At 70.6% G+C, this 57,671-nt stretch carries 44 protein-coding genes and 1 tRNA gene (1 of these 45 running past the window's edge); 25 read left to right on the top strand and 20 right to left on the bottom strand.

What is annotated here, in order from left to right; all coding sequences use genetic code 11:
* Positions 1-754, bottom strand: partial view of a diguanylate cyclase gene (locus BKH20_RS03405; RefSeq protein ID WP_075389940.1) — the 5' portion only. Its footprint begins 581 nt before the window's first position; 754 of the gene's 1,335 nt are visible here — the first part of the coding sequence; it begins with the start codon at positions 752-754; its stop codon lies off the left edge, out of view.
* A 168-nt stretch (positions 755-922) separates the two neighbouring features.
* On the bottom strand, positions 923-2,275 hold the full coding sequence (locus BKH20_RS03400) for a PAS domain S-box protein (protein WP_075371100.1): 1,353 nt from the start codon (positions 2,273-2,275) through the stop codon (positions 923-925).
* Between the two features lie 292 nt (positions 2,276-2,567).
* Here BKH20_RS03400 and BKH20_RS03395 point away from each other — a divergent pair, with 292 nt between their 5' ends.
* Positions 2,568-3,314: a response regulator transcription factor gene (locus BKH20_RS03395; protein ID WP_075371099.1), complete on the top strand. Its 747-nt coding sequence runs from the start codon at positions 2,568-2,570 to the stop codon at positions 3,312-3,314.
* 10 nt (positions 3,315-3,324) lie between these two features.
* Positions 3,325-5,025: a sensor histidine kinase gene (locus BKH20_RS03390; protein ID WP_178388540.1), complete on the top strand. Its 1,701-nt coding sequence runs from the start codon at positions 3,325-3,327 to the stop codon at positions 5,023-5,025.
* Positions 5,026-5,149: 124 nt separating this feature from the next.
* Here the strand turns inward: BKH20_RS03390 and BKH20_RS03385 are convergent, their stop codons facing one another.
* The 6 genes from BKH20_RS03385 to BKH20_RS03360 form a co-directional block, all read right to left on the bottom strand.
* Positions 5,150-6,133: a phosphatase PAP2 family protein gene (locus tag BKH20_RS03385; RefSeq protein ID WP_075389939.1), complete on the bottom strand. Its 984-nt coding sequence runs from the start codon at positions 6,131-6,133 to the stop codon at positions 5,150-5,152.
* A gap of 68 nt (positions 6,134-6,201) precedes the next feature.
* Positions 6,202-7,557 carry a class C sortase gene (locus tag BKH20_RS03380; protein WP_075389938.1) on the bottom strand — a complete coding sequence of 452 codons (1,356 nt, stop codon included), beginning with the start codon at positions 7,555-7,557 and terminating at the stop codon, positions 6,202-6,204.
* 206 nt (positions 7,558-7,763) lie between these two features.
* Complete coding sequence (locus BKH20_RS03375) at positions 7,764-9,368, bottom strand: SpaH/EbpB family LPXTG-anchored major pilin (RefSeq protein WP_070659372.1); 1,605 nt, start codon at positions 9,366-9,368, stop codon at positions 7,764-7,766.
* 89 nt (positions 9,369-9,457) lie between these two features.
* Positions 9,458-13,642: a SpaA isopeptide-forming pilin-related protein gene (locus BKH20_RS03370; RefSeq protein WP_256693012.1), complete on the bottom strand. Its 4,185-nt coding sequence runs from the start codon at positions 13,640-13,642 to the stop codon at positions 9,458-9,460.
* A 383-nt stretch (positions 13,643-14,025) separates the two neighbouring features.
* Positions 14,026-15,672, bottom strand: a complete 1,647-nt coding sequence (locus BKH20_RS03365) for a DUF7059 domain-containing protein (protein WP_075389936.1) — start codon at positions 15,670-15,672, stop codon at positions 14,026-14,028.
* A gap of 77 nt (positions 15,673-15,749) precedes the next feature.
* Positions 15,750-16,760, bottom strand: a complete 1,011-nt coding sequence (locus BKH20_RS03360; RefSeq protein ID WP_070659362.1) for an MsnO8 family LLM class oxidoreductase — start codon at positions 16,758-16,760, stop codon at positions 15,750-15,752.
* A gap of 421 nt (positions 16,761-17,181) precedes the next feature.
* Between BKH20_RS03360 and BKH20_RS03355 the strand changes: the two genes are divergently transcribed.
* Both BKH20_RS03355 and BKH20_RS03350 read left to right on the top strand, forming a co-directional pair.
* The gene (locus BKH20_RS03355) at positions 17,182-17,760 is read left to right on the top strand and encodes a peroxiredoxin (protein ID WP_070659360.1); all 579 of its coding nucleotides are present in this window, start codon (positions 17,182-17,184) and stop codon (positions 17,758-17,760) included.
* 59 nt (positions 17,761-17,819) lie between these two features.
* Positions 17,820-18,350 carry a carboxymuconolactone decarboxylase family protein gene (locus BKH20_RS03350; protein WP_070659358.1) on the top strand — a complete coding sequence of 177 codons (531 nt, stop codon included), beginning with the start codon at positions 17,820-17,822 and terminating at the stop codon, positions 18,348-18,350.
* Between the two features lie 94 nt (positions 18,351-18,444).
* Here the strand turns inward: BKH20_RS03350 and BKH20_RS03345 are convergent, their stop codons facing one another.
* The 4 genes from BKH20_RS03345 to BKH20_RS03330 all read right to left on the bottom strand — a co-directional run bounded on the left by BKH20_RS03345 (position 18,445) and on the right by BKH20_RS03330 (position 22,705).
* Entirely contained in the window at positions 18,445-18,957 is a 513-nt protein-coding gene (locus BKH20_RS03345; RefSeq protein WP_070659357.1) for a PH domain-containing protein, read from the bottom strand.
* Between the two features lie 84 nt (positions 18,958-19,041).
* Positions 19,042-20,364: a hypothetical protein gene (locus tag BKH20_RS14520; RefSeq protein ID WP_256277341.1), complete on the bottom strand. Its 1,323-nt coding sequence runs from the start codon at positions 20,362-20,364 to the stop codon at positions 19,042-19,044.
* Positions 20,361-21,626: a TadA family conjugal transfer-associated ATPase gene (locus BKH20_RS03335; protein WP_075389935.1), complete on the bottom strand. Its 1,266-nt coding sequence runs from the start codon at positions 21,624-21,626 to the stop codon at positions 20,361-20,363. Before BKH20_RS03335 ends, BKH20_RS14520 begins: the two co-directional genes overlap by 4 nt.
* Positions 21,614-22,705 (bottom strand): cellulose synthase operon protein YhjQ/BcsQ, encoded by a 1,092-nt coding sequence (locus BKH20_RS03330; protein WP_256693019.1) that lies wholly within the window; start codon positions 22,703-22,705, stop codon positions 21,614-21,616. Before BKH20_RS03330 ends, BKH20_RS03335 begins: the two co-directional genes overlap by 13 nt.
* A gap of 353 nt (positions 22,706-23,058) precedes the next feature.
* On the opposite strand from BKH20_RS03330, the gene BKH20_RS03325 reads away from it, so the two are divergent.
* Positions 23,059-23,988, top strand: coding sequence for an HAD family hydrolase (locus BKH20_RS03325; RefSeq protein WP_075389933.1), 930 nt, complete (start codon positions 23,059-23,061; stop codon positions 23,986-23,988).
* 68 nt (positions 23,989-24,056) lie between these two features.
* On the opposite strand, the gene BKH20_RS03320 is transcribed toward BKH20_RS03325, so the two are convergent.
* Positions 24,057-25,094 (bottom strand): Fic family protein, encoded by a 1,038-nt coding sequence (locus BKH20_RS03320; RefSeq protein WP_081381575.1) that lies wholly within the window; start codon positions 25,092-25,094, stop codon positions 24,057-24,059.
* Between the two features lie 124 nt (positions 25,095-25,218).
* Here BKH20_RS03320 and BKH20_RS03315 point away from each other — a divergent pair, with 124 nt between their 5' ends.
* From BKH20_RS03315 to BKH20_RS03300, 4 genes are all read left to right on the top strand, one after another.
* Positions 25,219-26,157: a hypothetical protein gene (locus BKH20_RS03315; RefSeq protein WP_256693010.1), complete on the top strand. Its 939-nt coding sequence runs from the start codon at positions 25,219-25,221 to the stop codon at positions 26,155-26,157.
* 93 nt (positions 26,158-26,250) lie between these two features.
* Positions 26,251-29,142 carry a hypothetical protein gene (locus BKH20_RS14515; RefSeq protein WP_256693009.1) on the top strand — a complete coding sequence of 964 codons (2,892 nt, stop codon included), beginning with the start codon at positions 26,251-26,253 and terminating at the stop codon, positions 29,140-29,142.
* Positions 29,143-29,203: 61 nt separating this feature from the next.
* Complete coding sequence (locus tag BKH20_RS03305; protein ID WP_075389931.1) at positions 29,204-29,926, top strand: AzlC family ABC transporter permease; 723 nt, start codon at positions 29,204-29,206, stop codon at positions 29,924-29,926.
* The gene (locus BKH20_RS03300) at positions 29,926-30,249 is read left to right on the top strand and encodes a branched-chain amino acid transporter permease (RefSeq protein WP_075389930.1); all 324 of its coding nucleotides are present in this window, start codon (positions 29,926-29,928) and stop codon (positions 30,247-30,249) included. Before BKH20_RS03305 ends, BKH20_RS03300 begins: the two co-directional genes overlap by 1 nt.
* Here BKH20_RS03300 and BKH20_RS03295 read toward each other — a convergent pair.
* Positions 30,230-31,024, bottom strand: coding sequence for a TMEM175 family protein (locus tag BKH20_RS03295; RefSeq protein WP_075389929.1), 795 nt, complete (start codon positions 31,022-31,024; stop codon positions 30,230-30,232). The genes BKH20_RS03300 and BKH20_RS03295 overlap by 20 nt on opposite strands.
* Positions 31,025-31,622: 598 nt before the next feature.
* Here BKH20_RS03295 and BKH20_RS03290 point away from each other — a divergent pair.
* Positions 31,623-32,531, top strand: a complete 909-nt coding sequence (locus tag BKH20_RS03290; protein WP_075389928.1) for an alpha/beta fold hydrolase — start codon at positions 31,623-31,625, stop codon at positions 32,529-32,531.
* Between the two features lie 108 nt (positions 32,532-32,639).
* Here the strand turns inward: BKH20_RS03290 and nth are convergent, their stop codons facing one another.
* Complete coding sequence (nth, locus tag BKH20_RS03285) at positions 32,640-33,401, bottom strand: endonuclease III (protein WP_075389927.1); 762 nt, start codon at positions 33,399-33,401, stop codon at positions 32,640-32,642.
* A gap of 250 nt (positions 33,402-33,651) precedes the next feature.
* On the opposite strand from nth, the gene BKH20_RS03280 reads away from it, so the two are divergent.
* Positions 33,652-34,329, top strand: a complete 678-nt coding sequence (locus BKH20_RS03280) for a Crp/Fnr family transcriptional regulator (protein ID WP_003787943.1) — start codon at positions 33,652-33,654, stop codon at positions 34,327-34,329.
* A gap of 158 nt (positions 34,330-34,487) precedes the next feature.
* On the opposite strand, the gene BKH20_RS03275 is transcribed toward BKH20_RS03280, so the two are convergent.
* Together BKH20_RS03275 and BKH20_RS03270 are read right to left on the bottom strand one after the other, a co-directional pair.
* Positions 34,488-34,679, bottom strand: coding sequence for a DUF4177 domain-containing protein (locus BKH20_RS03275; protein WP_075389926.1), 192 nt, complete (start codon positions 34,677-34,679; stop codon positions 34,488-34,490).
* Positions 34,680-34,737: 58 nt separating this feature from the next.
* Positions 34,738-35,073 carry a WhiB family transcriptional regulator gene (locus tag BKH20_RS03270; protein WP_075372417.1) on the bottom strand — a complete coding sequence of 112 codons (336 nt, stop codon included), beginning with the start codon at positions 35,071-35,073 and terminating at the stop codon, positions 34,738-34,740.
* A gap of 516 nt (positions 35,074-35,589) precedes the next feature.
* Here BKH20_RS03270 and BKH20_RS03265 point away from each other — a divergent pair.
* On the top strand, positions 35,590-37,677 hold the full coding sequence (locus BKH20_RS03265) for a transglycosylase domain-containing protein (RefSeq protein ID WP_075389925.1): 2,088 nt from the start codon (positions 35,590-35,592) through the stop codon (positions 37,675-37,677).
* 51 nt (positions 37,678-37,728) lie between these two features.
* On the top strand, positions 37,729-38,715 hold the full coding sequence (locus tag BKH20_RS03260; RefSeq protein WP_075389924.1) for a metallophosphoesterase: 987 nt from the start codon (positions 37,729-37,731) through the stop codon (positions 38,713-38,715).
* A 185-nt stretch (positions 38,716-38,900) separates the two neighbouring features.
* On the opposite strand, the gene BKH20_RS03255 is transcribed toward BKH20_RS03260, so the two are convergent.
* Complete coding sequence (locus BKH20_RS03255; RefSeq protein ID WP_075389923.1) at positions 38,901-39,806, bottom strand: SDR family oxidoreductase; 906 nt, start codon at positions 39,804-39,806, stop codon at positions 38,901-38,903.
* Positions 39,807-39,918: 112 nt separating this feature from the next.
* Here BKH20_RS03255 and BKH20_RS03250 point away from each other — a divergent pair, with 112 nt between their 5' ends.
* From BKH20_RS03250 to BKH20_RS03230, 5 genes are all read left to right on the top strand, one after another.
* Positions 39,919-41,262, top strand: a complete 1,344-nt coding sequence (locus tag BKH20_RS03250; protein WP_075389957.1) for an SWIM zinc finger family protein — start codon at positions 39,919-39,921, stop codon at positions 41,260-41,262.
* Positions 41,259-42,782 carry a DUF5691 domain-containing protein gene (locus BKH20_RS03245; protein ID WP_075389922.1) on the top strand — a complete coding sequence of 508 codons (1,524 nt, stop codon included), beginning with the start codon at positions 41,259-41,261 and terminating at the stop codon, positions 42,780-42,782. Before BKH20_RS03250 ends, BKH20_RS03245 begins: the two co-directional genes overlap by 4 nt.
* Positions 42,783-42,859: 77 nt before the next feature.
* Positions 42,860-43,981, top strand: a complete 1,122-nt coding sequence (locus BKH20_RS03240; protein WP_256693008.1) for an ATP-binding protein — start codon at positions 42,860-42,862, stop codon at positions 43,979-43,981.
* Complete coding sequence (locus tag BKH20_RS03235) at positions 43,978-46,404, top strand: DUF5682 family protein (protein ID WP_075389921.1); 2,427 nt, start codon at positions 43,978-43,980, stop codon at positions 46,402-46,404. Before BKH20_RS03240 ends, BKH20_RS03235 begins: the two co-directional genes overlap by 4 nt.
* Positions 46,401-47,663, top strand: coding sequence for a VWA domain-containing protein (locus tag BKH20_RS03230; RefSeq protein ID WP_081381573.1), 1,263 nt, complete (start codon positions 46,401-46,403; stop codon positions 47,661-47,663). Before BKH20_RS03235 ends, BKH20_RS03230 begins: the two co-directional genes overlap by 4 nt.
* Positions 47,664-47,853: 190 nt before the next feature.
* On the opposite strand, the gene BKH20_RS03225 is transcribed toward BKH20_RS03230, so the two are convergent.
* Complete coding sequence (locus BKH20_RS03225) at positions 47,854-48,402, bottom strand: O-acetyl-ADP-ribose deacetylase (RefSeq protein ID WP_075389920.1); 549 nt, start codon at positions 48,400-48,402, stop codon at positions 47,854-47,856.
* Between the two features lie 270 nt (positions 48,403-48,672).
* Between BKH20_RS03225 and BKH20_RS03220 the strand changes: the two genes are divergently transcribed.
* Positions 48,673-48,746, top strand: a tRNA-Pro gene (locus BKH20_RS03220).
* A 591-nt stretch (positions 48,747-49,337) separates the two neighbouring features.
* Entirely contained in the window at positions 49,338-49,799 is a 462-nt protein-coding gene (locus BKH20_RS03215) for a hypothetical protein (RefSeq protein ID WP_075389919.1), read from the top strand.
* Positions 49,800-49,986: 187 nt separating this feature from the next.
* Here the strand turns inward: BKH20_RS03215 and BKH20_RS03210 are convergent, their stop codons facing one another.
* Positions 49,987-50,520 (bottom strand): hypothetical protein, encoded by a 534-nt coding sequence (locus BKH20_RS03210; RefSeq protein WP_075389918.1) that lies wholly within the window; start codon positions 50,518-50,520, stop codon positions 49,987-49,989.
* A gap of 478 nt (positions 50,521-50,998) precedes the next feature.
* On the opposite strand from BKH20_RS03210, the gene BKH20_RS03205 reads away from it, so the two are divergent.
* The 5 genes from BKH20_RS03205 to feoB form a co-directional block, all read left to right on the top strand.
* Positions 50,999-52,621 (top strand): diacylglycerol kinase family protein, encoded by a 1,623-nt coding sequence (locus tag BKH20_RS03205; RefSeq protein WP_075389917.1) that lies wholly within the window; start codon positions 50,999-51,001, stop codon positions 52,619-52,621.
* 195 nt (positions 52,622-52,816) lie between these two features.
* Positions 52,817-54,127, top strand: coding sequence for a Mur ligase family protein (locus BKH20_RS03200; RefSeq protein ID WP_075373631.1), 1,311 nt, complete (start codon positions 52,817-52,819; stop codon positions 54,125-54,127).
* Positions 54,124-54,879 carry a type 1 glutamine amidotransferase gene (locus tag BKH20_RS03195; RefSeq protein ID WP_075373632.1) on the top strand — a complete coding sequence of 252 codons (756 nt, stop codon included), beginning with the start codon at positions 54,124-54,126 and terminating at the stop codon, positions 54,877-54,879. Before BKH20_RS03200 ends, BKH20_RS03195 begins: the two co-directional genes overlap by 4 nt.
* Positions 54,880-55,647: 768 nt before the next feature.
* Entirely contained in the window at positions 55,648-56,043 is a 396-nt protein-coding gene (locus BKH20_RS03190) for a FeoA family protein (protein ID WP_070659312.1), read from the top strand.
* The coding region (gene feoB / locus BKH20_RS03185; RefSeq protein ID WP_075389916.1) for a ferrous iron transporter B at positions 56,040-57,671 on the top strand (1,632 nt) is incomplete at its 3' end. The genes BKH20_RS03190 and feoB, both read left to right, overlap by 4 nt.

Genomic DNA, 57,671 nt, shown 5'->3' with positions numbered 1-57,671 from the left:
CGTCGTGGGAGACCAGCTGGCCGATGCGCCCCACCCGCGCCTCCACCGCCCGGGCCGAGTCGTGGGTGGCCTCCATGGTGGTGATGAGGCGCAGGTACTCGTCGAGCTCGAAGACCAGGGCATCGGTGTCCTTCTCCATGGCGGCCGTCGCGTTGAGGATCCGGGCCACGGCGCCCAGCCCCTCGGGGGCGGCCGCAGGGACACGCACCCCGGCGGCCACCAGGGCGGCCACCTCGCGCGGCAGGGTCACCAGCGTCATGTCGTGCAGGGAGGGGAAGCCCAGGGCCGCCAGCTCCGCGGCCAGCTCGCGACCACCGAACTCGCCGAGCTGGTGGCGCGAGGCGCCCCGGGCCTGAAGGTCGCGCTCCTTGGCGCGCACCCGGCGGTAGACCTCCTCGACCCGCTCCCTGGTCGCAGTGTCCATCGGCTTGATCCGCACCGACAGGTACCCCTGGCGCAGCGGCACGATGGTGGCAAAGACCCGGTAGTCCAGGCCGTCCACGGCACGGTTGGTGATGTACCCGCAGGCTGGGCGCCGAGTCTGCAGATCGTCCCAGATGAGACGGAACAGACCCGCCGGCATGTCCAGGTGACGAATGATGTTGTGCGGAGCCCCGATGAGACGCTCGCGCGAGTAACGCGACAGCGTATCGAACGTCCGGTTTGTGTTCTGAATGACGCCTTTGAGATCCGTGGTGGAAAAGAAGATGTCCTGCGGATCGAACAAACGCTCGTAACCGACCTGCGACTCCATGGTGCTTTCCTTCAAAGTGAATAATTCGCGGGAGCACCTCGCCGAGGACTCTTTCCTTAGCTCCTCACACAGTGCCGAGAAGAACCTAGTGACACGCGCGGACCCGCGGAAGACAATTTATGACATTGTCACCAATAAGGTGGGACCTATCTTGTGGATTATCGCCAACTACTCCCCCAGGTGACTCAGGGTCTCGCGGACCGTCGCCACCCGCTGACGGATGACGGGTTCGTCCAAGGTCACAACGACGCCGCGGACCTTGGCGGCCAGCTCGGCCAGTGAGGCCGTCTCCGGGAAGCCCTGTTCACCCACGGCGACGGCCTCACTCAGGGCGGCCTCGGCGTCGACGCCCTCGACGAGCGCCTGAGCCCCCTCGTCCTGAAGAGCGCGGATCCAGCGCTGGAAGGGCCGCTTGACGCGGTCGAGGTTGCTGACCACGGAGCGAAGGTCACCCTCCAGGCGCTCAGCCAGGTTCGCCGCCTCCTGGCAGGAGGGCACGAGCTCTTCCAGGTCGGAGAGCATCGCCTCGGCGAGGTCGCCGATGGCGTCGGCGGACTCCCCCTCCTGGCCGTCCAGGACGGCGGCGGCGAAGATGCCGGCCATGAGGGTGTGCAGACGCATCATCGAGCTGCGGAAGCGCACCTCGGAGGCCGCCTCGTAGAGCGCCACGAGGGAGGAGTTGAGCTGGCGCAGCACCTCGACGGCCTGAGCCCCGCGCTCCTTGACACGCTCGGAGACGGTGGGCACGGAGGACTCGGCGTCGAGGCTGGTCACCTCCCCCATAAGGGAGCCCACGCGGTCGGCCCGGTCAATGACCGAGCGCACCCCTCCGGCCCAGGAGCCCAGGCCGTTGATGAGCTCCTGGTACTCGCCGAGCTGGAAGATGAGCTTGTCGGTGTCCCGCTCGATGGCGGCGACGGCCTGCAGGACGGCGGACATGGGATCGTCCGACTCGGCGCGCGGCGGCACCCGCACGCCCTCGACGACCAGCAGGGCCAGCTCGCGCGGCAGGGCGGCCCGGGCGAAGTTGTGCAGGTCGTGGTACTGAAGCTTCGCGAGCTCCTCGGTCAGCAGCGCGGCCCCGTGCTCGGCGACCTCCCGGCGCCCGTGGCCCTCCTCGGCGTAGGCGCGCTCGGCGGCGCGCACGCGGGCGTAGATCTCCTTGACGGGCGTGAACATGGCGTGGTTGGTCGGGCGCACGCGCACAGACAGGTAGCCGTCGGCCAGCGGGGCGATCGTGGCGAAGACCCAGTAGTCCCGCCCGTCCTTGGCCCGGTTGAGCACGTAGACGCAGGAGGAGCGTCCCTGCTCGAGCTCATCCCACATGAGCTTGAAGGCACCGGCGGGCATGTCATCGTGCCGGATGATGTTGTGCGGAGAGCCGACGAGCTCCTCGGAGCTGTAACGGGACAGCGAGTTGAAGACCCGGTTGGTCCTGCGAATGACACCCTTGGTATCCGTCGTCGAGAAGAACAGGTCCTCGGCACCGAAGCGGCGCTCGTTGCCATCGACGTATTCCATGACTCTCCTGCTGTTGCTGTATGAGGGAAATGATGTCGACGCCGGCTCACCGACGGCGACACACCGGATGAGGGACGGCGGAGATACCACTTGGCCGCCCTCCGGGAGGCTACGCTACGTAGTAACGTTCTGGTGCACGCGAATGTGGAGATCAACAACCAAGACGCATGACCGCTTAAGCATGTCACAGCACTCGCGTCGCCATGTCTCCGTTCGGTCTCAGATCGGTAACACAGTCGAGACACAGGTCGTCCTGTGGTCGAGCACAGCACCTTCCTGTTGAATAGACGACGTGACTAACGCCCCCACCGAGAACCTCACCCGCGCCGACGGCACCCCCCTACGCGTCCTGGTCGTCGACGACGAGCAGATGCTCGCCGACCTGCTCGCCTCCGCCCTGCGTTACGAGGGCTGGGAGGTCACCACCGCCGGGACCGGGATCGCAGCCGTCCGGTCCGCCCAGGAGATCGACCCCGACGTCATCGTCCTGGACATCATGCTGCCCGACTTCGACGGCCTGGAGGTGATGCGCCGGGTGCGCGGCCACCGCCCGAACGTGCCGGTCCTGTTCCTGACGGCCAAGGACGCCGTCGAGGACCGGGTGGCCGGACTGACCGCCGGAGGCGACGACTACGTCACCAAGCCCTTCTCCCTGGAGGAGGTCGTGGCCCGGCTGCGCGCCCTGCTACGCCGCTCCGGGGCCAGTGAGGAGAAGCAGGCCTCCCTGCTGGAGGTCGGGGACCTGCGCATGGACGAGGACTCCCACGAGGTCTGGCGCGGCGAGGACGAGATCCAGCTGACCGCCACCGAGTTCGAGCTGCTGCGCTACCTCATGCGCAACCCCCGCCGGGTCCTGTCTAAGCCGCAGATCCTGGACCGGGTGTGGAACTACGACTTCGGCGGGCAGGCCAATATCGTCGAGCTCTACATCTCCTACCTGCGCCGCAAGATCGACAAGGGCCGCGAGCCCATGATCCACACGATGCGCGGCGTCGGATACGTCCTCAAGCCGGCCGCCGGCACGGATGAGCGCAACTGAGCGCCCGCAGATGTCCCAGCAGCCGGCACCAACCGGGCGGCGGATGGGCCTGCGCTCATGGCGGCCCGGCCCGCTCCCGAGGCCTCCTCGCAGTCTGCGCACTCGGCTGGTGGTCGGGGTGCTCGGGCTGGTCCTGGTCATGGCGGCGGTCATGAGCGCCTTCTCCACCGTCAGCCTGCGCCACACGCTCATGGCACGCACGGACAGCCAGCTGATGGCGGCCGCCCAGCGCGCCGCCGACAAGCGCCACGACCTGACGCAGGAGGCCAGGAAGGCCTCCGAGGAGGCGGCCCAGGAGGGCGCGGACAAACCGGACGACCAGCCCGACGGGGCCGGCGGGGCCGACGGGGCCGACGGCGGACCCGGCAAGGAGGGGGTCCCTCCGGGCCTCGACGCCGCCGGGCAGTCGACCGGGACCCTGACGCTCATTACTCCGCAGACGTCGTCCTCCGGCGGTGAGACCAGTGAGACCGCCGCCTACATCGACAAGAACGGCCACTACGCGGCCATCTCCAAGGAGGACTGCCGGCTGCTGCTGTCCCAGGCCACGGAGGACCACCCAGTTACCGTGCACCTGCACCACCTGGGCAGCTACCGGGTGGTGGCCACCCGTGACGAGGCCTCGGGCAGCACGGTCATCACCGGACTCTCCCTGGAGGGGGACAAGGCCCTCATCCGCACCCAGCTGCTCATCGAGCTGGCGGTGGCCCTGGTGGGTGCCCTCGTGGTGGCCCTGGCCGGGCGGACCATGGTGCGCTCCTCCCTGGCGCCCCTGGAGCGGGTGGCCCGCACCGCGCAGCGCGTGGCCTCTCAGCCGCTGGAGCGCGGCGAGGTGAGCATCGAGGACCGCGTGGAGAAGGCGGACCTGGACTCCTCGGCCGAGGTCGGGCAGGTCGGCGGCGCCCTCAACACGCTGCTGGGGCACGTGGAGTCCGCCCTGGCTGCGCGCCAGCGCTCGGAGACGCAGGTGCGCCAGTTCGTGGCCGACGCCTCCCATGAGCTGCGCACGCCGCTGGCCTCGATCCGAGGCTACACCGAGCTCATCCGCCGGGAGGGGGCCGACGCCGACCTGCCGGAGGAGGCCACCTACGCCCTGGAGCGCGTGCACTCCGAGTCGGTGCGGATGACGGCGCTCGTCGAGGACCTGCTGCTGCTGGCCCGCCTGGACGCCGGGCGCGAACTGCGCCGTGAGGAGGTGGACCTGGTCGGGCTCCTGGTGGACACGGTGGTCGACGCCCGTGCGGCCGGCCCCGACCACGACTGGCAGCTGGATCTGGCCGTCCTGGAGCCGCCGGCCGACGCCACGCCGGAGGAGGCCGAGGACTTCCTGCCCGAGCCTCCGCTGGTCATCGGCGATGAGGCCCGCCTGCGTCAGGTCGTCGTCAACCTCCTGGCCAACGCCCGGGTCCACACGCCGGCCGGCAGCCATGTGACCACGACGCTGGCCCGCGAGGGCGACACGCTCATCGTGCGCATCCACGACGACGGCCCGGGTATCGCTCCCGATGTGCGCGACCGGCTCTTCGAACGCTTCGCCCGGGGCGACTCCTCGCGCGAGCGGCGCACCGGCTCCACGGGCCTGGGCATGTCGATCGCGCTGGCCATCGTCCAGTCCCACGGCGGGAGCATCGACGTCGACTCCTCCACCGCGCCCGAGGACCACGGGACCACCTTCAGCGTCAGGCTCCCGGCCGCGGCCGTCAAGGAGTAGGACCGCCACGTAGGCCGCCGTCGCGTTCGTACCTTATGCCGCGCGTTCGGGGGTTCAGGGTACGAACGCGAGGGCTACCCTACGAACGCGAGGCGCACACGTACCCGACGGCGCCGGGTAGGCGTCAGTCGCGGTGGCGGGCCTCGTGCTTGCGGCGGGTGCGGCCCCAGTCGGTCAGCGAGACGAGTGCGGACAGGGCCAGGCAGGTGACGCCGACGACGGCCACTGACCCGGTGGCGTAGGCGCCGAAGAGCTGCCAGCGCGTCTCCGGGACGTCCAGGTGCCACCACACCCAGGCCCCCAGGCCGAGCGCCCCCAGGGTGCACACGATGCCGGCAGCGGCCATGAGAATATTGCCGACGAGCTGGTACCACAGGCGCGGCCCGGCGGCCGTCACCGGGATCGTCCCCACGGTGGTCAGTCCGGGCACCTCACCGGAGCCCTCCTCCCCGGTTCCCTCGCGCAGGGACCAGGGGGCGCGCCAGGCCCCGCCGGCCACGGCGAGGGCGCCCCAGGCGACGGGCACGAGGATCCCGGCCAGGACGTCTGAGGGGCGGTGCCACTGGCACACGAGGGTGGAGTAGCCCATGGCGATGGTGAACAGTGCCCCGGCCCAGGCCGACAGCGGCCGCCAGCGCCGCCCGGACAGCAGGATGAGGGCGACCGCGGCGGAGGCCGCCATGGTGGTGTGCCCCGATGGCAGGGTGTTGGCGTTGTCCCAGCGCTCGGTGATGTTGAAGTCGGGCCGCCACAGGATTCGGTACTTGAGGATCTGGGTGGTCAGGTTGGCGCCGGCCACGGCGACGACGGCCCACACGGCGCGCCGGTGGCTGCGGCGCAGCAGGCCGATGACGAGGATCGTCACCACCAGGACGACCGCCGCCGGCATGGACACGACCGACAGGAGCCTGCGGGCGTGGGCGCTCACGTAGTGCGCCCCGATCTCCGAGCCCTCCAGGGCCATGGCGTCAAGGACCTGACCGGTGTGGGTGAACACGAACAGTCCCCACAGGCCGAGCGTCGCCGCCAGGCAGGACAGGGCCAGCAGGCCCCCGCGCAGGCGCAGCTGCCCCAGGGAGCGGGAGGACTGCGACTGGTAGGAGGCCACCGGCCGATCGTAGGTTCTTGCACGCACCAACCAACAGGACGTCAGCAGCGATTCCTGTGCGGGACTGCTCACGACTCGCGCGCCTCCAGGTCACTGAACGGGTCCTCCCCCTGGTCGCCCGCGGCCGCGGTGATCGGCCCGTAGGGGGAGGCAGTCCCCGGGTCCGGCTGCTCGGCGGGCGCAGACGCCGGGGCCTGAGAGGCCTCGTTTCCAGCAGTCTCCCCGGCAGCGGCCGATGGGCCGAGGGCCTCGAGCTCACTGGTCTGGTCGGTGAACTGCGCATCGGCACCGGCGGAGCCGACGACGTCCTGCAGGTGACGTCCGGGCCAGTGCTTCGCCGCACCGACGTCGGCCGCGTCGTCACTGCGGCTGCCCTCGCGGGCGGCTGAGTCCTTGACGGCCCGCCCGTTGGCGCCCCGGGCGCGCCGACGACGCATCCACCACAGACGCACGAGGATTCCGACGACGACCGCCAGGATGACGGCGACGGCCACGATGATGGCCTTCATCCAGGTCTGCATGGGGGCGGGCAGGGCCTTGGCCTCCTCGGCCGCAGCGGCCGTGGGGTCCATGGGGACACGCTCACCGGTGACCAGGAGGCGGTGGGAGTTGACGCCGTAGGGCGTGCAGGTGATGAGGGTGACGAGGTCGCGCCCGGGGACCTTGCGCAGGGAGTCGGTCTCCTCGGGCTTGACGACGGTGATGTCGTTGACCTCGTACTTGAGGGTCTGGCCCAGGGAGGAGACGTAGAAGACGTCGCCCTTCTTGAGCTGGTTGAGGTTGTCGAACATGGTCGCGGTGGACAGCCCGGTGTGACCGGTGAGGACCGCGTGGGTGGAGGGGCCGCCGATCGGCAGGCTCGTGCCGAACAGGTGCCCGATTCCCTCCGTCAGGGTGCGGCTGTCGGTGCCGTGGTAGACGGGCAGGCTCACGTGGATGGAGGGGATGACGATCCGGGCCATGACCGGGTCGATGTCCATCTCGTGGAGGTAGGCCTGGTACTGGGGGGTGTCGGGGCGCTGCGACTCGAGCCAGGGGTCGAGGATCGGCGCGCTCTCCAGGTTGTTGTTGTAGGTCTCGGCGGAGGCGCGCTCCTTGGCGACGGTGTCCGGGCCTGCCGCCTCGACGGAGGCGGTGTACATCTTGGCCAGGCGCTGCTGCTCGTCGTTGTTGTGCTGGGTCGCCATGACCGGGTAGAGGAGGACGGCGACGCCGACCAGCACCAGGACCAGCGGGAGCCAGGTCAGGAGGCGCTCACGCAGGACCTTGCGGCGGGCCGCCTTCTTCGGGTCGATGTCCGCAGAGTCTGGGCTGTCCGGGCCGTCCGGGCCGGGCTGCGGGGCCGCGGAGTCGGGATCCCCCTGGGCCTGGTTCATGCGGGACTGGGCGATGCGGTCACGAAGTGATGGGAGTGGCGCTGTCACGAAGAACCTTGCCTTCCTGCGTCGGGTTGTCTGCGCAGTTCGCTGCGAGAGACGGTTGGGGATCGGTTGTGGCTTTAACGATTGGCAGGGAGGATCCCTGTGACGCCCTTGTGGGGGAGACGGGTTATCCCGCCTCCCCCACAAGGAAGCAGTCAGCGTGATGACGGCCGGCTGGGGCCGGTCACCTCAGTGGCTGCCAAGGGCTGTCAGTGCTTGGCAGCGTGACGGCGCTTGTTGGCGTAGGCGACCACCGCGCCACCGGCCACCAGCAGGGCGCCGGCGACGGTCAGGAAGATGACGCCGTTGGCACCGGTCAGCGGCAGGCGGAAGCCGGCGTTCTTCGGGACGTCGGTGACGGTCACCTCGGTCGGGACCTTCCCCTCGGCGTCATCGGCCAGGACCCGGAAGGGGATCGGGTCGGCCTGGAGGCTGTAGCCCTCAGGGGCCTTGGTCTCCACGAGGCAGTAGTGGTCCTCATCGGTCAGCTGGTCCTTCTTGACGCCGTCGACGTAGTCATTGGCGCGCAGCGAGTTGATGGTGACCGTTCCCTGGCCGGCGGTGGTGAAGGTCTTCTCCCCACCGATGGTCAGCGGGTCGACGGTCGGCGTGCTGGGGTCGGCGTCGCGCAGCGTGGCACCGCTGGCGGTCTTGGTGCACTCGTAGACCTGGAACTCGGCGCCGTTGTACTTGGTCTTGTCAGCCAGCTTGTCGGTACCGGTCTTGGTGACGTTGACCTTCCCGTACTTGGTGAGCACGGGGGTGGTGGGGATACCGGGGACCTCCGTGGTGGTGCCGGGGTTGTTGGGGTCCCAGGTGAAGTTGGGGCTGTCGTTGGGGATGAGTCCCGCGGTGTTGGACAGCACGCCCTCGAGGTCAACGGACTTGGGGTCGAAGGTGGCGGTGAGGGTCACCTGGAGCTTGGTCTCGCCGTTGCCGTTGTGACGCGCCTCGGCGGCCTTGCGACGTCCCTCCTCGGTGAGCTGGATGGTGGCCCAGTTGTGGTCTTGACCGTCAGCGGTGATGAGGGTGTAGTCGGTGGTGTCCGCCAGGGTCACCTCGTTCTGACCGACGATCTTGACGACCGGGGCGAGGGTGTTCTTGTTGATGCGCTTGTCGAGCCGGTCAACGACCTCGTAGCGCTTGATGCGCGCGCCACCGGGGTAGTCCACCTTCGGGATGGAGGTGGTGATGGTGTAGGTGAGGTCCTGGCCGGAACCGGGGGCCTTCTTGTCCGCCACCTGCTTGTCCACACCGGAGAGGGTGTTCTTGGGGTAGACGTGGACGTTGTAGTTCCACTTGGTGGTGTCCTGCGGGTTGGTCATCGGCAGGGTGACGACGAAGTCCTCGGCCGGGATGACCTTGTCCGGGGTCTTGGTCTCGCTGACGAGGTAGGCGCCGACATCGGTCTGAGCGTCGGTGAAGGAGGCCAGGCCGTCAGCACCGGTGGTGATCTTCTGGACGGTGTTGCTCTTGAGGTCACCGGCCTTGGCCACATCGCCCTTGATCTCGGCGAGCTGCTTCCAGCCCTCGGAGGTGGTCAGATCCACGTTCAGCTTGGTGATGGTGAACTCGACGCCGGAGACGGGCTTGCACTCGGCCTGGGGGTCCTCGTTACCGGTCCCCTCCGTGACGCCGTTGGTGTCGGTCTGCTCGCACTTGTGGACGGTCAGCGTCGTGGCCGCGTCGGGGTCGATGGTGGATCCGTTCGGGTCAGCTGGTGCCGCCACGCCGGTCGGGGCGATGAGCGCGCCGACGGCGAGCGTCATCGCAGCGGCGAGGCCAAGGCCCCGGCGCGTGTTGAGGGAGTGCATTTCTGGTCTCTCCTGTGTTGTTGGGATGAATGAGGGATAAATGGGGTGACCCGCGCGCGACGGAGCGGAGTCCTGGGTTCTTCTCGCGATCAGGCCGAGAGCCCGAACGAGGAAGTCTTTCGTTGCCGCAGCGCCAGCAGGCCGGCGCCGGCGATGGCCGCGATACCGACGGCGATGTTCATTCCGATGCCGCGGCCGCCGGACAGGGGCAGGGTGCCGACCTGAACGTCTCGGACGGTGATCGTGTCGTCGGACTTGCTGGCCCCGCTGCGCGAGACCGTCAGGGCCGAGCCACCGGGGTCGGGGGTGATGAGCTCGATGCCCGTGTCGGTCACCTTGAAGCGGGCCGGCTTGGCCATGAGCTGGTGCCCGGCGGGAGCCTTGGTCTCCACCAGCCAGTACTCGCGGTTGATGGCCAGTCCTGTGGTGGTGAAGGTTCCGGTTCCCTTGCCGCCGGTGAAGGTCACGCCGTCGGACAGGGGCTTGGCACCCGGAGAGGAGGGGTCCATCGGGTAGATGTCGAAGGCCGCGTCATCCAGGGGGCCCTGGCTGCCGGTCTTGATGATCGACAGGATGCGCTTGCCGGCATTGGGCGAGACATTGGCACAGGCCACGTCGTGGTCGGGCCGGGTGTCGGAGTCCTTGCCCTCCTGAGGAATGACCTTGTTGTACAGGCCGTGGCCGGGGACGAGGCGCTCCTTGTCCGTGGTGCAGGACAGCAGCTCATCGCTGTATCCAGCGGCTGACGGGTCGATCGTCACCGTGAAGGTGATCGTGTAGCGGATCGTCAGGCCCGAGTAGAGCTTCTCATTGTCGGACAGGCGGTAGGAGCCGTCGGGCTGGGCCGCGACCGTCCGGGCCGGTCCCATCTCGCGCTGCACCTTGACCAGGGTCGGGTTGAGCCCGGGGGCGAAGGAGGGCTTGTCGTTGATCGGTCCGGTCGACACGGTCAGCGATCCCTCGTTGACCACGCTCACGGTGTAGACGACGTCGAAGGTCGAGCCGTTGCCCGGCTGGGTGGTGACCTCCTTGGAGAACTTCAGCTTGCCGTCGGTGGACAGGCAGCCGTGGTTGTTCTCCTCGCCGTCGGTGTCCCCCTCCATGGCGATGGTGTTGACCAAACCGGAGGGCTTGCCGTCGGCGCGCTGGTGGCCGCACTGGAAGTCGGACTCGTTGTAGCCCGGGGTGTTCTCGCGAACGGTAAAGGTCATCTGCATCGTGAAGGTGCGGCTGCCACCATCGGCCCCGGCCCGGGGAGCGGCGGCGAGGGACTCGCCGGTGCCCCCCTTGATGAGGGTGATCGGTCCGTTGAAGGTGCCGGTGGTGTCGTTCCTCCCGGGGAGGGTCACACCCTGGGCGTCCACGCCCTTCTCCAGGATCCGCACCTTGTGCAGGTAGGTGCCGGCGGGCATCTGCGGGGTGTCGGTGAGGTCGGCGACCACCGGGCTGGCGACCACGGAGGTGTTGGTGACCGTCACCGTGTAGCTGGAGGTGAAGGTGCCATCGCTGTTGCGGACCACGTCGAGCGGGGTCTTGGAGGCCTTGAACTGGGGGTTGATGGGCAGGGTGCCGCAGGCTGCGGCCTCCTTGGGCTGCCCGTCGCCCTTCGTGGTCACCGAGGCCTTGTTGTAGACGGCCTTGCCCTGACCGACGGCGTCGGGGGTGCAGGTGCCCTGGATGCCGGGCAGTCCGGCGTCGGGTCCGGAGACGTTGAGCACCACCGTGTAGGTGTGCTTCTGGCCCGCGGGCAGGGTGATGCCGGTCTTGGTGTAGGGGACCCCGGCTTGAGGCGTCTCGGTGCCAGCGATGGCGCCACCGGAGATGCTGACCTTGTGGACGGTGACCCCGTTGGGGACCTGCCAGGCGTCATTGAGGTCGTAGGTGAGGCCCGCCTTGGCGGAGGGGTTGGTCACCGTGATCGTGTAGGTCTGGTCGAAGGTGTTCTTGCCGTCGACCTTCTCGGTGCTCTTGGTGACCTTGGCGAAGGTCTTGTCGATACCGGCGTGCGGGACGACGGAGTTGACGACCTTGATCCGCACGGCACCCTGCGTGGAGTCGGGCACGGTGAAGGTGACACCGCCGGCGTTGCCGTTCGCCGGGGCCACGGCGGTGGAGGCGAGCTCCTTCTCCTGGTTGCCGGGGTTGGTGACCACCTTGAAGGCGGCCGGGTCCTTCCAGCTGATGCTTCCGCCGGCGGGGGTTGCCGGCTGCTTGAGTCCCCTGGCGTCACGAGCATCCTCGGTGACGGTGCAGGTGGCGCCCACGTGCTGGGCGGGCAGGTCCGCGACGTTGCCCTTGGCGTCCACCGTGATCTTGCCGGTGGAGGTGCCCTTGCCGTCGGGGCCCGGGGTGCAGGTGTAGCTCAGGGAGTAGGAGCCCGCCGTGGCGGCGTCGGAGGCACCGTCGACGCTCTTGACCGCGCTGACGGGGGTCTGCTGGGGCTTCTGGTGCACGACGCAGGTGACGTTCTTTCCCTCGCCCAGCACGAACTTGTTGTCCGCGCTGACGGGCACGTTGCTGCCGTCGTCGTTGGTGCACACCCAGGGGCCGTTCTGCGAGTAGCCCTCGGGGCCGTTGCTCGTGGACAAACCGTAGGTGCCGCCGGCGGTGTAGACCTTGCTGACGGCGGGCGTGCCACTGGCACCGGTGATGGTCTTCTGTCCGAAGAGCCCCTCGGTGGCGGGCTTGGCGGTCATGGTCCACTGCTCGGGCCTGGCGCTGCCGCCGTCGACGACGGTCACGAGGGTGACGCGTCCACGGCCGACGACGTACTCGTTGTGCCAGACGCACTTGACTCCGACCTCGTCCTGGTGCTCGGCGAGCTGGGTCTCATCGAGGCGGATCGTGCGTTTGTCGAGGTCCACCGAGTCGGACTCGTCCAGGCGGGTGATTCCGTCACGGCGCAGCAACGGAACGTCGCCACTACCCACCGTGCAGCTGACATTGCGCAGGAACCACCCGGATGTCCAGACCTCACCGGTCTTCCGGTCGACGGAGGCCTGCGGACTGGTGCCCGTCTCCTGCACCGTGGCGGCATCGTTGGGGGCCAGCAGGGGGTAGGAGGTGGGGTCGACGTCCTCAGCGTTCCAGGTGGGGGTCAGGGGGCTGGGGGTCCCCCACTTCTGCGCGCCGTAGGTTCCCTCCGGTGAGGCGTTGGCGTACTTGAAGGTGGGGATCGTCAACGATCCTTGAACCGATGAGTCCGCCTTGACGTCCTTGGCGAAGGTGACCGGACGCTCCTGCTCGATGGAGCCGTAGAGGCAGCCGAAGGAGGTGGCGTTCTCGCGAGTGATGAAGCGCTCCTCCAGCTGGGAGGTCTGCGCCTTCTCCAGGTCAGCGAGGCACTGCTGGTCCGATCCGTTGTTGACGAATCCCCACAGCTTGAGCTTGTACTTGATGCCGGTGTTCGGGTCCGTCCAGGCGGTGTCGGAACGGTCGGACTCGATGTCGAGGATGTCGTCGGCGCAGGAACGCCCGTTCTTGTCGGTGAAGGCCTGCGTCATGTAACCGTTGAACCAGACCAGGGATCCGTTCTGGTACATGTAGGTGTAGGTCCGCCCGTCGTAGCGACCGACTTTCCCGTTGCGGTCATAGGCGTAGGGGGTTGCCACCGTGTCCTGTTCAGTGGCGTAGTCGCCGATGACGAGCTTGCCGTCCGACCCGAGCTTTCCGGTGCACGTATTGATGGTGTCGAACTCCTTCCAGGGGAAGTTCGCCTCGATCGTGCCGGCGGTACGGATGTTGAAGCTGCCGTAGTAGGAGGTGCCGCCCTCGGCGGGGTTCGTGACCCGGCTGCTGTCGGTGTACACCGGGCTGTTGACGTGCCTCATCCGACCGACGAGGAAGACCTGACCAACCTTGACGCTCGTCGTGTCGGAGGGCTGGAAGCCCAGCGAGGTCTGGCTCCGGTCGGCGGCCTCCCCCTTGTAGACGTCGGGGCAGCTGTTCTGTTCCCAGCGGGGGCGCCCGTAACCGACCGCCGCATACTGGCCGCTGCTGCCGCGCACCATGTCAGTCCAGTAGAGGTTGCTTCCCGGCGTGTAGCGGATGCAGGCGCGGGTCCTCCCCCACTCCCACGGGTACGAGGTGTAGGAGCGTCCGTCACTCGCGGTGTCAGTAATACGATCACTACTCTGAATAGTGCGCACATAGCCGATCTGTGCCGAGGTGTCCCCCAGAGGAACATCCAACTCTCCGGTGGCGGCGTCCGCGGACGGCGCCGTCCACGGGAGCGACACCATGGTCACCAGGACGATGGCAAGAGAACCGACCACCGCAAAGAATCTGCGCAGTAGTCCTTTGCGCCCGCACCGCGAGCGAAGTGATGACTGGGACATGCCGATGGATTCCGATCATGAGGGACGGGTGCGCGGGGAGCGCACAAAAATGTGACTGCTAAGGAATGTAGGTCATTCGACCTCTTCCCCAACACCTCAGAAGCGGTTCGCGAGGCAACGATCATGCATCATCGCACGTCACAGACGACTTTCCCCTGAAATAGCAGCGGTCAGTCAGAGTTTCATTTCCATATCATTGATGACGAAGATGTCGCGGTGATCAAGAAATGACAACGCTGAACCCGCGTATATCTCGAGATGGAATCATACCCACCGGGCGCTCGACACTATCCGCCTCTCCGAGGCCCAGCAGCTCATCGTCACTTTCCCAGGCGCAGGAATCCCGTGGTCAGAAGATGACGGGCCGCCTCAACCATCTCCGCACGCAGCGCGGCAGCATCTGCTGCGTTCAGCTCACTGAGCGCGGCGACCGCGGAGGCGACCTGTCCGACGCTCAGCTCGCCGTCGGCCACCCCGGCCAGTGCGGCCACCGCCGTCGAGGCCTGCAGAGCGCGCCCCAGTCCTCCGCCCTGACGCAGCAGGATGACCGTGGGCTCGGCTGCACCCGGGATGAGGTGACGCTCCTCGGTGACGTCGGGGGCCAGGAGCGGGTGCAGGTCGGCGACGGCCTCGTCGTCGAGACCGGCGAGCTGCTCGCGCACCTCCAGCACCTCGGCGACATGGGGCCCCAGAACCCCCTGACCGGAGGTGGTCACCTCCTCCAGGAGGCGCCAGGGCTCACGGTGGCGCCGAGGACGGTGGACGATGAGGTAACCGAAGCCGACACCCCGGACGTCACGAGCCTCGAAGTCGTCGATCCACGCCTCCAGGGCGGCGTCGAAGCCCCCGGCGTCACGCTCGGGGGTCAGGCCGCCGTCGCGCAGCCACATGGTGGCGTACTCCACCGGGTCCTGGAGCTCGCGCTCAATGACCCAGGCATCGAGCTCCTCGGGGACCCAGGCGGCCACGGCGTCGCGCCACGAGCCGGTACCACGGTGCTCCCAGTTGCCGAGCATGACGGCGACCGCGCCGGGCTCGAGGTGCTCGCCGAGACCGGCGACGAGCCCCGGCAGGATGGGGCCGCCGGCGTCGCGGTACTCCATGAGGGGCAGGCCGGCCTCGCGCACCGCCGGTGGGGTGAGGACGAAGGGCGGGTTGGAGGCGATGAGGTCGAAACGACGCCCGACCACCGGCTCCAGGAGGGAACCGCGCAGGAGCTCCAAGCGGCCGGAGCCGAGGACCGGCTCGGAGCCGGCGTCGGGAGCACCGGAAACGTTCACGCCGGCCAGGGCGGCGTTGAAGGCGGTGAAGGCCAGGGCGCGCGCGGAGATGTCGGTGGCCACCACGTGCTCGGCGTGACGCAGCAGGTAGAGGGTCTGGATGCCGCAGCCGCAGCCCAGGTCCAGAGCAGTACGGACCCGCGTGCGCGGGGTCAGGCCCGCCAGGGTGAGGCCGGCGCCGCCGACCCCCAGGACGTGGTCGGGGGCCAGGGCCCGGCCGGTGACGAGCTCACCCAGGTCGGAGGCCACCCACCAGCGGACCTCTCCGGCGTCATCAACGGCCTCGTGGGGGCGCAGGTCAACACGGGCACGGACGCATCCGGCCCGGTCGGGCTCGCCGACCAGGCCAATGGCGGCAGCGCCCACCGCAGCAGTGCGGGGCAGGGCGGCGTCAAGGGCGGTGGCGGGGACCGGCTCACCAAGCATGAACAAGGCGGTCAGGACCGCCACGGGCGAAGGCGTGGGCCCGGCGGTCAGGGCGGCGCGCACGGCTCGCAGGGCGGGCAGGCGGATCTCCCGGCGCAGGGCAGCGTCGACGGCCTCGCCCAGGAGGGCGGCCACCGCCTCCACACCCCAACCGGAGTCGGTCAGGTCCGCCCGCAGGCTCGCCGCCTGCTCGGGCGTGGCCGCCGGAGGTGGGAAGGAGGACGACGGATCAGAGGCGGACCGGGCGCTCGCGGGGCTCATGGGACCGACCGTAACGCGGGGCGCCGCTCATATCTGGCGCCCCGCCGCATACAGGACGGCGGCGCTCACCCGCCGGCTCACAGGAGGCGGGCGGCGAGCTCGGCGTACTGGCGGGTCTTGACCTCGACGTCGTCGATGTAGCTGATGAGCATGACCTCCTCGGTGCCGTGGTTCTCGGCGAAGGAGGACAGGGCCTGGGCGACCTCGTCGTAGGTGCCCACGATGATGGCGGTGTCGCGCTCGAGGTAGCGCTCGACCTCGGCGCGGTAGGCGGCATCGAGGGTGGCCGGGTCGCGGAAGCGCATGGGGCGGCCAGTGCGCAGGCTGAAGCGGGCATCGGCGGCCACGAGGGCCTGCTCGCGGGCCTCCTCGCGGGTGGCGGCGGCGCTGATGCACAGGGCGGAGAGGGTCTGGCCCCCGTGGATGGGGCCGCGGCCGGGGCCCTCGGGGAGGTGGGCGCGGTAGTGGTTCATGATCTCGACCTGCTGGCGGCCGGTGAAGAACTGGGCGTAGGCGTAGTTGAGGTCGTGGGCGCCGGCCCAGGCGGCCGACTGGCCAGAGGAGCCCAGGAGCCAGACCTCCGGCATCTGGGCAGGGAGGGGACGGACCTCGATGGAGGCGTAAGGGTGGGTGGCCGGAAGATCGTCGCGCAGGAGGGCGACGGTCTCCTCGATGAGGGCGTTAATGGCGTCGGGGTCGATGACGCAGCCCTGGTTGAGGGCTGCGGCCGCGCGCATGTCCCCGCCGGGGGCGCGGCCCAGACCCATGTCGACGCGGCCGGGATGGAGGGTGGCCAGGGTGGCGAAGCGCTCGGCCATCTGGAGCGAGCCGTAGTGCATGGCCATGACGCCGCCCGAGCCCACCCGGATACGGTCGGTGGCGTCCAGGATGTGCATCATGAGCAGGTCGGGCGCCGAGGACAGGAAGGAGCCGGTGCTGTGGTGCTCGGCCAGCCAGAGGCGGTGGTAGCCGGCCTCCTCCAGTCCGCGCCCCAGGCGGACGAGGTCCTCCAGGGTTCGGCGGGCCTGCCCTCCCTCGAAGAGCGGAACCTGCTCGAGGACGCTGATCCGGCTAAGACGAGGACTCATGGCTTCTCCTGACCTGGGGTGCGCGGGCGTGAGGCGACAGTGGGACAACACCGCGGGGCGGCGACTCATTCCGGCTGCGCGGCCGGAGCAGGCCTGGCAGTGGAGGCAGTCAGCCGACGAGCATCGTTGGGCACCGAGCCGCCCGCCCTCTACCCGGCGCGCCGGCGGGCCTCGCACGCCCCGCCCCGTCAGGAGACCGGCCCGCGGGCCCGAGCAGCCGGCGACCGAGCCGTGTCACCGCACCGACATCAGATAAGGTGAACCTTTATAAAAATAGGATAAGTTTTAGTTGCGCTTATGAGGCTGGCCCCTTACGGTTGGACCGACGGAGCCGCCCTGCGCCGGCCCTACCCGGGTCGGTGCAGGTCAGCGCAGACCCACACCCACTCGCACCGTGATTCGCACGATTCAGGAGGCACCCATGGCCGTTCTCACCATCGGAGACCAGTTCCCCGCCTACGAGCTCACCGCCGTCGTCCCCGGCAACCTCAAGGAGGTTGAGGCCAGCAAGCCCGAGGACTACTTCACCACCGTCTCCTCGCAGGTCCCCGCCGGCACCTGGCGCGTCGTCTTCTTCTGGCCCAAGGACTTCACCTTCGTGTGCCCCACCGAGATCGCTGCCTTCGGCGACCTCTACCAGGACTTCAAGGACCGCGACTGCGAGGTCGTGGGCGTCTCGGTGGACAACGAGTACACCCACTACGCCTGGCGCCGCAGCCACGACAAGCTCCAGGACCTGCCCTTCCCCATGGCCAGCGACCTCAACCGCGAGCTCACCGAGGCCCTGGGTATCAAGCGCCCCACCGGTGAGGCCGACCGCGCCACCTTCATCATCGACCCCCACAACGTCATCCAGTCGGTCTCCGTGACCGCCGACTCCGTGGGCCGCAACACCGAGGAGGTCCTGCGCCAGCTCGACGCCCTCCAGTCCGACGAGCTGTGCGCCTGCAACTGGCAGGCCGGCGCCGCCACCATCGACGCCCTGAGCCAGATGAGCTGACGGGCCGCCGCCCCAGCCCCCTGACCTTCACCACCTGAACGACGACGAAACGAGAACACATGAGCATCGACAACCTGCGTTCCGCCCTGCCCGAGTGGGCCAAGGACCTCTCCCTGAACCTGTCCACCCTGTCCCGCTCCTCCTCGCTGACCGAGCAGCAGCAGTGGGGCACCTTCGTGGCCGCGGCCGCCGCGACCCGCAACGAGTCCGTCCTGGTCCAGGTCATGGAGGACGCCCGCACCCACCTGTCCGAGGAGGCCATCAGCGCCGCCCTGGGCGCCGCCTCCATCATGGCGATGAACAACGTCGCCTACCGCACGCGTCACTTCCTGGGCTCGGCCTACGACAACGAGCGCATGGGCCTGCGCATGAACATCATCGGCTCCTCCGGTGGCGTGGAGAAGGTCGACTTCGAGCTGTGGAGCCTGGCCGTGTCCACCATCAACGGCTGCGAGAAGTGCGTGACCGCCCACGAGGCCACGGTGCGCGGCGAGGGCCTGAGCACCGAGCAGGTCTGGGAGGCCGTGCGCATCGCCGCCACCCTGACCGGCGTGGCCCAGGCGGTCGGCGTCGTCGAGACCCTCGACTGACCCGATCACCACGATTCAGACGGCGGCCGCCGGCTCCCTCTCTGGGGGGACCGGCGGCCGCCGTCTTGTCTGCGTATCTGCGCCTCCGTGCCGCTCAGCTGCGGGGGTCGGCGTCGATGGCGCCCTGGGTGTCGTTGAAGATCAGGTTGGAGATCTCCACCTGGACCGTCTCCACGTGGGGGACGTCGTGCAGGAGGAGCGGGTCATCGGCGGAGGTCTGAAGCGCCAGCGTGCCGCAGCCGAAGAAGCGGTCGGTGACGTCCTTGTCCAGCTGGATGTCGGAGATCCGGGTCAGGGGCAGGTCGTGGCCGATGCGGCTGATGATGCCCGAGCGGGTGATGATGCGCTTGGTGGTGATCGTGTAGGTGTGCATGTACCACTGCAGCCACGGCAGGAGCAGCAGGGGGATGCTCACGACGAGGATCGCCACCCAGATCGCCAGGATGCCCCAGGGGCGCCAGGTGGCGGGGGCCATGACCGAGGCGACGACGCCGACCACGAGCAGCAGGATCTCAACGACGAACCGCCACAGGAGGACCTTGATGTGGGTGTGCATGTGCCGCACCACGACCTCGTCGCGGCTCAGCATCTTCTTCGACAGTGCCATGCCCCCATCGTGCCAGGCCGCCGGGGGTCCGCGCACCTGAAAGGGCAGGAGTACCCGCTTGTGCGGGTATCGGACGGGGTGCCTTCACCTGGTGAGCATGCTCATGCCGACTGAGGCGACGACCGGCGCGATCCCCAGGATGACGAAGGCCGGCAGGTGGCAGGCGCCCAGCGGCAGGACCAGGCGCACCGCCAGGCGCTCGGCGGCCTCCTCGTCGCGGGCGTGCCGCCCCGCGCGCAGGCTCGCCGCCGTCGCCTCCAGGAGGGCGGCCGGCGAGGCACCGTCCTCCCAGCCGGGGCGCAGGCAGGACTCCAGGCGGGAGCGCCGCGCCCTCCACTGATCGTCCTCGGGCGCCTGCCAGGCCTCCTCCCACGGGGCTCCCAGCAGCAGGGCCCGCCCTACGACGCCGGCACCCTCCTCCTCCAGGGCATGGCCCAAGGCGGTCAGCACCCCGGGCACCGAGGCCCCGGCGCTCAGGGCGGCGGCGGCCAGGTCCAGGACCAGGGCCTCGTCGACGACGTCGCCCTCGGCGGTCGCGGCGCGGATGAGGCGCCTGGTCACCAGGTGCCCCACGACCATGAGCCCGATGCCCAGCGCCCCCACGGCGCTGCCGAGTCCGCCGTCGAGCAGGAGGGAGGCGGGGTCGGCGCCCACGAGCATCCCCAGTCCCAGGCCGACCACGGGCAGGCAGGCCAGGATCCGGGCGGTGCTGCGGGGACCGGCCAGGGCGGCCCGCCGGGAGGCCTCGGCGCGACCGGACTCGGCCACCCCGCCGGCCACGGTCTGGAGGATGTCGGCCAGGGGCGCCCCCAGGGCGGTCGACAGGCGGCAGGAGGCGATGGCGCCCACCGCCCCGGCGGCGGTGGCCCGCCGCTGCCGAGCCCGCCGCCCCCGCGAGGGCGGGCGCCAGTGCAGGTGCCCGCCACTCCATCGGGGCAGCCACGAGTCGTGCTGGAGGTTCGCGAGCGCGCGCAGCACGGGTGGGACGCCGTCCTCGTCGGGCTCGACGCCCTCGGTGAGGCCGGCGCGCAGGCAGGCGCGCGTCCAGGCCCGTTGCGCCGTTGCGCCGGCGCGCAGGAGGCTGGCGACCTCGGTGAGCAGCAGGCCGAGGTCCGGTTCGGGCGCCCCGGTGCGTCGGGAGCGCAGCGCGGCAAGCGCCGCCTGCCGCATCGGCGGGCGAGCCTGGGCCACGGGGGTGCCCGTGATCCAGCTGCGGGGCAGGCCTCGGCGGGCCGGCAGCAGGAGCACGGCGGCGGCCAGAGCGACCAGGACCGCCGCGATCCAGGCGCCGGGCACCAACCCGCCCGCCGACCCACCCAGCTGCCCGGCCAGGTGCCCGGCCGGGGGCAGGGGCGCGACGCCCACCGCCATGGAGGTCATGCCAGTCATGCAGGCCGTGCCGGTCATGTGGGTCTCCTCTCCCCCAGGCCCAGCTGTTCGTCGAGGCCAGTGCGGGCGAAGACCTGCGGGCCGACCCGCTCCCGCAGCGCTGATACGGCCGGGCCGGGGCTCAGGCGGCCGTCGCCCGTCACGTGCAGGGCCTCCTCACAGATGAGGACCGCTCCGGCCGGGGACGCCTCGCGCCGCAGCACGCCGATGGAGGCGACGTAGCGGCGTGCACCGGAGGCCCCGGCCTGCCGGCGCAGGTGGACGACGGCGTCGAGGGCGCTGGCCGCCTGGGCGGCGACGGCCGCCTCGTCGAGTCCCGCGAGCGCCCCCAGGGCGGTCAGGCGGGCGGGGACGTCGGCGGGCGAGTTGGCGTGGAGGGTGGCCCAGCCGCCCTCATGCCCGGTGTTGAGGGCGGTGAGGACGTCGCGCACCTCGGGGCCACGGCACTCGCCCAGGACGATCCGGTCGGGCCGCATGCGCAGGGCGGTGCGCACCAGGGAGGTCATGGAGACCGCCCCGACGCCCTGGACGTTGGCGCCGCGCTCCTGGAGGTGGACGACGTGGGGGTGATCGGGGCGCAGCTCGCTGGCCTCCTCGATGCACACGATGCGCTCGGTGGCCGGGACGAGTGAGAGCAGAGCGGCCAGGAGGGTGGTCTTGCCGGTGCCGGTGGCGCCGGTGACCAGGCAGCTGGCGCGGCCGGTCACGAGGGCGGCCAGGACCTCGCCCAGGCCGGGGGCGATCGTGCCGGCGGTGGTGAGCTCGTCCAGGGTGAAGCCGCGGCGGCGCTTGGTGCGCAGGCTGATGAGGGTGCCGTCGGCGCTCAGGGGCGGCAGGACCGCGTTGAGGCGGGTTCCGTCGGGCAAGGTGGCGTCGACGACGGGGCAGGCGTCGTCGAGGCGCTTGTGGGCGGAGGCGGCCATGCGCACGGCCAGGGCCCGCACCTCGGGCTCGTCCATGGTCGCCTCGGGGACGGGTTCGAGGCCGTGTCCCCGGTCGATCCAGGTGCGCCCGCCGCTGACGAGGACGTCGGTGACGCCGTCGGTCTCGATGAGGGGCTGGAGGAGCGGCCCGGCGCCGTCGACGTCGGCACGCACCCGCTGGCCCAGGCGCGCCATCCCCACCTGTCCGGTGGCGGGGGCGGCGGCGTCGTTGAGGGCCTCCTCCAGGGCGACGCCGCGGGCCAGGGCGCTGCGGACGCGGGCCAGCTCGGGGCCGTCTGTCCCGGTCCCGCCGGAAGAACCGGGAACTCTAGGCTGATCGGGACTCACCGGGACCATGACTGCCTCCTCGACTGATGGCCTGACTGGTTTGCTGGCTGGTTCGCTGACCGGCTCGCTGAACAGCTCCCCGGCGTCGTGGCATCGGCGAGCCGGGGCAGTAGCTCCCTGGCCAGGGAGCCGGCGGCGCGCCTGATGGCCGAGCGGGCCCGCACCGGGTCCTCCCCGAGGGCCACCCGCTTGGCCAGGACCCGGTCGGTGGGGACCTGCCCCAGGACCGGGCAGCCGGTGATGAGCTCGAGGTCCTCGGCGACGACGTCCTCACCCACCTGGCGCGCCACGAGCCAGACCGGTACCCCCGCAGCGGTGTCGGCGGTCTGGACGACGGCGGCCTCAGCGTCGGCGGCCTGGGCAGCGGCAGGCGCCGTGCCTCGCAGTCGCGAGGCGATGCTCTCGGCGGCCACGGCCGAGCGCAGGTCGAGCCCGGTAAGGATGAGGACCCCGGCGCCCGGGGGCGGGGGCGCCCCTCGGGGCAGGTCCACCAGCACGACGTCGTGCTCGGCCCGCATCGCCTCCAGGACCGCCTCCGCGCAGGGCAGGGGGCCTCCGCGCACGTCCCCGGTGAGGACCGGCATGGCGTGCCACACGGGCAGGGCCCCGACGAGGTGGCCGGGTCGGAAGGCCGACTCCTCGGCCGGCAGGTCCGCCCAGCGCAGCCCGGTCAGGACGCTCTGCCCGCACAGGAGGTCCAGGCCGCCGGTGGGGTCGAGGTCCATCATCGCTACCCGCCTGCCCGCGCGGCCCAGCGCCCATGCCAGGTGCAGCAGCAGGACACTGGTCCCCAGTCCCCCGCGGGCGCCGGTGACGGCCAGGACCTGGGCGGCGCGGCCCGAGCCCGTCGCCCCTTCCCCCGCCTGCGCCTCACCACCGGGCTGCGCAGGCCGGCCGGCGGTGGGTCTCAGGGGAGGGAAGGAGACGTCCCGGCCGTCCCACACCGGCCTGCGCCCCATCGCCGGCCTGACCCGGGTTGCCCGCGTCGCCTTGGCCACCCCCGTCGCCTCCGACGTCGGGTCCTTCTCCCCCGGCTCCGGTTGTCCCCTGCCGTCCCCCGCGGGAACGGGCGTCTGCCTCACGGGCATCCTCACCGGCATCGTCCTCTCCTCACACATGTCTCGACGTTGTCCCGCGCCCTTCCCCGCGGCCTGCCGGCCGTTCCCGCAGCCGTTGCCACAGCCGCCCTCTTGGTTCCCCGGCCGGCGCCCTGTATGGCGGTACCGCGGTGCCGCAGGCGACTCCCCACCAGGGTGGGGGCCCGCCCGCGGCTGCGCCCGGCGGCGGCGTCAGGCCTGTGGAGACGGGTCGCAAAATCGGGCCTGTGGCCCCGCGTCCGCCGCGAAGGGCTGCGGCCGATCGGGAGCCGGCGGTGATGACGGAGGCAACCGCGGAGCTGACACGCCTGACACCGGCGGTCCCCTCATGATGAGATGGGTCCATGAGCGCGCAGGACCGCGCAAGCGTCCCCTCCCAACAGCCAGCGACGTCACCGGTGACGGCACCGACCGCCCCACCGGGGGCGTCGGAGCGCCCCCCTGCCGGCCCGCCCCCCACCGGGCACCGCGCGGCGGCCTACTTCGATTTGGACAAGACGATCCTGGCGACGTCGTCGACCTGGGCGCTGGGCACCCCGATGCGACGCAGCGGCCTCATCTCCTCCCGCGCCCTGGCCCACGGGCTCATCGCCCAGATTCCCTACCTCCTAGTGGGCGCCGGCTCCCAGCGCTCCAGCAGCCTCATGGAGCACCTGGCCCTCATGTCCGCCGGTATCAGCCGCCGGGACCTGGTGGAGGTCGTGGAGGGCGCCCTGACCACGGCCATCGAGCCGGCCGTCTACGCCGAGGCCCTCGACCTCATCGAGGGCCACCGCCGGGCCGGGCACGACGTCGTCGTGGTCTCGGCCTCCATCACCGAGATGGTCGCCCCCATCGCCCGTCTCGTCGGGGCCGACCGGGCCGTGGCCACCCACATGGAGGTCGGTGAGGACGGCCTGTTCACCGGGCGCATCTCCCGCTCCATGCTGCACTCGGAGAAGGTGGTGGCGCTGCGCGAGGACGCCGCCGCCCACGGCATCGACCCGTCCCGGTGCTGGGCCTACTCCGACTCCATCTCCGATGAGCCGATGCTCAGCGCCGTCGGCCACCCGGTCGCAGTCAACCCCGATAGGGACCTGCGGCGCCTGGCGCAGGAGCGGGACTGGCCGGTGCGCGACTTCGCCCGCCCGGTGCGGCTGCGGCCGCGCTGGGAGCCACCGAGCCTGTCGACCCGGGCCTCGATCATCGCCCACGTGGCCAGTGTGCTGGCCGTCGGGGGCACCGCCGCCTGGCTCATGGCCCGACGCGGCCCGCGCGCCGCCCGCGGCCTCTGAGTCCTCCGGCCGGACTCAAGCCGGGCTCGCCCCGAGTTCGCCCGGAGTTCGCCCGGCCCGCCCCGGGATCAGCCGGCCCGCCAGGTGCCGGCCTGCACCGCCCGGCACAGGCGCTGGGCCTCCTGAACCCCCGCGAGCACCGCCTCGGCCTGCCACACCACCCAGGCCACGACCCCGTCCATGGTGCCCGAGGCGTAGGCCCCGGCGGCCTCGGCGTAGGCCGCCGGCACCCGCCCGGGGTAGAGGTCGGTGACCGCCGTGCCGGTCGGCTCAACCCCGTCACGCACCAGGAGGTGACGCACGAGCAGCCTCCCCACTGCGGCGTTCCCGGCGGTGAAGGGACGCGCTGCCAGCATCTCGGCGTGCACGACGGCCGCCCGCACCAGCGCCGGTACCCGCTGCGCCTCGATGAGATCGATCAATCCCGCCAGTCTCACCGCCAGCTCCTCACCCTGCGGCGCATCCCCCGGACCGCCCTCCCGGGCACGCACCTGCCCGGCGCGTGGCACGCCGACCTCCCCCAGCCCCACCCGGCCGCCGGACGCCAGGGGGCCGACGACGTCGCGGTGCAGCGCCGCCAGCAGCGAGCGCGCCGGGGGCACCGCCGGCCGCCCCCGCCCCACCAGGTCCGGCATCCAGCCCACCAGGCGGGTCCCGGCGCGCCACAGCCCGGCCACGGCATCCAGGCCCGGGTCACCGGTGGCGGCCTGGGTGAGGGCTCCGGCGGCCACCTGCCCGCGCAGCACCTCGGCGGAGACCACCGCCCCCTCGACGCCGCCCGAGGCGATGGCGCCCCGGACCGCGGCCTCGGCGCGGGCCTCTCGCCACCGGCGCCGCAGGGCCTCGTTCCAGCGCAGCTCGGAACAGGCCTCACGCACCGCCGCCTCGGCGGCGCGCACCCGCTCGTCGGCGGCCACGGCCCTGAGCGCCTCCAGCGCAGGATCCTCGGGCGAGAGGGCGCCGTCGGCGGACGAGCCAGCCGCCGCGCCTGCGCCGACCCCACCGGTATTCGACCCTCCGGTCGACACGCCGGGCCGGCCCGCCACACCCTGACCTCCGGGCCTCCTCAGACCGCCCGGCTCCGACGGCCCGATTCCCACAGACATTCGCACCACGCCCCCACTGTGGCACACCGCGGTCACCGCCGGCCACAGGCACCGTCAGTCGGCCTGAGGCCCCGCATCCCGACGAAACCAGCACGAGGCGAGCGCACCCCCTAGACTCGATCAGGTGAGTGACTCCCCCTCCCATCACGCCCCGGGCTCCGGCCCGCCGCCCGCGACCCCTGGAGCATCGGGTCGGCCACCGCGCAGTCGCCGCCCCGACTACGTGCTCACCGCCGTCGTCGGAGTCCTCTTCGCCCTGGGTGCCTCCGCCCTCCTGGGCCTGACCGCCGACCAGACCTCGGTACTGCGCACCGGCCTGCTGCTCGGCGCTCTCCTGCTGCTCTCCTCGGCCGCCGCCGTGCTGTTCGCCAGTCGCTCCTCGCTGGGCGCGCTCGCCACGGGGCTGACCGCGCTGACCGCCCAGTCGATGGTCTTCCTGGCCCCCATTCACGCGGCCTCCTTGACCGAGCCCTGGCTGCAGCGGCTCGTCAGCACTGGTTTCATGCTGGTCCTGGCGGGCCTGTGGCTGGGCGGCTCCTGGGGGATGCGCCTGGCCCGCCGCGCCGGCCAGGCCCAGGGGCACGCCGCCTTCCGCCTCACCGAGGCCGACCGGACCGTGGGCTCCACTCCGACGCCGCCGCCTTCGCGCCGTCGCGATCACCTCCTGTCCCTGCCCTGGGTCATCGGCGGGCTGGCGCTGGCGGCCTTCCTGCTGCCACGCGCCTACCTGCGGGCAGTCGCCCCCGGCGTCCAGACCGGGCCGCTGCTGCTGGCGGCCGTCCTCGTCTCCTTCCTGGCCCTGGCCGCAGCCGGCGCCTCAACGGCCCACTCCACCCTCGGTGCGCGCGTGACCGGCCCCGTTCTCGTTCTTGCGGCAGTGCCCGCGCTCAGTAACGATATGATCCCTGGCGGCCATCTGGTCTCCAGGCTCCTGCCGTACGGCCCGAACGCCGTCGTGCTCGCCGCCACCGGCATCGAGCTCATGGCGATCGGCTGGGGGGCACATGTGGCTCGCCGGCAGGGCCGTGCCAACGCGCTGGCCAGGCTGCGATCCGGCGTCTGAGGGCCCCATGCCCGACTCCGTGTCCCGGAGTTGACCGGTCCCTTCCGGTATCCCCGCCCCTACTACTACCGTGTGCATGCGTAAGGAGACCTCGTGAGCACCGACAACACAGACCGCACCGCGCCGCAGGCACCACCCGTCCCCTCCGACGACGTCACCCCGTCCTCAAAGGCGGCGTCGACACCCACAACGCGGACACCGGCCACGGATCCCCGCTCGGGAGAGGCGACGGTCAACCTGGCCGATGAGGCCCTGGGCTCGGCCTCCCTCGCGAGCCTCGTCGGCAAGGTCACCCAGGTCTCCCAGGCCGCCTCTCCCGCGCCTCGGGCGACGGCGGCCCAGGACGGCGAGGCCGCTGCGGTCAGTGCCGCCGACGCCGATGAGGCAGAGACAGCCGATGACGGGGCCGGCGAGGCAGGAGCAGCGGCCGCTGACGACGAGGCCGACACCTTGAACCTCCGCGAGCAGGCGCCCTTCGCCGCCTCCGGGAGCCGCGCCACCCAGGCCGTCGAAACCGTCAAGACCGCCGCCAAGGCTGCCGCGAACACCGCCCGGGTGGTCGCCGGCACAGCCACGGACACAGCCGATGAAGCGGCTGAGGACACCGGCGCTCCTTCCGAGGAGCCGACGTCCTTGGTGCACCAGGACCCTCACGGCGGAGACCTCCCGGCCGACCGCCCCGTCCAGGCCCCGTTGCGTCCCACCGTCGACGACGCAGTCGTGGAGACGGCCGTCAGGACCACTGCGGCCAATGGCATGCCACGGTCGATTCCGCCGTCGTCGGAGCCCGGCGAGGTGGAGGAGAAGCCGGCACCGGTCGCCGACGCAGCCCAGGCCACCACGGAGGCCACGACCGAGCCGGCGGCCCCCGAGGGCGCCGGCGCCCCGAAGGCCCGTGCTGAGACTGTTGAGGCCGGCACCACCCAGGTCGCCGTACAGACCACGGCGCCCACGGCTCCTGAGTCCACCCGCCCCGAGGAGCCTCAGGACTCGGCCGCCACAGCCGCTACGCCTCCAGCAGCCACCGCAGCTACCGCCAACAGCACGACCAACACAGCCAGCACAGCCAGCACGACCGCAGCCCTCAGCAGCTCCGCCGGCTCCGCCCCGGAGGCGCCCTCGCCCGCCGCGGTGGACGACGAGGACGAGGCCCCGGCAGTGAGCACCGAGCCCACCCGTCAGCCGGCAGGCGCACCGGACACCCGGCCAGTCGGCCGGCCGATCAGCCATCCGGCCAGCCAGCCGACCATAGCATCCGCCGCAGTGCCGACGACAGCGGCCGCGGACAGTCAGGGACGCGCGCCCGCGGCCGACACCGCCGAGGCTCCCGCGGCGCCGCAGAGCCTCATCGAGACTGAGGACTTCGAGGACTTCGAGGACTTCGAAGACCTTGAAGAGTTCGATGACTCCGAGGACTCGTCCCTGCCGGAGGAGCCCACCGGGACCGATGACCTCGACGCCCCTGAGGCGGAGGCCGACCTCGCCCCCGCGTCCCCGGCGATTCCCACCCCCGTGACCGGTTCCCCCGCCGTGAGGGCCGTACCCGTCTCGGTGGCCACCGGTGCGGCCCGGGCCGCGAACGAGATCACGGGCACCACCCCGCAGACCCCCTCCACCGCAACCGGCACCACGGATGACGCGGCGGGCGTGGACGACACTGACAACACCAATATCGACGACACCGACGACATCAAGGACTTCGACGGCGAGCTCGACGCGGACAACGACGAGGCCAGCGAGGTCGGTGAGGCCGAGCAGGTGGCCGGGACCGACGAGGAGATCGAGGACGATGCTCAGAACGTGACCGAGAACGCTGTCGAGGAGGCTGCGCAGCCGGCAGCCGCCTCGGTGCCCGTCTCGACAGCCGCCGTCGATGACCGTGAGGACGATGAGGACGTCGACGACACCGATGACGGCTTCGTGCCCGTTGAGGCTCCCGCCACCCCTGCGGCCTTCCCGACCTCCTCCGCACCGTCAGCGGCCACGATGACACCGGCCGCCCCGTCACCATCGGTGACGTCTCCGGCCGAGCCGGAGGCACCGGAGTCAGCGGCTCCGACGGCGCCGGTGAGCGCTTCGGCGGACAACCGCCCCTCGGCCCCGTCCTGGCCGGCGACCCCCGCGGCCCAGCTGGCCCGGACGGGCTCCGCCGCCAGCGCCCCCTCGGCGCGTTCCACCGAGTCGGCGCCCCGAGCCGTCTCGTCCCCGTACATCGAGCTCTCCGACCTCCACCCCGAGGCCTCCGCCTCCGCGAGCGCCCGGGACTACCGCCCGACGCCGGCAGCCTCGCCGTCGGCCCCCTCCCCGCAGCAGACGCCCGACTGGTTCCCAACCGCCCCCACCGCCCGGGGACTGTCCGCGAGCGCCGACGCCGGGCAGAGTGACGACCCGGAGGAGCGCGGCCGCTCGCGGGCCCGGCAGGCCGCCATGGCCATGACCGGTGCCGACGAGGACGACGACTCCATCCTCCTCAGGGGCGCCAGCGCGCTGAACGCCCCGGGCTCGCGAGTCGAGACCCACTGGGCCGGAGTACTCGTCGCCATCGTCCTGTTCCCTCTGGCCTGGTTCCTCGTGCACGACGGCGCCGCCACCCTGACCGGCGGCAACCCCTCGGCCTGGCCGGCGGCCGCCTCCCCGATGGGCGCGCTGGAGATCCTGGGCGGGACCGCGGCCTGCGCCGCCGCCCTGCTCATGATCTCGCGCTCCTCGCTGGGGGCCTTCGTCGTCGGCGCCATCAGCACGGTTATCGGTCTGCCCTTCGTCCTCACGCCGGGGGTCACCAAGTCGATCCTGGGGCCCACGGTCGATCGGCTCCAGGCCCACTCCGACCTGGGCAAGGCCCTGTCCACCTACGTCATGGACGACGGCCTCTCCGGCCGCTTCATCCTCATGGGCGTGCTCACGATCATGGTCGCCGTCGTCGCCCACCTGGCTCGCCGGGCCGGGCAGCGCAAGCAGGACGACGTCCGCGGCCCGCGTGACTGAGCCCGACGCCGCCCCGCCGCCCGCCGGGACGGAAGGGACAGGGGCGCCGTCGGCTCGACGGATGCAGACCCTCGCCGATGCGGCCCGTGACGCGGTGCCCATCGTCGTCGGATACGTGACGCTGGGGCTGGCGGCCGGGATGCTGCTGGTCGCCGAGGGCCTGGCCTGGTGGTGGGCGCCGGTGTGGAGCCTGGTCATCTACTCCGGGACCATGCAGATGCTGCTGGTGCCGCTGGCCGGTGGCGGCGAGCCGCTGGCGACCATCGCCCTGTCCACCGGTTTCGTCTCGGGCCGGCACGTCTTCTACGGGCTGGGCTTCCCCCTGGAGCGGGTGCGGGGCAGGGCGCTCACGCGCCTCTACGCCGTCCACGCGATCACCGACGAGGTCTACGCGCTGCTGGCGGCGCGCGACCGGCGAGCCATGAGCGGGCGCTACCTGGTGGGCGTGGAGGCGATCAGCCACGCCTCCTGGGTGGTGGGCACGACCGTCGGGGCACTGGCCGGCACGGCGCTGGCCTCCGTGGTGGGTGAGCGCATCGAGCTGCTCGGCTTCGTGCTCACGTCCCTGTTCGTGGTCCTGGCCATCGAGAACTGGCGCAACCACCCCGATATCGGGGTGCTGTGCGTGGGGCTGGTGGCCGGCGGGATCGGCCTGGCGATCGGTGGTTCGGCGGCGCTGCTGACCGCATTGGTGATCCTCGCCGTCGGCCTGGTGGGGCTGTACGCCTGGCGCGGCCGCCGCCCCGGGGCGAGCGCGCCGGAGCCGGGGCGGAGGGGCAGCTGATGCTCACCAACCCGCAGATCGCGGTCGCCGTCGTGGTCGTTACCGTCATTACCTTCGTGTGCCGGATCATGCCCTTCGTGCTGCTGCGCGGACGCCAGGACAGTGCGCTGCTGGCCTTCCTGTCCCGGGCGATGCCGCTGGGGGTCATGATCGTCCTGGTGGCCTACACGCTGGGCGGGGTGAGCCTGTCGCCGTCGAGCTGGCTGCCGGCCGCCTGCGGAATCGGGGCGACGGCGGGCCTGCACCTGTGGCGGCGCTCCATCGGGCTGTCACTCATCGGCGGCACCGGTGTGTATGTGGCCCTCAGCCTCCTGCTGGGCTGACCCGCCGCGGCCGGTGGCCGACCATGTAGAAGACGATGAGGGCCACGTAGGTGGCCACGCTCAACCAGGCGCTGACCAGCCCCAGCAGCGCGGCCAGTGCGTACAGCCACGGCCCCATCGCGAAGCGCCGGGTCATGGACCGAACCTCCGCCTCGGAGACCCACGGTCGCAGTCGGCTGCGGTCCTGGATGGATGCTCGCCACAGGGCGTTGAAGAACAACCCGCCGACCACCATGACCATCCCGTAGAAGACGGCGCCCGTGCGCTCGTCGTGGCCGGACTCCAGGGACCGGGTGAGCACCGAGGTGGCGAAGGGTAGGAAGGCGACGTCGAGCAGGAGGAAGAGGTTGCAGATGAGCATCCACTGGTCGACGCTGCACACTCGCACGAAGATGGCGTGATGGTTGAGCCAGACCTGCCCCACCAGGAGGAAGCTGAGGACGAATCCCACGTAGCTGGACCACAGGGAGGCGAGGGAGTGCAGGAGGCTCCCGCCGTCGTCGGGCAGCTTGATCTCCAGGCTCAGCAGGGTGATGGCGATGGCGATGACCCCGTCGCTGAAGGCCTCCAAGCGGCCGGTCGTCATGAGCCCCGGCCCGTCCTCTCCTCCAGTGCCGCCGGCACCGGCGGCCGCCCCCTCCTCGGGAGCCGGGTCGGCGACAGTGTCTGAGGCCGCGACATCCGCGTGCGCACAGCTACAGGAGTCAGTGCCAAGGCCCTCGGTGAGGTCATCGGCGGAGCCATCACCCGAGTCATGGCGGCGCTGGGCAGTCATTCCTTCCCCTTCCCTCCGCGATCAGCAGCGGCATCGAGCCCAACCTCCAGCTCCGGCACGGCTCCGGGAACCGGTTCGTCCCGCTGCGTGTCCAAATCGGTGACAAAGAGGATATCCAGACGTTCGCACCATTACCTGAACCGCGGAATCATGCGGTTTCCTTTCCTTGTTCTCCGCCTCGTCGCGACCTTTGTCTCCGTTTTGGACATTCCCTGCCTCCGACGGCGTCGTGGACGCACGGGAGAGGGGCGGAGACGGCGCGCAGCCGGCGCGCCGCCGGGGACGGGTCGCATCGAGGACTGCCTGTCTCCACAGACGGGGACATCCTGCGCCGTCGGGGACATTCCGGTACCGACGGGGACACTCGACGCCGTCAGGGACCGGATTCCTGTCCCCGGCCGCGCGTCCTGTCCCCGGCCGCTCGAGAACGTCCCCCGGGGGCGCCCCTGGGGCGGTGCAGGACGACGTGGGCGGTGCAAAGCGACCCGCGGGCAGTGCCAGGCGCCCCCTCTCCGCCGCGGGCGCCCATGCGAGCACTACCGGCCGACCCTCGGACGTCTCGTCGTCGGTACGGGGCGCCGACCAGTAGGCTGCGGGCGTGCCTGTTGACGTCAACCGCCCCGGCCCCTGGACCCATCGCAACCTCACCGCCCGCGGCACCCGTTTCCATGTCGCGCTGGCGGGCCCCGAGGCCCCGGCCGGAGCCGGCCCCCTCACCCTCCTGGTGCACGGCTTCCCCGAGTGCTGGTGGACCTGGCGCCACGTCATCCCCGCCCTGGCGCAGGCCGGGCACCGCGTGGCGGCTCTCGACCTGCGCGGCTTCGGCGGCTCGGACCGGCCGCCGTCGGGCTATGACCTGGTGACGCTTGCCCAGGACCTGGCCGCCGTGGTCCGGTCCCTGGGACACGAGCGGGCCGTGGTCGTCGGCGCGGGGCTCGGCGGCCAGGTCGCCTGGGCGCTGCCGCGCCTGGCCCCGGACCTGACGACGGCGATCGTCCCGATCGGCGCCCCCCACCCGCTCGCGCTGCGCTCACTGCGAGCCCGGGCGCTGTCCGGGCCGGCGCTGCAGTACGTGAGCCTGCGGATCCCGGGGCTGGCCAAGCGCCGCCTGCGCAGCCGCAGCGCCCTGGAGGGCCTGCTGCGCTCCTGGGCCGGGCCGTACACGCGCGAGGCAGTGGCCGAGGAGGCTCCCTACTATGCCGAGCTCCTGTCCCGACCCGGCGCCGCCCGCAGCGCCCTGGAGCCGCTGCGCAACCTCGTGCTGTCCCGGGCGGAGACTGCGGCCCTGGACAAGCCGGCGACGGTGCCCGTCCTGTCGGTGCAGGGCGAGCTCGACCCGGTCCAGCCCGCCCAGGCCTACGCGCGCGACACCCACCGCGTAGCCGGCAACCTGCGTCAGGTGACGGTCCACCGCTCCGGCCACTTCCCTCAGGAGGAGACCCCGGCCGGGTTCGTCCGGGCCCTGCTGCCCTTCCTGGCCGACGTCGCCCCACCCGCCTCCGCCTGATGCCGCGAGCCGGGCATTTTTCGCGTAGCCCAACCGTATTTCTGTAGGGCTACGCGAAAAATGCCCGGCTCGGCGTCGGCCTAACGTCGGCCTGCACAGGCTCGGCCCTCAAACGCCCACCTGCGGGCACAACCCGGCCTCGAGCAGCGCACACTGGCCGCAGCGGGGCGAGCGGGCCGAGCACACCCGGCGCCCGTGCTCGATGAGCCGGTGGCAGCCGTCGGTCCAGCGCCACGGCTCCCACAGGGCCGCAATGTCCTTCTCCACCCGCAGCGGGTCCTTCGACGTCGACCACCCCAGGCGGCGCGAGAGCCTCCCCACATGGGTGTCCACGGTGATGGCGGGCTGTGCGAAGGCGTTGCCGAGCACGACGTTGGCGGTCTTGCGCCCCACTCCCGGCAGGGACACCAGCTCCTCTCGGCTGCGCGGCACCCGTCCCTCGAAGCGCTCGGTGAGCGCCTGCCCGATGCCGAGCAGGTGCCCGGCCTTAGCACGCTGGAAGCCCAGGGGCCGCAGGATCGCCTCGAGGTCCTCGCGCCGGGCGGCCCCCAGGGCGGCGGCGTCGGGATAGCGCCCGAAGAGCTCGGGGGTGACCGTGTTGACGCGCGCGTCGGTGGTCTGGGCAGACAGGACGGTGGCCACGAGCAGCTGGAAGGGACCGTCGTGGTCGAGGGCGCAGGCGGCGTCGGGGTAGAGGGCCATGAGCTCATCGTCGACGGCGCCCGCCCGCCGGGCCGCCTCAGTCAGGGTCTCCGCCTCGGCAACCTCGGTCGCCGTCCCGGCCGCCTCAACCTCACTACTCACTGCCCTGCGCACTGTGTCCTCTCTGTCCTCTCTCCGCGATCTCATCGGCGGCGTCACCGGCACCACCAGCCCCGCCCCGCCTCAGAGCGAGCCGTCCTCCGAAGACCGCCATTGCAGTCGATCCCGCCGCCGACCCGCAACCTCACGGATAGGACCGTGTCACACGACGCACCCGATTTTGCTCACTTCCTTTTGACCTGCAACACACGGAGGCTACAATGCTCGACGGCGTGCCACAGGTCACAAGCCGTGGCAGGATAGACCCGAGGGCTCCCGCATGCGGGATGCCAGCCCCCTAACCACCAGGAGGATCTCCGTGGAAGACAGCATTATCTCCAGGATCCCGCTCTTCGAGGGCCTGAGCCCGGAGGAGCAGGAGGAACTGCGCGCCATGATGACGCAGACGACTCTGCGCCGTGGCGAGACCCTCTTCAACGAGGGCGACTCAGGCGACCGCCTCTACATTCTCCTCTCCGGGAAGGTGAAGCTCGGCCACGCCAGCGCCGACGGCCGCGAGAACCTGCTCGCGGTGCTCGGCCCCGGCGAGATCGTCGGCGAGCTGACCCTGTTCGACCCGGGCCCGCGCTCCACCACCGCGACCGCCGTGGCCCCCACCGAGCTCCTGACGCTCGACCACAACCAGCTCATGACCTTCGTGGAGTCCCACCCGCAGCTGGCCAAGGACATGCTGCGCGCCCTGGCCCAGCGCCTGCGCCGCACGAACACCGCGCTGGCGGACCTCGTCTTCTCCGACGTGCCCGGCCGCGTGGCCAAGGCCCTGCTGGACCTGGCCGACCGCTTCGGCTCACCCACCGACGACGGCGTCCACGTTCCCCACGACCTCACCCAGGAGGAGCTCGCCCAGCTGGTGGGCGCCTCGCGCGAGACGGTCAACAAGTCGCTGGCCGAATTCGTCTCCCGCGGCTGGATCCGCCTGGAGGGCCGGGCCGTCACGCTGCTCGACGTCGACCGCCTGCGCCGTCGCGCCCGCTGAGGCCCCGCCTCGGGTCGCGAGCCCTCAGCACAGCGCACCGGACGAACCGCCGAGCGCTGACGCCCGCATCAACGTCACAGACAATGCCGCGCCTGCGGCCGGGACCTACCGGACCGCAGGCGCGGTCGTCGTGCGCGCTGGCGCCGCCGAGCGGCCCGTCAGGACCGGGGGCGCTTGAGGTAGGCGATGAGGTTGTCCGTGCCGGACGGACCGGGCACGACCTGGACGAGCTCCCAGCCGTCAGCGCCCCACTGATCGAGGATCTGCTTGGTGGCGTGGGTGATGAGGGGGACGGTGACGTACTCCCAGATGGTCGGCGCGGCGGAAACGGGCTCAGAAGATGCAGTCATGAGCCTCAGCCTAGGACTCGCCGCCAGGCGCCGGAAACCCGGAACGCGGGGACGGCCTTCAGGAGGCGCAGCGCACCCGGGCCAGGATGCGGGGGGCGCGACGGGCGTGGATCTCGGCAACGAGCTCGTCATCCTCGCGCTCGAGCCACCGGCCCCAGTCGTCGACCTCGGGGAAGCGTCGCAGCAGCGCCCGCCTCTCCCGCTCGGTCAGTCCGCCCCAGACGCCGAAGCTGGACTCGGAGTTGAGTGCCTCGGCCAGGCACTCCATGCGAACCGGACAGGCGAAGCACAGTGATCTCGCGTCGCGCTGCTCAGCGCCCTTGCCGAAGAGCTGGTCAGGCTCGACGGCGGCGCAGGCCGCTTGGGCCGCCCAGGTCTGGTCGTCTTGAATCATGCTCACTCCCGATCCATTCAACGGCCGACGCCGTTGTCGGTCACGTCACAGTCGTTACCGTATGGCAACCGAGCATCACACACCAAATCCTCACCCTGTGACCCGGGCAATCCGATCCCCGCAAGCCCCCGACAACGCACCGACGATCAGCGCAAACAAGGGGGGTTCTCTGATAGCGAGCCGATTGCTGGGCGTCGAGCCCGCCGCCCGCCTTACCTTTCCCACGGCTGAGGAATCCAGTTCTCACGGACGTCAGGCGGCACCCAAGCCGCACCCCTCCTCAAGGAATCGTGATGCCACCGTGACTCTCGCCTGAATATTTCCTAGGAATTATCTGAGTATCAGAGTTGTCTCGCTATGTGTCTGAGCGCCCCGCCACCGAGCGCTCGCCGCGACGTCGAATCACCCCGCAGCCCCGCCGAACGGAAGGCGCCGAGCCTGCCTCTAAGGGTCTTCCCAGCCCGAAGAGGGCCTACGCCACTGCATCCTCCAGGCGATTCCACGTAGGCTGGCGCCATGGCGAAATCCTCTGCGCGCGGGCGCTCACTGACACCACCCCAGGTCGTCTCGATGCTCGTGGTCTTCCTGACTCTCTCGTGCGTCGGCGGCGTCCTGTCAGCGGGCTTCGCCGCCCCCTTCGTGGGCGCCACGGCAGCGCTGACCAAGGCGTCGGCCGAGCTCTTCGAAGAGCTTCCCAGCGACTTCAACGTCCAGCCACCCAGCCAGATCTCCACCCTCCTGGCGGCCGACGGCACCGAGATCACCAAGTTCTACGCCGAGAACCGCATCGTGGTGCCTCTGAGCTCGATCTCGGTCAACATGCAGAACGCCATCGTCGCCGTCGAGGACCAGCGCTTCTACCAGCACCAGGGCGTTGACCCCACCGGCATGGTGCGAGCCCTGGTGTCCAACAACGCCGGCGGCTCGCGTCAGGGCGCCTCAACGCTGACCCAGCAGTACGTGCGCAACACGCTCATCGAGACCGGCTTGAAGAACGATGACCACAAGATCATCAAGGACGCCACCGAGAGCACCGTGGCCCGCAAGCTGCGGGAGATGAAGTTCGCCCTCAGCCTGGAGCAGAAGTACTCCAAGCAGCAGATTCTCGAGGGCTACCTCAACATCGCCGCCTTCAGCCCCTCCACCTACGGGGTCGAGGCCTCCGCCCGGCACTACTTCAGCAAGTCGGCCAAGGACCTGACGGTGGCCGAGGCCGCCCTCATGGCCGGCACCACCAACGCCCCCAGCGCCTACGACCCCGTCACCCAGCCGGAGCTGGCCAAGAACCGCATGAACTGGGTGCTCTCCAAGATGCTGGAGGAGAAGTTCATCACCAAGCAGCAGTACGACGAGGCCGTCGCCACCCCGATCGCGAGCATGCTGCACGTCTCGGAGTCCCCGGCCGGATGCGGTGCTGCGGGAGGCGCCGCCTACTTCTGCACCTACGTGGTCAACGAGATCCTCGGGTCGGAGAACTTCGGGCCTGATATCGCCTCCCGCCGTCAGCTTCTGACACGCGGAGGCCTGAAGATCACCACCACCTTGGACCTCCAGCGTCAGAGCGCCGCGGACAGCGTCATCCAGTCCAATGTCCCCACCGGCGACCCTTCGGGAACCGACACGACCATCGTCTCGATCGAGCCCGGCACGGGCCGGATCCAGGCGCTGGCCCAGAACAGCAACTACGGCGCCGGCGGCCCGGACAGCACCGACACCCAGCTCGTCTATGCCGCGGACGCCAAGCACGGCGGCATTGAGCTCAGTGACGGAACCGTCGGCTTCCAGCCGGGGTCAACCTTCAAGGCCCTCATCCTGGCCGACTGGTTCAAGAACGGGAACTCCGCCAGCGCCAGGCTCAGCGCCGTCCCCAGAACCTTCCACTGGGACATCCCCTGCGCCCCGGAGAACAACGACCCGAACTGGGCCCCGAAGAACGTTGACCCCTCCCTCAACCGCGCCACCAACGTCACCGAGGCCACGAAGCTGTCCATCAACGTCGCCTACGCCGAGATGCTCAGCCGCCTCAACGTCTGCGACGTCACCAGCTTCGCCGCCTCCATCGGAGTGACGAAGGCCGACGGGACCCAGCTGGACCCCCGCCCCTCCATCGTGCTGGGCTCACAGAACGTGCCGCCCCTGAGCATGGCCAACGCCTACGCGACCTTCGCCGCCGGCGGCAAGTACTGCAAGCCCATCGCCATCGACCAGATCCTGGACGCCAGCGGCACCTCCATGGCCGTGCCCAGCGCCGACTGCACCCAGGCCATGGATCAGGGGGCCGCGGACCTGACGGCGACCACCTTGACCGCCACGTCACAGAGAGGCGGAACGGCTCAGCAAGCCGTCTTCGGCCGACCGATCGGCGGCAAGACCGGAACCACGGATGACAACAATGACGCCTGGTTCGTCGGCTTCACCCCGCAGCTGGCCACCGCCGTCTGGATCGGTCACGCCGGCAGCCCCAGGACCCTCAACTACCAGCAGATCGGCCCGCACTACATTGGCATCATGTACGGTAGCGACCTGGCTGTGCCGATGTGGCGCGACTACATGTCTCAGGCCGTGGGCAACGACCCGGTCCTGCCCATTCCCTCCCACGGGTGAGCGGCTCTCCCCGCGAGAACGACAACTGCACAGAAGAGGACCCGACTCCCCATGACGCCCTGCCCTGCCGGCCGCACCGCCCTGTCCGTCGTCGGCACCACCGCCGCTCTGGGGGCGGCCACGCTGGCCTACAGCCTCATTGAGGCCAGGCGCCCCGTACTGCGGCGCATCGATGTGCCGGTGCTCGCCGCCGACGAGGAGCCCCTCACGGTGCTGCACCTGGCCGACCTTCACCTGACGGGCCGCACCGAGGCGCGGGTCGCCTGGGTGCGCCAGCTGGCGCAGCTGCAGCCCGACGTCGTCGTCAACACCGGCGACAACCTCTCCCTGGCATCCGGGCTGGAGCCGCTGCGGCGGGCGCTCGAACCGCTGACGAGTCTGCCTGGGGCCTTCGTCATGGGCGACCACGACTACCGCTCCACCGTCTTCCGCCTGCCGACGCGATACCTGCACCGGGACCCGCGCAAGGCCTCCAGCCTCGTGCGCGACGAGGACATCGAGGCCCTGCCCTGGGAGGAGGTCCGTGACCTGCAGGCCGCCGGCGGCTGGGTGGACCTGACCAACCGGCGCGGCTCGCTGACCGTGCGCGGGCGGCGCATCGACCTGGTCGGCGTCGACGACCCGCACGCCAACCGCGACGTCCTGCCTGTCCCGGAGGCAGCCGGCTCAGCGGAGTCGGCCACCTCCCTGCCGGCGATCCGCGACCACGAGGGCCGGGCTCTGCGGCTGGGGCTCACGCACGCCCCCTACCGGCGGGTCCTGGAGGCGATGTCGGCCGACGACGTCGACCTGGTCCTGGCCGGGCACACCCACGGCGGGCAGCTGTGCGTGCCCGGGGTGGGGGCGCTGGTGACCAACTGCGACCTGGACCGGGGGCGCGCCTCGGGCCTGTCGCAGTGGCCCGGCCGGCTCGGGGACCCGCGGGCCGCCGACCACATGTACCTGCACGTCTCCGCCGGACTCGGCACGAGCCCCTACACGCCCGTGCGCCTGGCCTGCCGGCCCGAGGTCACGCTGCTGCGCCTGCTGCCGGCCTGAGGGCGGTGCGCCGCCAGCGCTCTGCCACGGCACTTCAGTGCCCCGCTAACACTTCGACAGAATCTTCAAAATCGACGCTGAGCCGCGTCTTCTATGAAGTTTCGGTCGAAGTGTGTGAGAGGCGCGGGGCGCAATGGGACAGGGCAGCCAGAGCGCACAGGTACGCCGGCGCCTGTGCGCGGCTGTCAGCGGCGCCAGCGGGCGAAGCCGCCCTCGGAGTTGATAACCTGCCCGGTGATCCAGCGAGCCTCGTCGGTGAGCAGCCAGGTGATGAGGCGGGCGGCGTCGTCGGGCTCGCCCCAGCGCCCCTGGGGGAACATGACGGCGGTCGCCTCGCGGTCCGCCTCGGTGACGTAGCCGGTGTCGACGGGGCCGGGGTTGACCGTGTTGACGGTGATGCCAACGTCGATGAGCTCCTCGGAGATGGTCGGGGTGAGGCCGGCGATGGCGGCCTTGGCGGCGGCGTAGGCGATCTCCCCGGGCAGGGGGCCCAGGCCCTGGCCCGAGGTGAGGAAGACGATGGCGCCGCGGCGGCGCGCCGAACCGGTCGGGGCGGGCGAGGCGAAGCCCTCCTGGGCGGCGAAGGCCTGCGCCAGGAGGATGGAGGCGCGGGCGTCGACGGCCCAGTGGACGTCCAGGACGGCCTCGGTCATCTCGCTGAGCGCCCCGTCGGGGCTGCTCATGGCCTGGTTGCACACGAGGGCGTCGAGGTGACCGGCGGCGGCAGCGGCCTGCTCGACGACGCGGGCCGGCTCCCCGGGGGCGGCCAAGTCGGCGGGGATGTCGATGAGCCGGGCCGGACCCACCAGGTGGGTGCGGATGGAGGCCATGACGGCGTCGATGTCGTCGGCGCCCCAAGGTTGGGAGGCGTCGTGCGGGCGGTAGTGGTGAGCGACGATGCTCGCCCCGTAGTCGGCGGCGCGGCAGGCGATGGCGTGACCGATGCCGATGCGGCGGCTGACCCCCGTCACCAGGACGGTGCGCCCCGCCAAGGGCAGGGGGTCGCGTCCGGCGGGACCGCTAGGACCGGCGGCGCTGCTGGGGCCGCCCGGAGCGGTGGAGGGGCGTCCGTGGTGAGCGTCGGTGGTCATGCAGGTGAGTGTAGAAGAGCGGGCACCATGGGAAGGACTCCCCAGGCGTGTCATCGAGATTCCCGCGAAAGAGGGCTCATCGGTGTCACCGCCCTGCCCTATCCTCGGCCTCATGAGCTCACCGACCATCGTGCCCTGGAGCACCGAGCAGGTCACCGCGCTGGCACCGGACAAGCAGGTCGCCACGGCCGGCCTCAAGCTGGCCTCGCCCACCAAGTGGTCCGACACCGGCGTGCACGAGGCGTTGGTGTGGGGAAGTGCCTCAGGGTCGGGCAAGAAGCCGTACCGGGTGTGCGTGGATCTGTCCGGTCCGGCCTTCAAGTGCTCCTGCCCCAGCCGCAAGTTCCCCTGCAAGCACGCCGTCGGCCTGCTGCACCTGTGGAGCCAGGGCCAGGTGGCTGGTGGGGAACCGGAGGCTTTCGCCGCCGAGTGGCTGGAGGGCCGAGCCAAACGGGCCCAGCAGAAGGCCGCGCGGCAGGAGTCCGCGGACCACCCCGAGGCCCCGGCCCGGGCGGCCGCCTCCGCAAAGAGCGCCGCGGCTCGAGCTCGCACCCGCGAACGGCGCATCACCGAGGGGCTGGCGGACCTGGAGCGGTGGCTGGCTGACCAGTTCCGCCAGGGGCTGGCCAACAGTTCGGCCCAGCGCCCCAAGCAGCTGACGGCCTTCGCCTCCCGCATGGTCGATGCTCAGGCCCCCGGAGTCGCCCGGCGCCTGACGGCCCTGTCACGACTGACGGACTCCTCCCCCGACTGGCCCGAGCGACTGGTCGACGGGCTCGGGCTGCTCCACCTGCTCATTCGGGCCTGGACCCGCCGTGAGCAGCTGCCCGACGACCTGAGGGCCACTGTCCACTCCTACGTAGGGATCACCGTGCGTACCGAGGACGTCCTGGCCTCGCCCGGCGTCGGCGACACCTGGGTGGTCGTGGCCGGCCGGGACACCGTGGAGGGCAGGCTCGCCGAGCGCCGCCTGTGGCTCTACGGCACGACCACCCGGCGCTGGGCGCTCATCCTCGCCTTCGCCCCCGTCTCCGGCGGTTTCTCCACCACTGTCGTTCCCGGGACCCGGTTCGACGCCGTCGCGCACTTCTACCCGGGGCGCGGCCAGCTGCGCGTGGCCCTGTCCGATGAGCAGCCCTCCCGGCCCGTGACCGGCTGGGTGCCCGAGCCCTCAGGGACGGCGTCCGCTCGGGATGCCTGGAGGCTCGCCGTTGCCGCGGACCCGTGGGTGGAAGCCGTACCGGTGCTGGTCTCAGGGCGGTTCCGTCGGCTCGGCAACGGCGAGCCGGCTCTCGGGGACGCAGACGGGGCGCTGCCGCTCATCATGCCCGACGATGCCCGATGGGTTCTGCCGCTTCTGGCCGACAGTGACGAGGTCACGGTTGCCGGTGAGCTGTCGCCCGCAGGCCTGCGGGCTCTGAGTGTTGTCACCGATGGAGAGGTGCGTGCCCTGTGAGTGACCTGCCCCCGTTGGCCCAAGCCGCCGTCATGGGAACACGTGCGAGACCCTTCTCCTCGAAGCCCCTCCCCAGAGCCGTCACCGAAGCCCTCCCCGCCCAGCAGGAGAAGACAGAGGGTGGGGATGCGGGCGACGCGGCGGACGGCACCGGTGTGCTCCTGGACGCGGCCGCCGCCTACGGGGCGGTGCATCGGGCCACGATCCTCTCGGTCCCCTCCTCCGCCGCCCGAGACACCGGTTGGCCGACGTCGTCGCGCCCCCTGGCGCCGCAGGCGCTGCGCCCCGTCCTCGAGCAGATTCTGGCCAGCAAGCCCCAGCAGCAGCTGCTGGCCACTGCACTGGGGCTGGTGGCCGAGTGCGGCTGGAGGCTGCCGGCCCCGCTCCTCGTGCGCGTCCTCAATGAGACCGCCTACAGGCACGAGGAGCGCGAGGCGGTCCTCGGCGTCATCGACGAACGCGCCGCAGCGGTGCTCCGCGAGCATCCGGTGTGGGGCAAGCGGGTCGAGCCCCTGGTGTCCCTGCTCGGCGGCGGCTCCGGGGACGACTCCGTGTGGAGACTGGGCACCACCGCCCGGCGGCTCGCCTACTTCAGGCGGCTGCGCGCCCAGGACCCGGCTGCAGCACGGACCCTCATGGTGGCGTCATGGAAGAAGGAGAAGGCCGAGGCCCGCGAGGGGATCGTCGAGGCGTTGGCCACCGGTCTGGGGGAGGCGGACCTGCCTCTGCTGGAGATGGCCATCACGGACCGCTCCGGAGGGGTGCGCCAGGCGGCGGCCCAGGTGCTCCTCCATCTGCCCGAGTCCGGCCTGGTCCAGCGCGCCGAGGCCCTGGCCGCCTCGCATATGAGCGTCACCAAGCGGTTTCTGCGCACCACCCGGGTGGACTGCCGACCCATCGAGGTGACCGACGAGGTCCTGCGTGACGAGTACGGGGAGCGCGGCACCGGGGACCCGTCCCGGGTCGACGTCGGCCCACCGGCCGCCAGGAGAGCGTCTGCCGGATACCCGCCCGCTCTGCTGGAGGAGGTGGTCGGACGCGTCCCGATCGACCGCTGGCCGGCTCTCATCGGGCTGTCCGCCGGTCAGCTCCTCGAGGCCGAGGTGACCTTCGAGGGCGAGCCGCTGGATCTGAGCAGCGCCCTGTTCACCGCGGACCGTCGTGGCAGTGGCGCCCTCATCGAGGCCTGCACGGCCGACGCCTTCAAGCGGGGTGATCTCGATCGCTTCACCGACATGCGCCGCTTCTGGCCGCACCCTTACTCCGCGGAGCACTCTCGCCGCATGGTCTCCTTCCTCCGGTCCGCCCTCGGCTCGCACCGACCCGAGGACATCGGCCACTGGACCACCCAGGAGACCACCAGGCTGCCGGTCTCCTGCCACGCGGCGGTCCTGCCCGAGGCACTGACCCTGATGGAGGAGGTCTCCCGTCCCGACTCGGCGCCGACCTTCGTGACCGATGCCGTCGAAGGGCTGCGTCTGAGACTCCGGCTGGAGGCTCTGCGCACTCCGCCGTCCTAGCCGCACCGTATGCCCCACGCCCTGTTTCTTCCCGACCGTCCGCCGACCACCCGCCCATCAGCCACCGAGGAGCTCCCGTGACCAGCACCCAGACCATGGATCAGACCAGCACTGACAACGCGCCCCTGCTGCGCCCGCACGCCGAGCAGCGCTACGCCGAGGAGCTCGCCGCCCTGGCACGTCTTGACGAGCGCACCCGGCCGGCGAGCTGGCGGCTCTCCCCCTGGGCGGTGGTCACCTACCTCATGGGCGGCACGTTGGAGGACGGCACCGTCATCACCCCGAAGTACGTCGGCAATCGGCGTCTCATCGAGGTAGCCGTGGCGACCCTGGCCACGGACCGGGCCCTGCTCCTTCTGGGGGTGCCGGGAACGGCGAAGTCCTGGGTGAGCGAGCACCTGGCCGCGGCGATCTGCGGCACCTCCACGCTCCTGGTTCAGGGCACGGCGGGCACCTCGGAGGAGGCGGTGCGCTACGGCTGGAACTACGCCCGGCTCCTGGCCGAGGGCCCCTCACAGGCGGCACTCGTCCCCTCCCCCATCATGACGGCCATGGGAACGGGCCGGATCGCCCGGGTCGAGGAGCTCACCCGTATGCCCTCCGACGTTCAGGACGCCCTCATCACGGTGCTCAGCGAGAAGACCCTCCCGGTGCCGGAGCTGGGCACCGAGGTGCAGGCGCACAGGGGCTTCAACCTCATCGCCACCGCCAATGACCGCGACCGCGGCGTCAACGACCTCTCGGCAGCGCTGCGCCGCCGCTTCAACACGGTGGTGCTGCCGCTGCCGGCCTCGGCGGAGGAGGAGGTGAGCATCGTTGCTCGCCGCGTGGAGGACCTCGGTTCTGCACTCCAGCTGCCTGCCGCGGAGGGCGCCCTGGAGGAGATCCGTCGGGTGGTCACCGTCTTCCGCGAGCTGCGCCAAGGTGTGACGGAGGACGGACGCACGAGCCTGAAGTCGCCGTCGGGCACCCTGTCCACGGCGGAGGCGATCTCGGTGATCACCAACGGTCTGGCCATGAGCGCCCACTTCGGCGACGGCGTCCTGCGGCCCTCGGACGTGGCCGCCGGGATCCTCGGGGCGGTGGTGAGCGACCCGGTGGCCGATCAGGTGGTGTGGTCGGAGTACCTGGAGGCTGTGGTGCGCGAGCGCCGCGACTGGTCCGACTTCTACCGCGCCTGCCATGAGGTCGGGCAGTGACTGTCGGCGCAGGGCTCAATTCCGGGGCCGACGTCGGAGCCGAGTCCGCAGGCGTCACTGCAACCGGGGCCGAGGACCCGCGCCCACCTGTGCGGGTCCTGGGGATCCGTCACCACGGTCCGGGCTCGGCACGGGCCCTGGCCACGGTGTTGGAGGACTACCGGCCCGACTGCGTTCTCATCGAGGGGCCGGCAGACGCCGATGGTCTCATCGAGTGGGCGGGCCGAGGGCTGGAGCCGCCGGTGGCACTGCTCGCCTGGGACAACACCGATCCTTCGCAGGCCTCCTTCTGGCCGATGGCCGTCTTCTCCCCCGAGTGGCAGGCGCTGTCCTGGGCGGTGACGCACGGGGCGCAGGCCCATTTCATGGATCTGCCGGCTGCCGCCGTCCTGGCAGCTCGGAAAGCCGAACGGGAGCGGGCCCGGTCGGAGGCCGACGCCGAGGCCGGAGCCGAGGACGAGGTGGAGACCGAGGAGCCTCTTGACGATACGAGTGGCTCGGAAGACCCAAGCGACTCGGGCGGCTCGGAGGGGACGGACAGCCCAGCGGATAGCGGATCGGAGGGCGTGGACGTCGCGGCCCGGGACGCGGCCCAGCCGGTACGGACCGACCCGATCGCGGAGCTGGCGCGCCTGGCCGGCTACGAGGACCCGGAGGCCTGGTGGGAGGACGTCGTCGAGCTGCGTATGGAGGGAGACCCCTTCGACGCACTGACCGAGGCGATCGGGCTCCTGCGGGAGGCCTCCCCGGAGACCGACGAGGCCACGCTGCGCCGCGAGGCGCATATGCGCAAGGTTCTCCGGGCGGCCAGAAGGGCGGGCCACGAGCGGATCGCCGTCGTGTGCGGGGCGTGGCACGCCCCGGCGCTGGCCGGCAGGCCGCCGAAGGTCGCGCAGGACAACGCCCGGCTCAAGGGCATGGCGAAGGTGAGGACGTCGCTGACCTGGGTGCCGTGGACGCACCCGCGCCTGGCCGGGGGCAGCGGTTACAGCGCCGGGGTGGAGTCGCCGGGCTGGTACCACCTGCTCTTCACCGCACCGGACCGGCCGGTCGTGCGCTGGCTGACACAGGTGGCCGCGTCGCTGCGCCGTCAGGACCTGCCGGTCTCCTCTGCCCACATCATTGAGGCGGCGCGGCTGGCCCAGAGTCTTGCCGCGCTGCGCGGGCGCCCCATGGCCGGTCTCGACGAGCTGAGCGAAGCGGTCCTGTCGGTCATGTGCGATGGCAGCACGGTGCGGGCAGCCGCCGCGACCCGTGAGGTCCTCATCGGCGAGGCGCTCGGCAGCGTGCCCGACGGCGTCCCCATGGTCCCCCTGGACGCCGATCTGCGCTCGACCGCCAAGAGCCTGCGCATGGCCTTCGCGGCGGTTCCCAAGACACTCTCCCTGGACCTGCGCAAGCCGCGGGACCTGGCCAAGTCCCAGCTGCTGCGACGCCTGGAGATTCTGGGGATCACCTGGGGCAGACGGCAGCGGGTGGCCTCGAGCGGCACCTTCAAGGAGGTCTGGGAGCTCGAGTGGGACCCGGAGATGTCCGTGCAGGTGGTGGAGGCCGCGGCCTTCGGCACCACAGTGGCCTCCGCCGCCGGGAACGCCCTGCTGGGCGCCACCGACTCCCTGCCGCAGGTGACCAGGTCGGTGGAGAAGGCGCTGACGGCCGGTCTGTCCGAGGTCGTGCCCACGCTGCTGGGAATCCTCGACGAGCAGGCGGCCCGCGAGATGGATATCGTCCGGCTGCTGGGCTCGGTGCCGGCCCTGGCCCGCTCCCAGCGCTACGGGGACGTGCGCGGCACGGACGCCTCCAGTCTGGAGGCGGTGACCCGAGCCGTCCTGGTGCGCGGGTGCGCGGGGATGCCTGCGGCGGCCGCGAACGTGGATGCCCAGGTGGCCCGCACGCTGCGTACGACGATCGACGAGGTCCAGGACGTCATCGGCCTCCTGGACGAGCAGGCCGCGACGCTGTGGAACGGTGCGCTGCGCTCCGCGCTGGCCACCCGGAGCCTGCCGGGTCTGCTGGCCGGACGTATCACCCGGATGCTCCTGGACGCCGGGGAGCTGGACCGCGACGACGCCGCCTCGAGGCTGTCCCGGGCGCTGTCACAGGGCACGCAGGCCGAGGAACAGGCCGAGTGGATCGAGGGCTTCCTCGCGGGGGACATCCTCCTGCTCAGCTATGACAACACCCTGCTCGAGGTGCTCAACGAGTGGCTGGCGCGCATCGGGGACCAAGCCTTCGTCGACGTCCTGCCCGCGCTGCGACGAGCCTTCGGCCAGTGGCCGAGCCCTCAGAAGACGGACCTGGCCCGGCAGATCCGGGACCTCGGGTCCCCCACCCCGGACGGGAACGGCCCGGTAGAAGAGGCCTTCGACGACGTCGAGGCGGTTCTGGACACCGTGAGCATGATCCTGGGAGGTACCCGATGACCGCGTGCGAGCGCACCGACGACGAGAACCAGCCGGAGCAGCACGCCGGCCAGGCAGTCCCAGCGGACCCGGCCAGCCAGGCCGACCGGGCTGACCGGGCCGACGTCGAGCCCACCACGATTGAGCAGCGCTGGCGCCTGGCCCTGGGCGTGGACGCGCGTGGCTACTCCACCTCGCTGTCGGAGGGCCACAGGGCGATGGACGCGGCACTGGCGGACCTGTACGACGTCGACCCGCAGGACAAGGAGCGCGGGGGCCTGGGCGGCTCCGCGCCCCATGTGGCTCGCTGGCTGGGGGACATTCGCAAGTACTTCCCCTCACGAGTCGTGCGGGTCATGCAGACCGATGCCATTGACCGCCTGGGGCTCACGACTCTCCTGCTGGAGCCCGAGGTGCTCCAGGGCGTGGAGCCCGACGTGCACCTGGCGGCGACGTTGGCCACCCTGTCGGAGATGATTCCTCAGGAGGCCAAGGCGACGGCGCGCACGGTCGTCGACAAGGTCGTCAAGGAGGTGGAGGAGCGGATCGCCGACCGGCTTCAGCAGTCGGTGCGCGGTGCGCTGGACCGCTCCAGGAGGACCTCGCGGCCCCAGCCGGCCGACATCGACTGGAACCGGACCATTGCCGCGAACCTCAAGAACTACGTGCCGGAGCTGGGCACGGTCATCCCGGAGAGGCTCGTGGGGCACGGCAGACGCCATCGGGGCATTCAGAAGGAGTTCACCATCTGCATGGACCAGTCCGGGTCCATGTCCTCCTCGGTCATCTACGCCTCCATCATGGCGGCGGTCATGGCCTCGATCCGTTCACTGCGTACCACGCTGGTTGCCTATGACACCGCTGTCACGGACCTGACGCCGCTGCTGTCAGACCCTGTCGACGTCATCTTCGGGACCCAGCTCGGCGGCGGCACGAACACCTCCCCGGCCATCGAGTACTGCCGGCAGACGATCACGCGGCCGGCGGACTCGGTGTTCATCCTCATCAGCGACCTGTACGACTCCGACCCGAAGCAGATGCTGGGACGGGTAGGGGAACTGCTGGGAAGCGGGGTGCAGGTCATTGTACTACTCGCCCTGAGTGATGACGGCGTCCCCAGCTACAACCACGACATCGCCAAGCGGCTGGCCGCGATGGGGGTGCCGGCCTTCGGGTGCACGCCGGACGCCTTCCCGGGTCTGCTGGCGGCCGCGATCCACGGTGAGGACCTGGGCCGGTGGGCTGATGAGCAGGCGGCTGCGCAGGCCGAGGGCGCCTGAACCGGCCGGCAGCGTCCCAGTACGGGCGGGGCGTCCCACGCGTACGGGAGCGTTTTCTTCCGGCCGGGGACATTCCACGCGGGCGAGTTCCTTCGCCTCCGGGCGGGGACAGGGCGCGCGGTCGGGGACGGGATTCCAGTCCCCCGACGCGCAAGATGTCCCCGGCCGCATTGGATGCGGCCCGGCCGCCTCAGGCCTCGGTGCGCGCGAACTCGCGGGCGAAGGCCTCGTGGTTGACTTGCGAGGACAGGACGAAGCGGATGAGCCCCAGGCGGCCGACGGCGCCGGGATCGGTGCGGGAGCGCTGCTCGACGGCGCGGGCCGCAGCCACGGCGATCTCGGCGACCCGGGTGATCGGCCAGCCGTAGACGCCTGCGGAGACGGCGGGCAGGGCGATGCCGGTGCAGCCGAGCTGGATGGCGAGCTCCATGGAGCTGTCGAAGCAGGCGCGCAGCAGGGCGGGGTCGTCCTCGCCGGCGTGGAGGTTGGGGCCCACGGTGTGGATGACCCAGGCGGCAGGCAGGTCGAAGCCGGGGGTGGCCACGGCTCGGCCGACCGGCAGGCCGTCAGGCAGCTCGGTGTCGCGCACCTTCTGGCAGGCGTCAAGCAGGCGGGGGCCGGCGGCGCGATGGATGGCTCCGTCGACTCCCCCTCCGCCCAGGAGGGTGCTGTTGGCGGCGTTGACGATGGCGTCGACCTTCTCGGTGGTGATGTCGCCGACGACGGCCTCGATGCGCATGGGAACTCCTTGTCTGCGGCGGGTGCCCTCCGTCTTGTCGGCCCTTGCGCCTCTCGGGCGGGATGGGGCCCGAGGATGACGGTGCCTGGGCCGGTCAGGGCGCTTCGGGGTGCGGGCCAGCAGGCGGACCGGCCATGGAGCAGCCTGGCACGGTGGGCGTCTCGGGCCAACCAGGTTCCGACAGGGAGCGAACATTGACGTGACAGAGGACTCAGCCGATCCGATTTCCTCCCCGCGGTGGGTGGAGGCTATGCTGTCGCCTGCTGCACACGGGGTGTGGCGCAGTTTGGTAGCGCGCTTCGTTCGGGACGAAGAGGTCGTGGGTTCAAATCCCGCCACCCCGACGACGAGGACGTCCGCGAGCTTGCTCGTGAGACGTCCGAGGAGGAAGGGGTAAGAGGCCGCCAGGCCGAATACCCCGACCAAGGAAGAAGCCCATGAGCTTGCTCATGAGGTCTTCGAAGAGGAGGGAGTAAGAGGCCGCCAGGCCGAATACCCCGACGATGAGAAGGCCCGCGATGTCGCGGGCGGGTTATCGGCGTGAACGTGGTGCTTTAGGCGGCGTGTCCTGGGGTTAGTGGGCGTGTCCGGGCTCCCCCTTGGGTGAGCGCCTCGCGTTCGTAGGGTAGGTCACGCGTTCGTACACTGAACCCCCGAACGCGAGGCATAAGGTACGAACGCGACGCCGGCCTACGCGCCCAGCTTCGCCGCCAAGGCACCACGGAGTCGATCCCGCCCTCCGCCCAGCGTCCACTCCACGAGGGCGGGGCACCACTGCACGAGCGTCGGGTGTACTCCATGGGGGTCGGGGGCTCGTACAGTACGCACAGCCCCCGGCCAGTAGATCCCCACCCTCGTGCAGTAGGAGCCCTGGATGAGGCTGCCGCCCGAACGCCTTAGTCTGAGGTGGAGACACCACCGGGAAGGAGACCCGCATGCCGGATCCCGGCACCGAGCTTGAAGAGCTGCGCCGCAGGGTCGAGGAGCAGTCCCAACGAATCGATGAGCTCCAGGACGCCCTCCACACACTGACGATCGCAGTCCAGTACCGAAAGGAGGAGCCGTACCTGGCCTTCTTGGCGGAGCACGGCGTTGCTGGCCGACGGCGGGTTGCGCTGAATGGGGTCATCAATGGGGTGCTGTCCCGGGCGCGGGGTGATGCTCCCTCCCCGGGCCAAGGCGCCCGCGCTGAGCTGCTGGAGGACTTTCCCGCGCTGGCCGAGGCCTACCTGCCCGAACCGATCGACCGTGACGAGGCTGTCCGCATCGTCGGCGAGGTCCTGGGAAGTGAGCGCCTCGGCGCGCAGGCGCTCGAGGCCCACCGCGCCCGCGGCCTGGGGCGCGAAGACCATCAGGCACTCACCGGCCGACCAAACGCCCACCACCACAACACGTAGGCCACGTTGCTCCAGACACCCGAGGTACTCGACGTCGACGCACTCACCCGCACCATCCCTTCGAAGAACGTCACCCGCTGAGTAAAGCCGGCACGTGAGACGACCGTCCGCGGGCTGCGGATCATCCATTCCGAGCGCTCACACAACGTCACGCCGAGGCGTGCAGCTCAGTCTCAGTCGCAGACCGCTACTTCTCCTGCTTCTTAGCCTTGATCGTAAAGGGCTTCTTGTCGGAGCCGGTTCCCGTGAGAGTCAAGGTCTGGGTCTTCTTGTCCCACGACAGCGGGACATCCATCTCGTCAGCACTCTCATACCGCCACTTGAAGGACTCCGGAACCTCGTCGGTATTCACCTTTTCCGGAATACCCAGGCCAACACCCTCGGAGCCCTCATTGAAGAACCACTCGGCATCTCCGGTCTCTTTGAGCGTCAAGGTCGTGCCCGACAAGCTCCAGGTTCCCTCCGTCTGACGATCCTGATCTCCGTTCTTGGGGGCGAACGTCCATTTTCCGTCCGCCACCGTCACCGTGACCTCAGGGGCCTTCTCCAGGCCGTCCATGGTGACCTCCCAGGTCCCGGCGGCGAACTTCTTGAAGGCCAACGTGGATCCGGAGCAGCCGGTCAGAGGGACAATAGCCGCACCGACGGCCGCGATCGACAGGTACTTGAGCGTCTCACGACGGCCAAGGGCGTGGGTGAGGAAGCGAATCTGCTGTCGCATCACATGCATCCTTCGAGGTAAGTCGGGGAAATGGGCACCACGAGGCACCCTGAACTGGCCAGCACAATGTACCCAGTTCCCCCTCCCCCGCAGGCGATTAAGGCCGACGACGCCATTCACGCACACTCGCACGTCACCGAATTCGTCAGACAACACGGGAAGCTGACGGAAACAGTTTCACTCCGCTCACATCGCGCCACCTCTGCTCGCCGAAATCAAGAATCCCTGACGCATCCACCACCCCCTTTCGCGACCCCTCGCCCCTCCTTCTCCTTTCGTCAACGCGCCCCCACCGCAGCCCCCGGGCCGCGACCGCCCCACGTACCCCGCACGGCCGGCCGCCCTACGACGCCGTCGGAACCGGTCGCCCCCTCACCCACCCCGCCCCTCGCCACCCACAGCCGGGACATATACCGCCCACAGCCGCAGCGGCTAGGCTGACTCCCGAAAACTCACCCCGGGGAAAGGACGAGCGAGCGTGACCCAGCCTCCACGCGACTCCGCCGCCTCTACCTCCGCCTCCCCCCGGGCCCCACGACGCCTGAAGTACGTCGAGGCCGTCCTGTGCATCGGCTTCACCCTGGCCTTCCTCGTGTGGACCTACCTGAGTGCCCCGGGGCCGCTCGCCCCCTACGCCACGCAGCACTCCCCCGCCATTGACGCCTTCCTGCCGACCCCCGACGCCCAGCTTCGCTCGGCCGCCGGGCAGCTCGCCGAGGCCTTGGCGACCTTCACCCACCCCATCCTCATCCTCGGGCTCATCGGGGCCGGGGTCGCCTACGCCTACACGGCCCGTATGCGCCGCCTGAGCGTCTCGCTGGCCATCGCCGCCGCCGGCATCCCCACCCAGTACCTCATCGCCCTGCACCTGGCCCACCCCAACCCGGGCCGCGCCTTCTCCGACTCCATCGCCGCCTTCGAGTACTCCTACCCCAACGCGCACATCACGGCGATGACCCTGGCCTCCTGGGTCCTGGTGACCCTCGCGCGCGCCCACCACCGCAGCGCCATGGTCGCCGCCGGCACCGTCCTGGGCTACGCGGCCGTCGCCGTGACCGCCGTCAGCCAGTGGTACATGGGCCTGGCCGCGCTCAGTGACCTCATTGGCGGCTTCCTCCTGGGCGCCGCCTTCGCGAACCTGGCCCTGTGGGTCGGCGGCATCGACGCGATCCTCACCAGCTGGGTCAACCGCCGCCTGTCACGCACCAGCAGCGAGAAGCGCGCCGCCGTCATCTACAACCCCACCAAGTTCGACGACCTCTCGCTCCTGCGCCGTCGGGTCGCCGCCGAGGTGCGCACCGCCGGCTGGCTGCCCACCGTCTGGCTGGAGACCACCCCCGACGACCCCGGCCGCTCCATGGCCCGCCGCGCCCTGGAGGCCAGCGTCGACCTGGTTATGGTGGCCGGCGGTGACGGCACCGTGCGAGCCGTCTCCTCCGAGCTGGCCGGCACCGAGATGCCCATGGCCCTCATCCCCTCCGGAACCGGCAACCTCCTGGCCCGCAACCTCTCCATCCCCTTGGACACCGACGCCGCCATCCGCCTGGCACTGCACGGCCGCCTCAAGCCCATCGACATGGTCACCTGCGTCTTTGACGACGGTCAGGAGCGCTTCGTCGTCATGGCCGGCATGGGCCTGGACGCCCAGATCATGGAGTCCACCGACTCGGGCCTGAAGAAGGTCATCCGCTCGGGCGCCTACGCGGTGGCCGCCGTCCAGAACGCGGTCCCCGACCCCTTCACCGCCACCGTCACGCTCGACGACGCGCCCCCGGTGCGCCGCCAGATGGTCATGGCGCTCATGGGCAACGTCGGCACCATCACCGCCGGCATGACCCTCTTCCCGCGAGCCACCCCCTCCGACGGCCTGGTCGACCTGCTCCTGGCCAGCCCCGGCAAGGTCGTGGACTGGGCCCGCCTGGGAGCGCAGATCCTCACCGGCCAGGAGATGGAGGGCTTCACCCTCACCCGGGCCCGGAAGGTCCTCATCGAGGCCGACCGTCCCGTCCCCTTCGAGCTCGACGGCGACACGGCCGGCTCCACCCGCACCCTGCGCGCCGAGGTCGAGGACGGCGCCCTGCACGTCGTCGTCCCCCGGTGAGCCGCCGCCCCGCGAGCGCCTCCGTCCCTCGCGGCCCGCGCCGGCCACGTGAGCATCGTGACGCATCCGTGACCGGCCCCGCTGCCCTAGACTGACGCCCAGTTGGTGCCCATATGGACAACAACAGCCGCCCACATGGGCACCCGCGCCCCGATCGCATCGTCGGTGCGCCCCTCTTCAGCCAGCAGGAGTTCCATGCGTTCTCGTCTTACGGTTGCCCTCGGCCGCACAGCGCGCCTGGCCGCCCGCGTGCGCGGCGGCGGCAGCGGCGGCACCGCCTTCCCCGGCCTGGTCATGGAGCGCACCGACCCCGGTTTCCTGGAGCGCACCCTCGGCCGTCTGCCCCGCGGCGTCATCGTCGTCTCGGGCACCAACGGCAAGACCACGACCACCAAGATGGTCGTCCAGCTCCTGCGCGAGCAGGGCCTGAAGGTCTTCACCAACCGGACCGGCTCGAACTTCGTGCGCGGCGTGCTCGCCTCCCTGCTCACCGAGGTCGACGCCGCCGGCAACCTGGACGCCGACATCGCCGTCCTCGAGCTCGACGAGGCCCACGCCGTGCACTTCGTGGCCCGGGTCCGCCCGCGCGCCTGCCTCCTGCTCAACGTCATGCGCGACCAGCTCGACCGCTTCGGCGAGATCGACTACACCGCCTCCCTGCTGCACTCGATCGCCAAGGCCACCAGCGACGTCGTCGTCCTCAACGGCGACGACCCGCGCCTGGCCGCCCCCGCCTTCCTGGAGGGCGTCAGTGCCCGTGTCGTCTCCTTCGGCGCCGGCGAGGACCTGCGCTCCCTGTTCCTGTCCGACGACGACCTGCGCACCGGCGTGGTCAGCCCCCGTCAGGCCGGCCAGGCCCCCAGCCCGCGCGTCACTCTGGAGGCCATCGACGGCCAGCGCGCCACCGTGCGCGTGGACGGGACCTCCCACGAGGTCGACTTCGCCATCCCGGGCGTCCACAACCTGCTCAACGCCTGCGCCGCCCTCGGGGTGGTCCTGGAGGTGCTGGGCGAGGACGCCGACCTGCCCGGGCTGCTGACCACCTTGGGCAATGTGCGGGCCGCCTTCGGCCGCGGCGAGGTGCTGACCCTGGATGGCCGCCCCGTCCAGCTCTCCTTGGTCAAGAACCCGGCCGGCTTCCGCATGGGGCTGCTCTCGGCGGCCTCCCAGGCGCAGGACGGCGAGGTCGTGGTCGTGGCCATCAACGACGAGTACGCCGACGGCCGGGACATGTCCTGGCTGTGGGACGTGGACTTCTCGGCCCTGCGCGCCGGCGGGGTCGCCGTCGTCACCGGGGTGCGGGCCTGGGACATGGCCCTGCGGCTGCGCTACGACGAGGTCGAGGTCGCTGACGTCGAGCCCGACCTGCGCCGGGCCGTGGCCCTCATGCGCCGGGTGGCCGCCGACACCGACCGCCCCATGCGAATCTTCACCACCTACACCGCGATGCTGGCCCTGCGCTCGATCCTGGGCGAGATGACGGACGTTGAGGAGGTCATGTCATGACCGCGCGCTACGAGCACACCACCGACGGCCCCGCCCGCGGACACCTGCGCCTGCTCCAGCTCTACCCGCGGGACATGAACATCTACGGCGACTGGGGCAACACGCTCGTGCTGGCGCGACGCGCCCAGTGGCAGGGCTACGACGTCGAGCTCCTCTCCTACGACCCGGGCGATGAGCTGCCCGGCGACGTCGACATCCTCGTGGGCGGCGGCGGCCAGGACTCCGGTCAAGAGCGCATCAAGGAGGACCTGGTCAAGGTCGGCCCCACCCTCAAGGCGTGGGCGGCCGACGGCGTCCCGATGCTCGCGATCTGCGGCCTCTACCAGCTCTTCGGGCACGGCTTCACCACCGCCAAGGGCCAGGAGATCCCCGGTATCAGCCTCATGGACGCCCACACGGTGGCCGGCGACACCCGCCTCATCGGCAACATCGTCCTGGACACCGAGGACTTCGGCGCGGTGGTCGGTTACGAGAACCACTCCGGCCTGACCACCCTGGGGTCGGGCGCGCGCCCCTTCGGCACCGTGCGCATGGGCGACGGCAACAACGGCAAGGACTCCACCGAGGGCGGGCGCGTCCACCACGTCATCGGCACCTACCTGCACGGCTCCCTGCTGCCCAAGAACCCGGCCGTGGCCGACTGGCTGCTGGCTCGTGCCGCCGAGCACGCCGGCGCCGCCTGGGAGCCCGAGCCGCTCGACGACACCTGGGCCGAGCGCGCCCGCGCCGTGGCCATGTCCCGGCCCCGCTGACCTCTCGGCAGCGCCAAGGCGTGACGACGAATCTGCCGGAGGGCAGCAGGGCCTCTCCTCTACAGGCCGTCGTCACACCTCTGTTATTTTCACAAGAGATATCGGACCTAATGCGAGAAAAGTGAGGAGAGGTTCACGTCACTCCTATTCGATATCGAGCATTTTCTAAGGTTTCTCCCATGGAGTTGGGAGGAAAGTGGCGGACATCCCACCCCTCCGAAACACAGAAGCCTCACCTCAGGCACGTTCGCCATACGATCACTCACTGCTGGACACTGATTTATTCAGGCCGTCATCCCAACGCGACACCAGCACATCAGACATTGCAGAACGCCCGCCATGACAGCCCAGAATTCTACTGGTTTCGATCAGCCGCTCCCGCCTCACCAGGCACCTCAAGTCCCCTCATGACTCTCGGGGACGCGGAACACAGGGGAAGAGCTCTCGGCTTCATGTGAAATACCCCCGTACGACCATCTCGATATTTTATCGATCAGCCGCCTCCTGCTTCCGAAAGAATGACGCCATGCAGAAGCAGGAGCTGGTCGCACCACATTTTATACGGTCCGGCTCCATGATCGGACCTCGCCTGAGGCAGCCACGGCCCCCGCTCCCAGGATCCTATAAGAAATCGTTCCCCCCTCCCACCGCGCCTCCGGCCGGAAGGCTCGCACTGAGGCAGAACGCCATCTGGTCTGCTGTGAGACAGAGAAGCATTCCCTTAGACTCCTATCGACGAAGCCACCTTCATGTCGACCCGAGGACACCATGGATTTCGCTGTTCCACGACACCGTGCCCCCGACGGCACCACGTACCTTCCCGAACCGGGTGCCGCCACCTTCGCACTGTCGGACCTGAGCCCCGGCACCAGCGGACGCATCACCGGCCTGCTCGACGACGGCGTCGGCGGGGTCCTCGTCAAGCGCCTGCGCAACCTGGGATTCATCCCCGGACGGATCGCCACGCCGCTGCGCCGCGCCCCGATGGGGGACCCGGTGGTCTACCGCGTCTCCGACTACGAGCTGTGCCTGCGGCGTAAGGAGGCCCGACTCATCCAGGTCACCACCGTGGAGGCCGAGAACCGCATCATCCTCCAACCCAGGCCGGCCGGACGGCACGCGGCCGACGACCCCGCAGCACCGAACACGGGAGAGACTCTGTGAGCACCCACGACACCACGCGGCACGCCACCGGGCAGTCGCAGCACCGCGAGCAGCCCTATGACGGCGCCGACTGCCACTGCGGCTCAGGAAGCTCCAAGACCCTGGTGGCCGACGCCCCGCGCGTCGCCCTGGCCGGGGCCCCCAACGCCGGCAAGACCTCCATCTACAACGCCCTGACCGGCCTGCACGCCAAGACCGGCAACTACCCCGGCGTCACCGTCCAGCGGTCGATGGGAACCTGCAAGGTCGGCGGTAAGACCCTGACCATCGAGGACCTGCCGGGCGCCTACTCCCTGGACCCGATCAGCCCCGACGAGCAGATCGTCCACGACGTCCTCACCGGGACCTCGACCACGGTCAGCGCCCCGGACGCCCTGGTCATCGTCGTCGACGCCACGACGCTGCAGCGCGGCATGAACTTCATCGCCGAGGCCCTGTCCCTGGGGCTACCGACCTGCCTGGCAGTCACCATGACCGACGAGCTCAGCCGCCGCTCAGGTCGACTCAACGTCGCGGCCCTCGGGCAGGCCCTGGGGATCCCCGCCGTGCGAGTCATCGGGCACCGCGGCGTCGGCATGCCCGACCTGCGCGCCCAGCTCGCCCAGGTCGAGAACTGGCAGCGCACCCCGCTGCCGCCGCCCACCACCCCCGACGAGATCACCTCCTGGGCCGACTCGGTGCTGGCCGCCGCGGACTACCAGGCCCCCGAGAGCGACCAGATCACCTCCGCGGTCGACAAGGTCCTGCTGCGCCCCGTCCCCGGCACCATCGTGTTCTTCACGATCATGTTCTTCTTCTTCCAGGCGATCTTCACCTGGGCGGCCCCCTTCCAGGACGCCATCGAAGGAGGCTTCGGGGACCTGGGGCAGCTGGTGCACGACTGGCTCGACCAGTCCCACCCGCTCATCGCCGGGCTCCTGGGCGACGGCCTCATCGGGGGCGTGGGCGCGGTACTCACCTTCATCCCCCAGATCATCATCATGTTCCTCATCATCGCCGTCCTGGAGGGCGTGGGGTACATGTCGCGCGCCGCCTTCCTCATGGACAAGGTCATGAGTATCGCCGGGCTGGAGGGGCGCGCCTTCGTGGCGCTGCTGTCCTCACTGGCCTGCGCGATCCCCGGGATCATGGCCACCCGCACGCTGCCCAGCACCAAGGACCGGGTGGCCACGATGCTGGCCGCCCCACTCATGACCTGCTCGGCCCGCCTGCCCGTCTACGTCATCATGATCTCCTTGACGGTCGACAGCAAAGCCAAGGTCGGCCCCTTCGGGACGCGCGGCCTGGTCATGTTCGCCCTCTACCTGCTGGGCGCGGTCTCCGCGATGGCGGCCGCCTGGGTGGTCAAGCAGCTCACCGACCGCGGCAGCATCCTGCTGCCCTTCTACATGGAGATGCCGCCCTACCGCATGCCCCGCCTGCGCACCGTCCTCATCATGGTGTGGGACGCCTGCAAGGGCTTCCTGAAGAAGGCCGGCACGATCATCACCCTGACCACCGTCATCCTGTGGGTGCTGCTCAACGTCCCCATGCGCTCGGACGCCCAGTTCGAGGACTTCTGCGCCTCCGACAAGGAGTGCGCCGCCATCTCGGCGGCCGTGGACAAGCCGGAGTCGTCGACCGTCAAG

Origin of the sequence: Actinomyces oris (genome assembly GCF_001937445.1) — a bacterium.
In the GTDB taxonomy this organism is placed as follows: domain Bacteria; phylum Actinomycetota; class Actinomycetes; order Actinomycetales; family Actinomycetaceae; genus Actinomyces; species Actinomyces acetigenes.
This window is presented reverse-complemented; position numbering and strand designations above follow the sequence as displayed.

Excerpts from the sequence above, each read along its gene's own strand:
- BKH20_RS03335 (WP_075389935.1), bottom strand. The coding sequence starts at position 21,626 with ATGGTCCCGGTGAGTCCCGATCAGCCTAGAGTTCCCGGTTCTTCCGGC.
- BKH20_RS03360 (WP_070659362.1), bottom strand. The coding sequence starts at position 16,760 with ATGAGTCCTCGTCTTAGCCGGATCAGCGTCCTCGAGCAGGTTCCGCTC.
- BKH20_RS03200 (WP_075373631.1), top strand. The coding sequence starts at position 52,817 with ATGCGTTCTCGTCTTACGGTTGCCCTCGGCCGCACAGCGCGCCTGGCC.
- BKH20_RS03275 (WP_075389926.1), bottom strand. The coding sequence starts at position 34,679 with ATGACTGCATCTTCTGAGCCCGTTTCCGCCGCGCCGACCATCTGGGAG.
- BKH20_RS03190 (WP_070659312.1), top strand. The coding sequence starts at position 55,648 with ATGGATTTCGCTGTTCCACGACACCGTGCCCCCGACGGCACCACGTAC.
- BKH20_RS03330 (WP_256693019.1), bottom strand. The coding sequence starts at position 22,705 with ATGCCCGTGAGGCAGACGCCCGTTCCCGCGGGGGACGGCAGGGGACAA.
- BKH20_RS03355 (WP_070659360.1), top strand. The coding sequence starts at position 17,182 with ATGGCCGTTCTCACCATCGGAGACCAGTTCCCCGCCTACGAGCTCACC.
- BKH20_RS03295 (WP_075389929.1), bottom strand. The coding sequence starts at position 31,024 with ATGACTGCCCAGCGCCGCCATGACTCGGGTGATGGCTCCGCCGATGAC.
- BKH20_RS03375 (WP_070659372.1), bottom strand. The coding sequence starts at position 9,368 with ATGCACTCCCTCAACACGCGCCGGGGCCTTGGCCTCGCCGCTGCGATG.
- BKH20_RS03320 (WP_081381575.1), bottom strand. The coding sequence starts at position 25,094 with ATGTCTGTGGGAATCGGGCCGTCGGAGCCGGGCGGTCTGAGGAGGCCC.
- BKH20_RS03300 (WP_075389930.1), top strand. The coding sequence starts at position 29,926 with ATGCTCACCAACCCGCAGATCGCGGTCGCCGTCGTGGTCGTTACCGTC.
- BKH20_RS03230 (WP_081381573.1), top strand. The coding sequence starts at position 46,401 with ATGACCGCGTGCGAGCGCACCGACGACGAGAACCAGCCGGAGCAGCAC.
- BKH20_RS14520 (WP_256277341.1), bottom strand. The coding sequence starts at position 20,364 with ATGACCGGCACGGCCTGCATGACTGGCATGACCTCCATGGCGGTGGGC.
- BKH20_RS03400 (WP_075371100.1), bottom strand. The coding sequence starts at position 2,275 with ATGGAATACGTCGATGGCAACGAGCGCCGCTTCGGTGCCGAGGACCTG.
- BKH20_RS03210 (WP_075389918.1), bottom strand. The coding sequence starts at position 50,520 with ATGCGACAGCAGATTCGCTTCCTCACCCACGCCCTTGGCCGTCGTGAG.
- BKH20_RS03250 (WP_075389957.1), top strand. The coding sequence starts at position 39,919 with ATGAGCTCACCGACCATCGTGCCCTGGAGCACCGAGCAGGTCACCGCG.
- BKH20_RS03265 (WP_075389925.1), top strand. The coding sequence starts at position 35,590 with ATGGCGAAATCCTCTGCGCGCGGGCGCTCACTGACACCACCCCAGGTC.
- BKH20_RS03325 (WP_075389933.1), top strand. The coding sequence starts at position 23,059 with ATGAGCGCGCAGGACCGCGCAAGCGTCCCCTCCCAACAGCCAGCGACG.
- BKH20_RS03195 (WP_075373632.1), top strand. The coding sequence starts at position 54,124 with ATGACCGCGCGCTACGAGCACACCACCGACGGCCCCGCCCGCGGACAC.
- BKH20_RS03270 (WP_075372417.1), bottom strand. The coding sequence starts at position 35,073 with ATGATTCAAGACGACCAGACCTGGGCGGCCCAAGCGGCCTGCGCCGCC.
- BKH20_RS03255 (WP_075389923.1), bottom strand. The coding sequence starts at position 39,806 with ATGACCACCGACGCTCACCACGGACGCCCCTCCACCGCTCCGGGCGGC.
- BKH20_RS03305 (WP_075389931.1), top strand. The coding sequence starts at position 29,204 with ATGCAGACCCTCGCCGATGCGGCCCGTGACGCGGTGCCCATCGTCGTC.
- BKH20_RS03350 (WP_070659358.1), top strand. The coding sequence starts at position 17,820 with ATGAGCATCGACAACCTGCGTTCCGCCCTGCCCGAGTGGGCCAAGGAC.
- BKH20_RS03260 (WP_075389924.1), top strand. The coding sequence starts at position 37,729 with ATGACGCCCTGCCCTGCCGGCCGCACCGCCCTGTCCGTCGTCGGCACC.
- BKH20_RS03365 (WP_075389936.1), bottom strand. The coding sequence starts at position 15,672 with ATGAGCCCCGCGAGCGCCCGGTCCGCCTCTGATCCGTCGTCCTCCTTC.
- BKH20_RS03390 (WP_178388540.1), top strand. The coding sequence starts at position 3,325 with ATGTCCCAGCAGCCGGCACCAACCGGGCGGCGGATGGGCCTGCGCTCA.
- BKH20_RS03215 (WP_075389919.1), top strand. The coding sequence starts at position 49,338 with ATGCCGGATCCCGGCACCGAGCTTGAAGAGCTGCGCCGCAGGGTCGAG.
- BKH20_RS03225 (WP_075389920.1), bottom strand. The coding sequence starts at position 48,402 with ATGCGCATCGAGGCCGTCGTCGGCGACATCACCACCGAGAAGGTCGAC.
- BKH20_RS03345 (WP_070659357.1), bottom strand. The coding sequence starts at position 18,957 with ATGGCACTGTCGAAGAAGATGCTGAGCCGCGACGAGGTCGTGGTGCGG.